The following is a 41,879-nucleotide window of genomic DNA, read 5'->3' on the forward strand; positions in this document are numbered from 1 at the left end:
TTCCCTTGTTTAGCTTTGACATCAGGGAATTCAATTTTTCTTATTTTAGGGTTAACATATTTATTAATTAATGTACTAGTTACATATTTTTCGGGAAGAAAAAGTCCGTCAAAACCTTGTGGCATTATCTTTGTAATAACAGATTGCCAATCCACACTCGCTTCATATCCTAGTAAATCTTTCTTGTGTTGAATTACGACACCGCGATCAAGACCGCGAGCGTTTAACATTCTGACGTTAAAGTTATCTCGTTTTAATTCACCGCCCCAGCGATTCAAGAATGAATTGTCTTGTCCACTGTCTAATAATACTTCTACGGGGTTTTTACGTACTAAACGTGCATTATTAACCTTTGTAATGTCGCTAAAGAATTCAAATCTAGTTGCGTATTGTAAATTGTTTTTTATTTGTTCTAAAGCGCCTGTACCTGATTTGTTAACAATGTTCGTATCTTCTATAAAGTTATCTACTAAATCGTAAAAAATATGGTAGCAGAATACTTGTAATACACCGTCAGAAGGATGAGGATTAGCTACACGAAACAATTGATCCCCGTCAGGTGTTGGAGCCTTGATTAAACATTGCCCGTCTATTTCTAATCCGTGTGGAGAGAATAAAGGGTATTTAAAATTTAGCGTGTAAACGCCGTTCAATATCTCTTCGATTTCAGCTTCATAAATGTTATTATCAAGTATCCCTATTCCATTGTGGGTAAAGTCTGTTTCGTTTGGTTTATAAAGTGTAATCAAATGTATCTCCACCTCGTTTCGATATCAATCATATCAACGCTTCCTGTCCACGATATTGTGTTTTCTCCTTCTTTAAATATAGGGAATTTCCCAATCATTTTGTCATTCATAGGAGTAGTATTGTAGTAGCATTCCATTAAATCAGAATCAACTATTACAGAAGGATTAACACCTTTAATTTGGAATGAGATCCCATTGATTTGTATTGTTATATTTCCCGTTCCGTAAATTGTTAATTTAGGTAAAGAATGCAACGTTCCCTGGTTCATTATCGTAGCAGGAGTAGTTAACGTAAAAGGTTGTTCAATAGCGTATTCATAGGGATCGGACTTGAATGTAACTTGAAAATTACCGTATTCCTCTATCTCGTTTTCAATATCACCGATTTCTACAGATTTTATCTTTCGATAAACATAATCATCAGTAAACGAAAGAATTTTAGCGCTCATTATCCACGCTTTTATTTTTCTTAATAAAGGTTTGATGTTTTCATCTTCTAGTAAATTAAATTCAATAGTGAACTCGACATCTTCATAACCTTTTTCTTTTGTTAATGCTCCATTTTCTCTGCCGTCAACTTCAATAAATTCAATCTTCTTTTTAGCAGTCGGAATTTTAGGGCGATCCACCATACAAAGATAGTAGTTTCGCCCTAATTCATTATTTATTCGGATATCAAACACGGTTGGAACCTCCTTTTCCAACGTTTAATGATTGCCCTTTTTGAGTAAACCAATCATCAGCTTTTTGGAACATTTTATTCATATCACTTTCATTTCTAACGGTAGTGTGGAAAGTAACTTCATTTGTGATTTGTTGTGGTTGATTATTAATAACATTCATTCCAGCCTTACCAGCAAGTGCGTTTCCAGCCAAATCAGGTAGACCTGAAAGCATTCCGCCGCCACTTAGAATGCCGTTGACTTTTGACATTGCATCTCCTAGAATTCCACCACTTGCAAATGTTGTAGGAGCACTGAAAGCCATAGGAGCTGCAAACATAGGCGCAAAACTTCGAGAAGCTAATGCAGGTGCTTCACTTTCGCTATCCACACTTATGCTGTATGAACTAAACGGATTCAATTTACCAATCATATCGCCAGCAGAGTTCCACGCGTTTCTAATTTTGCCAACGATTTTATCTAACCATCTAGTGATACCGTTGTACAGATCACCGAAATAGTCGATCGCGCTTTGGATTGGTCTGTATACTGAAGTTAATGTGCTACTTACCGAATCCCAAGCTGAAGAAATTTTGCTTCTTATGGTATCGAACTTAGATTGAACTTTTGATACCATAGAATCCCAATATCCGGACACAGTAGAAACGATGCTATTCCAAATACCAGAAGATATTGATTTTATCGTGTTCCAAGCACCGTCAACCTTACTTCTAACATCATCAGCTTTGCTTCTAGTATCATTAGAAATTTTCGTCCAAGCTTCAGAAACATTTCCAGAAATTTCATTCCATTTTTGAGAAGTAGCTTCTTTAACAGTATTCCAACCATCCGTTGTTTTTTGTTTTACATCCGCAGCTTTCTCACTTGTTTTGTTAGCCATTTCATTCCATTTGTCAGATACAGCAGTAGATACTTTTCCCCAAATTTCTGACGTTTTGCTCGAGATATAGTCCCAACCTTCTTGCACCTTTGATTTAATAGGGGCCATGAAAGAACTCACCTGATCGGAAATCCATTTCCATGCATCACTAACAATAGTTTTGACACCTTCCCAAATAGATGATGTGAAATCCTTAACTGCAGTCCATCCAGTGTTTATAATTTCTTTCGCCTTATCCATATATTCGGTGAATGTTGAAGAAATTGCTTCCCATGCTTCTTTTATATAACCTTTAATCCACTCCCAAAATTCAAGCACAGGTTCTTTTATCTGTTCCCAAATCAAAATAAATGCAGTTAAAAGTAATTGTAATGGGAATGTAATGATTCCAAACAGAATATCCCATGCGGTTTGTGCGATTTCTTTTAATCCTTCCCAGAAAGAAGAAAACCCTTCTTTAACGCCTTCCCAAGCATCAGAACAAACTTGAGTGAATTCGTCCCATATACCAGAGAACCAGTCACTTATTCCTGTCCACATATCACTTGCTATTTGTCCGAATGCAGTCCAGAAATCAGACCATCCAGTTTTGAAATCTTCCCATGCTCCACTGAAGTATTCAACTACGGAATCCCAACCTTCAGATACCGTTTTGCTTAAAGAGTCCCAACCTTCTGACGCCCCTTCAGCAATTCCATCCCATAATTCAGACATCCAAGTAGAGAATTCGTCCCACTTTTCAGAAAGCCAATCTGTAATGCCACCCCAGTTATTAAATATAGCTATTACCGCAACTACAATCGCGATGATTCCTGCTATAGCTGCAACTACTGCTGCTACCGGTGCGCCAACAAATCCAGCTATTACAGTTACAATTATTCCTATCGCTTCACCTATACCAGTAATCCAACCTATTAAAGTTCCGATAAAACCGATGACTGAACCGATAGCGGTTATTATCGTACCTATGGCGGTTATTGTTGCGCCAATAACTATTAATATAGGACCGATTGCCGCAGCTAACGCCGCAATGACTACAATTGTTTTCTTAGTTTCTGGATCGAGTTTCGAAATCCAATCCATTAACTCTTTTAATTTTTCAACAACAGGCATTAACGCAGGTAGTATTTCAGTACCGAATTGAACGGCTAAAGTATGAAGTGTTTGTTGTAATTCTTTAAATTTATTTTCAGGCGTGTTTTCCATTTGCTCAGATAAGTGTTTAACTTCACCAGTAGCACCACGAGCATCGTCGGCCATTTTCTTTAGTTTTTCCCCGCCACTATGAACAAGTATTTGCCACGATGCTAAATGTTCCTTACCAAATATAGTTGCTAATGTGGCATTTTGTTGTTCTTGTGTCATACCTTGCAAACTATGCTCAAGTTCATCCATAACTTGTGGTAATTGCTTCATTTTTCCGTTTGCGTCATATGCATCAAATCCCATTTTAGCCATAGCTTTAGACATTGCCTTTGTAGGTTTAGCTAGGTTAACGAAACCTGATTTTAAAGCCCTTGCCGCTACTGACGCTTCAATACCATTAGATTGCAACATACCTACAGCCGAAGCGGTAACGGCTAAATCTTGCCCAGCTGCATTTGCAGTAGGCCCGATAATTGACATTGATTCGGTTAAAGAATGAACACTAGCCTTTGTGTGGTTAGCTGTATAAGCGAATATGTCAGCCATCTTATTGATACCTGCTATATTCTGTTCAGCATTATTCGTTTTCTGTCCAGTAGCTTCATAAGCTGATCCTAAACCATCGACAGTTTTAGCTAAGTCTTCATTCGCACCCCTAGCAGTGTGGAGGGAAACAGTCATGATTCGCATCGCTTCTTCTGCTGTGTAACCGTCTTTAACTAATACAAGCAAACCTTCATTGATCTTTTCGGTACTAACACCAAACTGTTGAGAGTTAGCAAGGGAACTATCCCACATTCTGCTCATAACGTCATTAACTTGTTGAGAAGTTAACCCAGTAGCGTTTACCTCTTTTCTAATATCAGCCATTTCATGTTGGAATTTCGATGCTTCTTTTGCAGCGTAACCCATAGCACCAGCTATAGGAGCTGTAACTTTCATCGACATGTCTTTCCCTACATCAGAAACATTTTTCCCAACTTCTTTTACTTTGTTACCAAATTCTTGAACATGTGAAGATGCTGTTTTAAAACTAGTACCTACCTTTTGATGTAATGCATCTACTTCTCTTCCTAGTTCTATTTCAGCTTGTTTTGCTCTATTTAATTCTGTTTCTAGCTTTTTAACCTCTTCTGATTCAGCACCGAAAGCCCGTTTAGCATTTTCTAATTGTTGCGCTAAATTTCTTGATTGTTCACCAGCATTTTGTTGAGCTTGTTTTAAATAATCATATTGCAGTTTAGCTTTTGAAGTTTCCGAAGCATTTTTGCTTAATGAAGCTGCTTGTAATTCGTATGCAGATTTCAATTTATCAGATTCGGTTTTTAAACCAGAATGAGCATTTTTTAATTCTTCTAATTTCTGTTTCGACTTGCCTACTTCGCTATTGCGTAATGATTCTGCTTGTTGAGCTTGTTTTAATGACTCCGAAGTAGTTTTAATCTTATTTGAAATATCAGCTTCAGCAATTTGCGCACGACGTAACGCTTCTTCAGCCTTTTTGGTTTCTGTTGCGTTTTCTCCCCACACTTGTTTTGTTCTTTGAAGTTGTTCCGCTGTCTCTTTTGTTTTGTTTTTAGCAATATCATATTGCTTCTCAAGTGTGGATAGCGAAGTCTTATATTTATCAACATCAGTTCCAGTTAACTTCATTTGAGTTTGAGCTAACTTCAACTCTTGCGTTAAGGCTTTGTTTGCTTGATTCATTTCATTTATTTTAGCTTTATAATCAGCGGTGTCAGCCTTAAATTTAATTATGGTTTCTTTTGAAGGAGTAGCCATCTATTTTCCACTCTCCTTTTCTTGGATATAGGCTTTCCACCATTCGTAAGCACTTTTGTTTTCTGCTATTCTTTGCACATCCCTTAAAGGCAAATTCCAAAAGTCATGCTCCGATATTTCGAAAATAAATACGTATAGACTGTATAAATCCACAACGAATTCAATCTCGAATTTAGGAAGTTTTAAACCTTTTTTTTCGCTTTATCCTGGAAACCTTGCGCCATTTTGTTTTTAGCTTCTTTTTTCATAACCGCACCGAAATAATCAAACGCTTCTGACATATCGACTTCATACACTTCCATGAACGATTCAAATTCCATATATTCTTTAGGATTTGCTTGGCGATAAGACGCGTAAACAATACGGAACGTATCTAATAAATCGATGTTCTGCATTCCACCAGCATTTAATAAAGTACTTAAAAACCCTTTATCGATAATGCCTTCTTTTTCAAGTTTGAATAATGTTAAAGCTGTTAAGTTAGGATTTGCTTTCACTACTTCACCATTTGATAATGTAATTTCTTTTGTCATGTAATATCTCTCCTTATAATCAAAATTAAAAGGCACTCATAAAGAGCGCCTTTGATAGAATTTATATTGATGTATTAAGCACCAGTTTTTTGTAAGCTTGCAGGATCAAATTTAGTTAACCAAGTTTGTGCAACTGTTCCTGTTAAATTAATCCCTTCATAATAGAATTTCCCGTATTTATCTGGTAATGCAGTAATTTCTAATTCGAATTCCGCTAGTTCCTCCGCTCCGTTTTCCACACTCTTTACGAAACCTGTTGCCGCTGCGCAGTTAGGGAATGCGATTAAACGTGTATTTTCTTCAAATGCATCGTGTTCTTCAGCTACGAATGCGAAATCTTTACCTAAACTATCCACACCATACCCGAATACATCAGTGATTAAACCGTCGTTTGTAATGCCAAAAATGTTGCGTAGTACTTTCAATTGCATGTGGCCACTAATCTTAACAGTCAATTGTGTTGGCTTAGATTTTTTCTTTTGTGTAACGCCGCCACATTTCTTTTCGATTGATTTAATTTCTGTTTCTGCATCTAATTTACCGATACATCCAAACGGTTCTGTTACTGCTTCACCTTTAAAAAGTACACTCGCGTTTTTAACCTCGACTGCATCAAAAACATCAATAGTTGTTGTAGGCATTTATTTTCCTCCTAAAGTTTTATTTATTTCTTCTATTAAAGATTTATTTAATTCCTCAATAGAGTAATTTACCTTTTGTTCAACACCACGTTCCATGAACTTTTGTGGCATTTTCTTTTTACTCGTACCTACCCCTAAATCTGGAAATACAAGATATTTGTATTTAGCCTTAGGTTTAAGAGTCAACGTTAAGTTTTCTTTTGTATCTCCATTAATGGATTTATAAAGTTTGGCATGTAGTTTTTTTCTTTTTGAAATCGGCATTAAACCAAGAATAGACTTTTGCATGACAGGCGAAACAACTTTATCTAAATCTCGATTGATGATTTTCTCGGCAACGTTTGGTAATCGCTCAATGTTCTTTTGATACGCTTCTACTTGTGCCGTATCAATACTAAACTTAGCAGACATTTGTAATGTTCCTTGTTAGTTCAAATGTAATTACATCAACAAAGAACTCAGTATTGCCCTTTTGCATCTTATCTTTGTGCGTTTTTTTGCAAACGTGACCGGTTTTTTTAATAGAATTCATGAATTTTAATTGAAGAACATCTAAGTCTTCGCGATTTTCAGAAAAATAATAAACTGTAACTTCTTGTTTATAATTAATAGAACCTAAATTTTCAAATCCTCCAGTTTCGAATACAACATGAGCAATTGTGGATATTTTAGATTCATCTTCTTGTACAACATCCTGATAAACTTTAGCCCCATCAAAAAACGTTTCTAAATGTTGTACTAGCTTAGTATTATACTTCTCAAATAACTCATCTTGTGTCATCTTGACCACCGACCTTTTGTAAATATAAATACATACTGTTTTTAAAACGATCCGCTTTAATGATGCTATAATAATGACCACGTAATTCAATAGTTAGGCTGTCCACATCCTTATTCTTTAACATAGGCGCGTATAACGTTTCAATCTTCATATCTAACTTTTTACCCACACTCTCTACTAGCTGAATATCAATCTCACGACACGAAAGTTCCGAAAATCTAAGTTTGATAATCTCGACGTTATCACGCCCGATTATTTTTTGAGTGGCATTTCGAATTGTTCTATATTCCATAACGCTAATAAATCCATCATTAAATGTTTTTCTATGTTGTTCAATTACCATTGTTCTTCTTCCTCTCATCGATTGCGACGTGTAATATCAATCGTGAAAGTGGTTGTCTGAAGTTACTTTCGAAACTGTCTAACGCATTGTTGTATTCATAACGAATACGGTTAATAACTAGCTCCCTTGCTGATAAATTGACGGATAGATCAAGTTCAGCGCCTACTAAATCATTAATAAAGTAAACGGAACGATCTATAAGCTTTATGATGTCCTTGTCTTCTTCATCCCAGGTGATTGCTAGTGCATGTTTTACATCTTCTAACAAATCAAAAGGCGACTGTAACGTCGCCTGTGATTGATTTTCTCCCATTAAGGATCACCTTACTTTCCAGCTGGTGGAGTAACAGGTACGTTCGGATCAACTAAACCAGTAATATCGTAAACTAAGAATGAATCATTACGATCAGCACGACCGTTAGCGTACATTTTAGCGATGTATAAATCTTCGTCTTCGATAGCACGAGTTTGATCGTACACATCTAAACGTTGTGCTCCGCCTAATCCTAAGAAGTAATCCTTAGCCATACCTACAATCATTTTTCCTTTGTCAACAGCGTGAGATTTAACGAATGAACCTGGAATCGGAAGAACATTGTAAGCGTAAGTTCCATCAGCATTAGGGCGTGTAGTGTAACCGTAAACTCTAGCCCAGTAATCAACTGGATTCACGATTAGCATTACATCTTCAGGATTACGTTTTCCATCACGAGTAAGTAACGCCATAATGTTTCCTAATGTATAAGGAGAAAGGTCTTTTAAAGTACCCGTTACAGGCTTATCAGCATGAACGCCGTTAGAAACAGTTAATAAATCTTTCGTCATACCGATAGGTTGATCTTTACCAGTACCTTTTACGATAGCTAGTTCTAAAGCGATTTTTAAAGATTCAACTAGTACAGTTCGAACATAACGGTCTAACCATGTTGGGCCAAGATCAAGCATTGCTTTGCATACAGGCATGAAAGCAGATAATTTGTATTGCGTGATATTGATCGTTTCGAAACCTTCGTCAAGTAATTCCTTATGTTCAGCGCATAATTTTCCCCAGAATGCTGTTTGAATGTCGCCTTTTTTAAGGATCCATTCAGTCAAAGCCCCAACATTTACAAAGTTAATTTTAGATAGTAATTCGTGAGATTGAACTAAGTCTTCAAATACTCGTTCAATAACAGTTGGCGGAACTAATGCTTCAGTACCAGCAAAAGAGTTGCCTGCAATTACTTCATTGTAGTATTTTGTTTCCTGACTAGTTAAAGCGCGTCCACCACGAGCAGCCAAAACAGCTTGGTCGCTAGATTGAACAGATGCTTGAGCTAAAATTTCGTTTTGAATACCTTGTGCGAATTGTACTAAAGCATTATCCACTTGTTCCGGCGTACCAGACGCTAATACCTCGCTTAAATTTTTCTGATTGTCAATTTTTGTTTCTAAGTCTTTACCCATTGTAAAGTACCTCCTATAGTTTGATAGATTTTAATAATGAAGCCATAAAGTTTGCTGATTTTTCAGCATTGATTTCACGTCTGTCAGCTTCATTTTCGATAGCTGCAGGTTGTTCTGGTTCTTCAACAACGTCTTCTTTGCTGTCCACACTGTTATCTATTGAATCAACGATTTCGTCGCACAACCCATAAGATAAGGCTTTTTCAGCAGTCATGTAAGTTTCGTTATCTAATAACGCCTCTAATTCATGAAATTCGCCATTAAAACGATTTCTGTATGATTGAATCAAAGCGTCGTCAACATCACGTAACATTTTAGCTTGCTTTTCTAATGAATCAGCATTGCCATATGCGTATGTCGCGGCTCTATGAACCATCATTGTTGTATTTGAGGGCATTACCACTTTATTAGCTCCCATTGCTATTAATGAGGCAGCAGATGCAGCTAAACCATCAACCACAACAGTTACATGCGCTTTGTGGTTTCTTAGGTAATTGCAGATTGCTATACCCTCAAATGCGTCGCCTCCTCCAGAATTGATGTGAATTTCAATTTCTTCAGCGTCGATATTATCGAACATTTCACGAGTTTTTTCACTAGTGATATCGCCCCACCAACCAGAACCAACTGTTCCATACATGTAAGCTACAGCTTTCTTGCTATCAGGTTGTTTGTCCATCATTAGGAACTTCGGTTGAATCTTTTCCATTTCCATCATTTTCACCCCCTTCCATAGTTCCACTTATCCTTGCTCTCTCATAGTTCTTAGTGACATAACGTTCATCAGCCCAAGCTTCTTTTATTTGTTCTTTTCCTAATCGTTCTAGCACATCGTTTATACTCATGCCGCCGACTGCAAATAACTTATCAACGGAATTAGCAAACTTAGTAAGGTCGAACAATTTGAAGTTATCCATGTTAAATTTGATGTACGTTTTACCTAAATATTGCTCTCTAGAGAACATCTTTTTGTTACATTCGTTAACAATCATTTCCCCTATTGGTCTTACTGCGAATATGATAAAGTTATCTAAATCGCCAGTAGGATTACCGGTAGTTGAAATGCCGCCCTCACTTATTCCGCTTAGTAATGAAGGAGGAATGTGGAAAGCAGTAGCAACGAAATCTAACATATCTTTGGCGAGATTTTTAATGTCCCTCGTATCTAAATTACGTGGGTCTTTACTTTGATCTTCCATTGTTACGTTATCTGGTAAGAACATGATTGCTGCTAACTTTTCAAGATTCATATAATCTTTTGCTTTCTCTTCAAAAAGTTCTTGTGCAGCTTTTCCATTTTCATCAGTTAATCCATTCATGAAACGTCCTCTGAACAAATAACGTATTCTTCCATTACCTTTGTAATCTGACATAGCTTTAGCAAGTAATAATCCATACGAGTTATAAAGACTGTCAATAACACTGTTTATCGACTCTTCAGAAAGCTTCAAATATAGAACGTCTCGTTCTTTAAATTCCTTCGTTAAAAGCTGATTGTTAATCGAAACACTTTTGTAAACATACTCATTAAAACCATTCGTAGTTTCACGATGAAACGACTCGGCTACCCACAGTTCTTCACCTATAGGCAAAATTAGCGCTTCATTGTCGTAAATTAACTGATGGATAACCTTACACCAAAACTCATGAGCATTTTCGTTTTTATTAGGCGCTACATTTAGTTGATAGTAATTCAAACTTCTTTTTAACTTACCGCTTCGATAAGATTCAAAATCACAAGCTACCAAACTACGAGCAATTAAATCAATCGCAGCGCTAACGTACAATTTTTTGTAAGCAATTTCAGCTTTAAGCGTCATCACACTACAATCAACATCCAGGACTGTTCCATTATCACTTTTGCCTAAAACAAATTTTAAAAGATTACGAATCCCCAATTTTTCACCCCCTTTCTCAGAATGACCATACTTGCATATCGTTTAAATCGACTGCATAGTCTTCAAGATCACCGTCGAAATTGAGGGCGTGTGTGAATGCAAAAAACCCGTCAGTTTTTCTTTTGACAGGGTCGATTTTTTTATATTCTTTTGATCCATTCCCTAATTCATCCACATAGATATTCCCACAATACCAACGCATAACAGGATCATCAGAGAAAACTATATTATGATTGATAAATAAATGTTGAATGAGCGGGTCGAGCATTGCATGAATGTACTGTCCACGCCTTACAACTTGTACGCGTTCATTGAATCCTGCTTGTTCTAGCAATGGTTTTAAAATAACAGAACGGAACTTATCAATCGCTATAGTTTTAATGCTATAAGTTTTCGCTTTTTCTAAAAACCAATTGATAACACGTTCGGGCTTTATTTCTTTATCGCAGACGATGGTGAAGAGTCCTTTTTCCACACCTATATCTATAATATCTTGATTAATATCCTGCATTTTCAAAGCCTGATGCCATATAAAGGTATGGTGAATCCAATAACGCTTCCCTTGTCGTTTGAATAGTAAACCGACGCTGCAGAAGTCGCGTAATTCTGCGTAATCCACACCACCAATACATTCATATAAATGTAAATCGTCCGGTAGTTCTTGATTTGTAGCAAGAAGATCCTCATAAGTAGCAATCTTATGTTGAAACAACTGCTTCGGAATATTCATACGCTTTGTCATGAATTCAACATGCATTGGAATTTTAGTCTGACAACCGGCCCATTCTTCTTTCATCGTTTCGAATAGTTCCGTGTTATCTCGAATAGAAGGATTGGCTTTTTCCCAGTTTGCAATATCTTCGGCTTCTTCTTCGGAGTCTAATTTGCAGATGAAGGGGAATAACTTACTGTTTTCAACTTCTCCACTTAGAACCATTCGAGCCTCTTCTTTCATATCATCCAAAACGCCACCACGGACATAACCGTCAGTAGTTAAATAGAAAGTTCGACCGTCTTTTACCTTACCTAAAGCTGAGCGGAATACTTTAATGGATGCATAATCTTCATATTCATGAATTTCATCGAACCAAACTGATCCAGGACGTAAACCATCTTTCGTTCTAGCATTAGAAGTGTTGTATTTTAAATGAGATCCGTTCCTTTTATGTTCAATTAACACTTTAGTAGTATTGAAAGACTTCTTCAAAACACTGTTTTTAGGGCTGTCAATTACTTTCCTAACATCTTTAAATGTAGTTTTTGCTTGTTGTTCGGAAGTTGCAATCCATTCAATATGATAATCATCAATTCCGAACTGTTTGGACAGCATATAAAAATTATGCCAACCACCATAACCATTTTTACCGCCGCCACGACCCATTAGAATTAAAATCTGATTCCAAACTAAACGATCGTTATTTTTATACCTAACTCCATATACGCAAGCATTAACAAATCTTTGCCATGCGTAGAGTTTAAAAGGGAAATACGGTTCTGGAACTTTAACACTGTCCTCAATAGCTTTTGCATCAATATAAACATTTGGATCATCTAAAGTTTTTCGAACTAAGGCCATTAATTGTTTTTGCTCTTTGCATGACCTTATCTCTCCGCTTTCCACACTATACATATACTCATCAATGTACGGGTGATATTTATAAGGAAGATCAGACTTCTGCGTCATCGTCATCATCCTCACTTACCGCTTTAAGTCCAAGTTCATTAAGAATCTTTAACATTTGGTTATTAGTTTTATTCAACTCGTTAATACTATCGTTTTTCTTCAGAAATCCGTTAGCACCTAATACAGATACACCACGTTCGTTAATATCAGCGATCAAACTATTCTTAACATCCCAAAAAGACATGTAATCATCGACCATATCAAGAAAGTAAGTGTGAGTGACACCGTTTGACCTCATTTGACCTAGCAAATTATCACGGATCGTATCACGTAAGTTAGTATGTTCTTCTAACGCTTCTTTCCAATGCCGCTTACGCCACGTATCACGAACAGTAGTTTCAGCAACGCCATATTTTGTAGCAATATCAGCGTATGTCATGCCATTTTTATAGTCTTCAAAAGCCAATTCATAGTTTTTCTTCTTGATTGCCACGGTATCACCACACTTTCATTTTTGATTTAAAAAAATTTTATTTTTATCTTGTTTTTCAGAAAAATACGTTTTATAATCTAATTAACAGGAAAGAAACGGTAAAAAAACAACAAAATAAACGCAAAACGAACGCTATCCAGAGAGAAGGATAGTGTATTTTTTTGCGCTTTTTTCTGTTTTCACGCGCGCGACGCGAAAATAAAAAGAGAAATCCCCCCTCGCGTTGCCCGGTCCCCCATCAAATTGTTTCTAGAAATGTTACCGGGGGGTGTTATACGTGTGTGAAGCTGAAAATTTTTACTTTAAATTTATTTATTTGATTGCTAAACCGAAGAATAGTTCAGCGTATTCGATAACTGTTTCGGCTTCTTGTCTTGTTAGGTTTAAGTATATCTCTAACCAATGATCTCTTAGGTTCGCTTTAACCTTCTCGAGTGATAACTTCTCACATGCTTTAGGCTTGTGTATGTGTCGTATCTGTACATAAGTCTTATAGATATCTTTATTGAATCGTTCATATGTTGCGTGTTCTTCGTCAGTCATCTTAAGTAAATCAGCAACAACTAAACGTTTAATAACATCTAAGTCATACGTGTTACCTTGTAACGTTAGGCTGTCCACACTTACCACCTCTCTTCATCTACTATCGTGCAGCGCTTCTTCACTATGTTCTTATCTTTGCCATGTTCTTTGTTATGGCATTGAATGCATAGTGTTTCTAGGTTACTTAATGTGTAAGCTAAGTCTGGTCTGTCACGTAACTCCTTGATGTGATGGACGTTCCTACCCTTGCTATACTTACCTTTACGCTTACATTCTTGGCACTCACTGTTATCTCGTTCGAGCGCTAACAATCTTATGTGCTTACGCCAATATGGATGCTTATAGAACTTAATGATATTATCTTGTTCATATAGTTTATTAATCTCTTGTATCGTTAGAGGTTGCATGAATTATCCTCACCCATTATATTCGAATTTCACTTTTAGCTTTCTTAATCATCTTTTCACTAATTTCTTTAGCTAACTTTTCCGCATCGACTTCACTAGGCTTTTTCAATAATTCTTCAATACCTTCTTTTAATAAGTACTGTTCCATTTCCTCTGACAAAACAAAATCAGAAGGAATTCTGTTCTTCGTAACAACATCGATTATAAATTCGTCCACTACATCATTTTCTTCAAGACTAATATTTCCTAACATTAAATTAATTTCATGTCGTTTATCTTTTATTAAATGTGCGAGTTGTTGAAGTTCTTTGTAAACCTCTTTCTTTTTATTATTAATAATGGTTTGCTCAACCGTTACTAATTTCTCTTCTTTCTTTTCTAATGGTGCGAATTTCTTCGGCATCGTTGGACCTCCACATCTAACGCACTTTAATCCGTCAAGGTGCTTAGTAACAACAACAGTTCCACAATTCTTATCCATACATTCAAGCATCTCTTTAAATTTCATCATTCATCCTCCTCCAAAATAAAAAGCACCCGAATGGATGCTATAATTTTATTAATTCACTTTAAATCAATATCGATATCATAATAAATTAGTAAAAATGTAATTATAGGTAAATAGGTAAGAATATAGTCTTCTTACAGAAAGTCTTATGATTATATCCATTTCTAATTACCTAACATAAAATGTATACATTATTGTCTATGCATATCATTTATAAAAATAGTCCGGTACGTGATATTTTAATATCCACTCATAAACGAAAGAGCAACCGTTTCGTTCAGTTGCCTTTTCGTTAATTCTTTATGTTATTACTATAACTCATTTTTACAAGGGTTTCGTTACCCACAAAGTACCTTACCTAAAGGTGACCTACTAAAAAGTAACCTTTTATAATGCATCCACAAACTTTAAGACTTTCCTTATCTCAGCATGTTTACGTTTAATGTAATATGGACTGTAATCTAAATCGTATGCTATTTGTTCTAATGTCATCCCATCGATGTATTTCTTTTGAATGATTTTATTGTCCAACCCTTCAAACTTACTAATCATTACTCTTAATTCATGCATGTCATTCATTGTATGAGCTAATTCATATTCGATGGCAGCGATACGATCCTCTAGTTTCGTTCCTTCTGAACCTTCAGTTAATCGAACATCTTGCAAGTCACCATATACCCAACGTTTCAGTTCACGTTTACTTCTTAATAAATTGTTTTCTAGATAACAAATTCTATCTTCTAGATTCCGATAATCTTTTAACCATTCTAGCAATGTGTATGCCACCTCACTTATTTTAGGATGCCAGCTTGTACAAAAATGTTTCTCCATGCCTCATTCGTTCTTTGTTTATCAAATAATTTACCTCTACGAGCAATTGCTTTTCTAACTTTACGTTTTTTATGCTTTTTCATCGTTTTTCCCCCTTGTATTTTCACCTCAAACCGATGAATCATTTTATACAGTGTTATTACACGTTTTTAGACGTTTTATATTGCCCAAGACTTATTACATTCGAAATTAATTTAAACGTTTAATTTCCTTATTATATAGATCCGTTTTTTCGTGAGGAATGAAAATTAACCTTTTCCATTCCTATAACTCCTATTTTCCAGAAACACATTCATAAAATTCGATTTCTTTATCGATTTTTTCAATTGACCATTCATCAAAATAATTAAATTCAATATTTGCACCTTCAACGAATTCAATCAAAGACATTAAATGTAAAACCTTTTTATATCTACCCATTCCTCTACCTCCTTAAATCAAATCCTCAATCATCCATTGAACATGTCTCACCATTTCTTTAATATCAAAGTTGCTTTCTTTACAAATTTTAATTGTTTCCATTTCTAATACTTGTAAGCTTCCACAATCTAGAAAGATATCTGTTAATCTCCTAACGTGGTCATCAAACGTTTTACAATCTTTTTTATTGATCGGTTTACAGTACATTCTTCTAACCTCACTTTCTATTCAAAGGATTATTTTGTTCAGTTTTTCTTTATTTTTAGAAATTCAATACTACTATAAGGAATTAAAGTTCCATTACATTCAATAGCACCTTTCTTGGTATAATCCACTTTCTTCATTTGTTCCCACGTTTTTTTCATTTCCTGTTCAGTATCAAATATCCACCCTAAACTTCTTCCGCTTTTAAGATTAATCTCAATCATTTCCCTCTACCTCCTTATTAATATCGAAAAGAAATATAACTCGGATTTACCACGCTAGTTACAAATGATTCGCTATAAAAATACTTTGGTTTAACATGAAACCTCTTGCAAAGCACTTGTATTTGATTAAACGATGGAATGATTCTTGATCGCTCTATCTCAATCAACTTATTAATATCAACACCTAACAATTCAGAAACTTGTCCTTGATTCATTCCGAATAAATGCCGAAGTTCCGTTAACTTCTCCCCGTTAAAATTACTCACAATATTTCGGTCCCTTCTGAATAAAACTCAATATTCCGTCAATACTGTAGATACATGGTAGTCTTTCTCTGTTTTCCTTTGTTGAGCAGTTAGCTTTTGCTGGCTGCTCTTTTATATTCCTTGTGTAAATCAGCTAATGCATGAAAAGTATTGTTTTGAATGAGTCTTAAAACACCAAACGCTTCATGCGGTGTTAAACCTTCCTTCTCAACTAATCTTGCTAAACCCGTAATAATTAATTGTTGTCCAAAACTATCTTGATTAAATTCAACTTTATTCATTACCCATTCCCCTTTTCGATTAAAATAACGCTTTTATAAAGTTTCTATAAGTTCATCTAGCTTCGAAATTGCATTGCTTAGTTTTTTAACTTCTTCTTTATCTGTTAAACTATCTCGTACTGAATGCAATATTTCTTTAATTCGAATCAGCTCAGATACGTTATTACATTGCTTTTCTATTATTTGTTGTGCTAAACGTCTTGAATCCATCTCTTACACCTCACTTTTAGACAAAATTCAAATTTTGTTTTATTTCTTTTTCCATTTTTCTATTAGTTCATTCCATATAGGATTGAATCTAGGTATCGCCCAAATCAATAGGATTAACGCGAATATTGATATAGGATTTACTTTATCTTTTAAAATTAAATTCACGATTATTTGATAAGTTAACGCTGGCACGAAACACATTTGAAGAATATATACATAAGACAACCATTTCATGATGTTGCTCCTCTTATATTATTTATTGCCTGTAGACCCAAACCCACCATCACCACGTTCACTATCTGATAGTTCGTCCACCTCCACAAAATGAGCTGTTATTACTGGCGCTATGATGCCTTGAGCTATTCGAGTTCCCTTTTCAATTACTTGCGCTTGCATATTGGCCACTTTAGGAATTTCAGTATTATCAACCAACACCCCAACTTCTCCACGGTAACCACTATCCACCGTACCAAGAACAACTCTTAACTTTGTATTACGCGTCATACCGCTACGCGGACGCACCTGCAATTCATATCCTGGTGGGATTTCAAAAGCTAATCCAGTTGGTACAACCTTTGTTTCTCCTGGCCATATAACCGTGTCCTCTGCTGCAACTAGATCGAAACCACTATCTCCCGGTTTTGCGTATTTTGGCAGTTTCACATCTTTCACTCGTTTAATTTTCACTCTTAACTTCATTTTTGTGCCCCTTCCATCTCGTAACTAAGTTTTGTAATCTATCTCTTTCTTCCGTATGGTGCTTGTAATGCGACTTCGCTATTTGTAATTGCACTTCTAAATTATTAACCTCGCAAAACCATTTACTAGATTGTCCTTGTTCGTGATGTAGCGCTTGTTCATACAGTTCGATATGTTCAGCCTTCATCCAAACACCCCTTTACTTTCCTAATTCTCGTGCAAAATCACCAAACTCAAATCCAACTAACTCTCTCCCGCTTGGGAACACTGTCACCGGCACACTCATATAATTCTTGTCTGCTAACCACTCTACATACTCTTTGTTTTCTTCAATATTGCGAGTTTCATATTCAACACCCGCAGCATCTAGGGCCCACTTTACTTGGTCGCAATTTGCACATACATTCTTCGTATAAACAACGATCTTATTTGCCATTCTCTTCATTCTCCTTTGCCTCTGCTAATAATTGGGTTACTTCAAACGTTCCATGCTCCGTATATTTCATTGTTCTTCCTCCTTGTATTTAGATAAGATAACCGTTAATTTAACTGCCGTTTCCTCACTCGCAATCCATTGCCCTTTATAATATCCAGCCAATCCTAAATCCTCGTCATCATAAGCCTTGTCCGCTCTCTTTCTGTTTTCCACTGCTGATAACTGTAACTGTTCGATATACTCTTCAATTGCTTTTCTCATTCTCCCCATCCCCTTTTAATAGTCTCCATAACTCTTTTTCATCCATTTCATACAGCTGACGTCCTGTTTTTTCTTCTTTGTAAATTCCCTTATGTATCAAGACATCGATGTAGATTTGTTTCCTATCCATTGCTTCTCCTTGCTTAGAAAATACCTGTTTTAAGGTAAAGTTTTGCCCGATAATAAAAGTGATAATATATCCAGTTACCACTGTATTTGTTATCTAAATACACAATTTCAAATCCGTACTTTGCTTTAAATGTATTAAGTCGTCCCAGCAATGCTAAAGGATTGTATTTCGAACGATATTGCCCTTTTAACATCTTTTCATAACCCTTTAGGTCCTCCACAATTAGAGTGAAGGGGATGTCTTTTGACCGAATTAACTCATTTTCAAACGCTGTTTGCGTATCTTTTTGTAAGTTACCTGTTATCTCATCCATGTGGGCTTTCCGTTCTACTCGGCTATCTAAGTAAATATCACGAGGTATTCCAAGTTCTTCATTTTTAGGAATCATGCAGCCGTAATCACCGGTATCTAACTTTTGATTTTTAATTGGAATCCCCTTTTGATGTAAGTAATCAAGGATATGACCATTTACGTTTTCGCGAGTATCAATCACGATTGTTAGTGTTTTAAGGATTTTTTCTATTTCTTTATCTGTGTAATGGAAACGAATCATTTAGATGCCCCCACCAAATCTAGGTTTTCGTATACATTACCTATAATCTCTATACTAGTTCCGCTTTCATTCCCAAATAACCATCCGCTATTTCCGTTGCATGCTTGAAATGTAGCGAAATTTTCGTTGTATTTGACAATCCCTAAACCCACTACATTTCCGCTAAATTTCAAAACATCCCCTTCATAAATCCCGTTTCCTTCCTTATCTTTTAATCCCGTGTATTGTAAGACTTCAATTTCATTCATGTCGACTTCAAACGCTTTGTAGCAAATCTCATCACGAATACTTGCTAGCTGTATTTTCTTGCTAGGGAAATCAATATAACCAACCTCGTACATTTCTTTATCCGCTTTGTCCCATGCTTTAAACTTAATTTCTCTCATTTTCAAGCCCCTCTCTTTGCATATAAAACCGCACGTTCATATATCTTTCTTGCAATTTCATTAGATTTATCACTTTCAAATGGTCGATAATCTTCATACATGTCTGTCCATCCGTTATTCGCAAGTACAATCGTCCATTCATAGAACATTTGTAATGATTCTTCGTCCACAATTAACCACTCATTTAACTTTTGGTTATGCTGCCATCCACAAAATTGATAGAAGATCTTTAGGATTGTAACTTTTTCGTTATTTGCATCCTTCCAGGACTTGAACCAAGCATCAATTCCATTGAAATTTTTCTCGGCAGCTTGCATAACTTCCGCTGGAATTAAATTCTGTCTTGTTATTCCAATTCGATTATCTTTCGGATCAAGATAGATATTTGCACCTGATTTCCAAATCGAACTTATAATTTCTAAAACTTTCAAATCTATCACCTCTGTTATCAGAAACTACTAAACTGTTACTGAAAAACACCTAAAATCGCCATGTGTTACTAAAAAGTAACACGCTTCAGCCCTAGAGCCACAAGGGATTGAACCACTTTTGTTATTTTTGTTACCCATTTTGGGTATAAACGCTCCTAATAAGTACTTATATATATATTATTTTTTTGTTTATATATATTTTTAATAACAAAAGTAACAAAAAGAGTATGAAAAGTACCTTGAACCCTTGGTACATAAGGGTTTTAAGAGATTTTAAATGTGTTACTTTTAGTAACACTTTCGCTATTTTCATCGTTTTCTAGTAACTTTTGCTGTTTAAACGTATCTTTTCGGTCTGCTAAAGTAACACCCTTGATGAAATACTTATTTCGGTTGCCACGTTCTCGCTTGAATCCTTGTGATTCTAAAATTCGATAGAACGCTCTATTTTTTAATTGATGTTCACCATTTTTAAAACACCAATTTGCATAAACTTCATATAAGTCTTTTGCTTCGACCTGAACATCTTCTCTTTTGAAACAACATTCGAACATGAACGGCCCGAGTATATCCATTTCTTCTTTATAATCGCCTGTTGCTTTCATAACAATTGCTGGATCGTTTAGTCCCGACTGCTGCCACTTCAGACAACCCTCAATCGCCCAGTTTAGAATGCCTGGCATTTCAAGACTTAGTTTTTCAGGTAATTTCTTATCACGTTTTTCCTTTGGTAATTGTAGATTGAACGGAATCAAACGAATACGTCTCCATATACCTTCATCTACCCCTTTAATTACTGGCTTATGGTTTGTAGTGAAGAAGACTTTAAATTCTGGTATGAACTCAAAGAACTCTTGTCTAAGGAAACGCGCTAATACTGGCTCACCGCCTGTTATTTGCTTTACAAAGGCTTCAGATAGTTGTTCCCCATCTTCACTTTCGATTGCCGATACAAAACGAGATCCAACTAATCTTGCGATGTCATTGTTGGCCCCAGTTTCTTTCTTTTTAATGAAAGTATCTGATTTAGCTTGTCGGCCGTAATCACCCATAATGTCTTTGATTATGTTGATGAATGTGGACTTACCATTTGAACCTCCACCGATTAGGAACACCATGATTTGTTCTGTGATTTCTCCGGTGAGAGAATAACCGATTAACCGCTGCATGTATTCAGCTAGTTCTTTATCACCTTGGAAAATTTGATCTAAGAAATTAAGCCATTCAGGACATTTTGCATTTTCGTCAAACGCAATATTGGTGATTTTAGTTAATCCAAGTTCCCGATCATGTTGCTGCAGCTTACCTGTCTTTAAATCAACAATGCCGTTTTCAACATTTAACAGGTATTTGTGTGTATCAAAATCCCCGCGTTCTCCTGGAACCAACGGCATAAGGTCCTTGATGCTATTCATTCGGATATTTCTACGTTCACACATACGTGACCATTTCGATTCTGCTTCATCATCCGATTTAGAAAGGCTGCGTAAAACTTTGGCTGTAATTCTTTCAATTTCTTTTTTCGTATCCACTTTCCAACGCTTTCCGTCCCATATATACCAACCAACATCGTTAATATATTTGATCACATGTCCATATTCGTATGCGATACGTTCAGCGTTTCCCATTTCAGTAAGTTTGAATTTCCTCTTGGGCTTGTCCTCCACAACCTCAGCTATATTTTCATTAATAAAATTAAATGAGAATTCTTCGAATTGCTGTTTGTTGTCTAAGATAGTTGTAGATGTGGAGGAAATGGCTACTCCTATTGTTCTTTCACCGTATGTTTCGTTTGTATCGCTAAAATGAATAACATCCCATTTATCACGAATTAAGCTACTTTCGCGAAACATTGCATCCATTCGAGTTGCTGATTTACCTGTCCAAAATGCTAAGTAATTACATAGAGCAAGGTCACTCGCTGAATGGTCCTCATTTATTAAGTTGCCATTGTACAATGAACGAATTTCATCACCATTTTTACTACGGAACATTTTCTCCCAAAGTGATTCGTTTGAAATTTTGATTTCGTCTTTTTCAAATTCCGCTAAGTTGACGCGCCCTTGAATGTCGCTATCATCAAAATATTGTTCAAACACTTCTGCTAGTTCATCCGTACGATCGTATACGTCATTAGAATTTTCACGGTTTCCAGTAAAGGTAAAGAATCGACCGTAACTGTAAATTTCTAAACCGTGTTTTGTATTTTTCCTTCCAGTACCTAATACTGATTGTGGAAGGCTACCTTTGATAATGATGTGGATGCCTTTCATAGATGGTGAAAACTCTGTATAGCTATCTAATGTATCGATAATTTCTGTTGCAAAAGCATTTGTCTTTCCGTCCACAACACACTTATCAATATCTATTCCTATATAGTTGTCCTGCCTACTAAACACGAAACCTATTCCGTCATAGTCACCTTCTAAGTAAAATTTGACTGTTGATGCAAATGTCGACCAAGTACGTCTATTATTTGCTTGAGCCATTTCGCCAGTTACCTGACACGGAACTTTTGTCTGCTTGCCATTTCGTGTTTCGAACTTCCACAAAATCCATTGAGGAAGGGCCTTTAACTCGGCAGGAATTTCATTAAAATTGTATGGATTCTTTTTCATTTCGCCCTCCGATTAGCCTTTTAGGGTATAAAAAAGAGAAGTCGGTTAAAACCAACCTCTCTATTAAGTTTTATTTAGAATGGTAAATCTGAATCACCAATAGTTACTGGAGCTTGCTTTTGTGGAGCGTCAACCTCAGATTTTCTGTAACTAGAAGCTTTTGGGAATTCTCGTCCATCGTCTTGTTTTTTATGCGTAACATAGATAATTAAATTTTTTCCATATACATCATTCGCCATTTGTTCTATTGTTGCAGGAGCGTAATTATGTGGCATTCCGCAAGCTAAGAAGAATGATTTAGCAAGACCTTTCGCTGTTGGATGTTCAAAAGTAAACGTATTGTATAAAACTTTTGCACCTTGATGATTTTGCGGTACATCACTACGAATCTCAAAATCTATTTCAAGTTTAGGTTTTCCGCTTGATTTAGCAATTTCACCTTTAGCATTAGTTACAGTTACTTCATATTCACCTTTAGCAATAATTCCAAAACCTTTTACCTCTTCTACTTCATCCATTTTGAAAAATGACATTTAAATCTCTCCCTTTTATTTGGTTTATTTAATTTGTGGATGGTGCTATTAATTCTTCTTGTATGCAACCTTTACGTTTATCTAAATGATTCTTAGCAAATACACTTTGATTACCTTCTAAAACAAATCCTCTTGTACCATCTGCCTTTTTAACTAATTGACCGACAACATGAACGATTCCCATAATGTGATTAACGATCTTATCCCGAATATCAGGAATGAATTGCGTATATTGCTGTCCATCATCGTGAGTGATATTTCTTGTTGTCTCCCAAGCTGTGAAAATAACATTTGCATCTAATGAATTAAATGTTTCTACTATTCTTAGTAAATGGTCATCCAATAAAGCATAATGTTGTAATTCTGGTCTTCCAGACTTTGTTTTCTCGCCTTTGTTTAGTAACCATAATTTTTGGTAATGCGTTAAATTATCAATAAAGATATTGTCGTATTTATTAATGTTTGCTTTAGCATGTGCATAGAATTCTAGAATACTAGCATGTGCATTACTTTTATCAATCTCCGCCACATCTACATTTTCATATCCTTCTAAAACCTGGCTCGTCCCATCAATATCAAGTACTAATGTTTTTCCTGGTAATAATCCAGCAACTGTTGTTTTACCGTTACCTGGTTTTGAATAGATGATAATTTTTGCTTTTTTACTTTTTGTAATTTCAGTACCGTTTCTAGTTTTCAATTAATTCACCTCTACTCTTCCTAATAAATAATCTGTTGATACACCTAAAGCTGTTGCTAAATCGCATAATACATAAATGGTAGGTTTAGAATCTCCAATTTCATAATTTGAAATCGTACATCTATCTTTATTAATCATTTCTGCTAATTCTTGTTGAGTAAGGTCTTTCTTTCTTCTTATCTCTCTAAGCCTTGCAGGAAACATGTTATTTACCCCTTTTCCATGCCTTTCAGAATAAAGATTGAAGCTTCAAGATCAAATATTCTACCTGTACTTTCCCGAATATTCTTTTCAACAATAGGCTTCTTTTCTATTAGCCGCTCTAATTCTCGTTCGTGTTCGCCTAATCTCCGTTGCTCCACACTTAATGACTTTTCTAATTCTTCAATAGCAGCGTTCATTTACTCACCTGCCACTTTCTTTATGGAATGAGACTCTACATATTGTTTGATGCAATCTGTTTCATCGTGTATGTAATCACCATCAATGTCCCAGTACTCTTCACCAAAGTAAATTTCTTTCCCACAACTTGCGCAATCACTCATAACATCACTTAAAACTGAATCCTGACGATTCCCGACTACCATTAAGTTTTCTACTATTTGGAATCCCTCCAAACTTATCTTCCATCCTTTCATAAGTGTAGATAGAGTAATAAATTACATTGTCACTTATAAAAGCCAATTCATATGGATATTCTTCTGATTCACGCTTTGCAATAATCGGCTTGTTTCGGTATTCAGGTAAAACCGATTCGAATACTTCATTACTTAGATGGACCTCTTTTCCACGAATACTTATAATGCCATCTTCATTACCTGCTAACCTGATAGCTTGTACAGCTTTACTCACTTCTTTAATATTCATTTATATGGCCTCCTCTATAGATTTTAAGGCAGCCATGCATATTGCCATTGGTGCAGTTGTAGATTTCACTTCTACTTCACTATACGTTCCATCTAATTCTGGAACTGATAAATTCACCTTATAGAAATCCCCATAACCTGTTACACGCTCTACATTTGCAAAATCGAACTTTTCAAGAACTAACCATGCATCTTGAATATTGGTTGTAGGCTTCCACATTTGTTTTAAAATCCAGTTTCCTTGTTCATCAATCCAAGCATCTACATGTTCTAACTTTCGTAAATGCCATCCCATAACTTTTTCAGCTAATAACTGATTAATGGAATTATTATTCATTAGCAGTTCACCCCTCTATATATTTATGACTGCCCTAGCCCCTAACAAATCTATTTCTGCTTTCTTTGCTTTACGAGCCTTTAAAACTTCTTTTACTTCATCATTTAAGAATTCTTTCATTTCATCCGATGTAGTTCTCTTTTCTTCCACAAGTTCAGCAATACCGATTGGTTTTAATTCAGATTGTGGCCGGTCTATTTTTGCTGCAAATCCCGCTTTATCAAATTTTGTAGATGTTCGTCCGGCAACCGATAAGACATGTGCTACATCATTTTTATACGCAAGTACGTTTCCGTGCTTTTTAATATGACTAATAATTGCTTCCGTTTTTTCATCGATTTTTTCTTTTAATACAGTACGTTGTCTTTTCATTTGTTCAATCTCATTGAAGAAACCATTAATCTCTGAATCTTTATAATTAACACTGATATTTACATCCATAGTTACAACTCCCTTTTTGATATAAATTTATTTCGTGCTATAATCATCTTGAAAATTGATTTTATCTAGATCACCTGTTGGAGCAGGTGGTTTTTTTTAGTTTTACATTCTGATAATAAAGAAGATCTCCCAATCGGTTTATAATCAGGATTAACCTTTTTAAATGATGCAGTTTTTAACCTACATACAAAAATTCTACTCTTCCCTATTTCTTTACCTATTTCTTCATCCGAATAACCTAAACTTTTCTTCATCAATACGAATTGTTCTTCTGGAGTTAATAAATCCATTACTTCCTGATATTCGATAGATGTTAATACCTCATCTTCTACATTTATTTCAGATACTGCGAAAAAACCATCTTTTTCGTCACCTTCTATTTGTATATCAATAGAATGAAAATCAATTTGATTCCTTTCCTCAGGACTAACCGAGCTACTAATTCTGATTGGCATCCCTTTTTCATGAAGCTCTTTACTCATTTTCCATTTAATAGTTATAATTGCGTATGGATTAAATGTTTCATACCGTTCAGAATCATATTCTAAACATAATCTCCATAATTCAACTTTTGCTATCTGGAATAAATCATCCAGTTCCATATTATTAATTCTCGCAATTTTACTTGCGTTACTATAACCGCCAAACCTTTGTTTAATTGCTGCTTTAACTAAATGTTGTTTCTCTTCGAACAACTCTTCAGGTGTCATTGTCTTTTACCTTCCCTTCATTATTTTTCTAAAAATCTTTTGATCGGTTCATCTAGCCAAGCTGCAAGCGACATTACTGTAGCGATCGTTACCGCTACCATTAATAATGAGAATGTATTTTCTTCCATCACTTACTCCTCCTTTTCAGAAACCTTCATTCTTTTGGATTTTTTAGCCCAGTATCGTTGATTTGCTGCTTTAACCTTTTCTCTGTTTTCAGCCCTCCACAATTTCATGTATGCATTTCTCGCTTCACGAGCTGATAACTCTTCATTCTTTACCAAACGTCAACACCTCCATACTAACTTTACAAAACGTAAAGTTTACGTTAAAAAATATTCTTTACAGAATGTAAAGTTTCATCTTCATCTTTTTCTTCATCTTCATCTGATAGGCTTATTGTACTATGATACTTTACGAAATGTAAAGTATTTTATTTAAAAAAATTAAAACTTGTCTTTTTGTAAACGTTTGGTGTACATTAAGTATATAAAAATAAGATGAAGATAAAGATTAATTCATTATGAATCTTGACATAAATAGTAAGAAGAAAGGAGGAAATAAAGAATGGCTGAAACAATGGGAAGCCGAATCAAACAAGTTCGTAAAGAAAAAGATATGAAACAATATGAACTAGCTGAAGCGATCGGTGTAAACTTTACAGCAATTTCATTATATGAATCCGATAAAAGAGAACCGCGTCGAGATATACTTGAAAAGATTGCTCGTGTAACAAATGTTTCTGTTGATTACCTATATGGATTATCAGAACATAAAATATTAGATAGAGATAAGTCAGAGAAAATTTCAAAAGAAGCTGCTGATCTTATGGAGAAGATAAATAAATTACCTCCTGAGAAACGTCAATTAATTGAAAACTTGATCGATAACTTTTAAAAACAAAAAAGAGAGCTTCTCAGCTCTCAACCTTTTTCTCTTGTATTCTTCTTTTTTCAACAAAGTTCTGTTATGATGAGGGATATATACATAAATTTTTAAACAACTAACTTTATATAAAAATAAAAAAACCCCCGACGAAAGTTTTTAGATGGTAGAAGGTTGGTCGCCACTCGCCATTTAAAAACCGGAAACAGAGGTTTTGTACATACGTTAATTTAATTGATACTTTGATAGTATCATAAACTTAAAAAAACGTAAATACAAATCCTTTATTTTGCTATACCCAATTTTTGTCGGGGTAAGAAAATGGAGGATTTTTTATTATGGCTAAAATGAAGAAATGGAAATTAGAAAGAGAATATGTGGAAGTACCAAACGTAACAGCGGTTGCAGTTGAAACGCGAAATAACAATGACGATCCAGAAGAATGTATTTCATTACAAGCATTAGGGTTGATCGTTAACCTTTGGTCATACAACACAGAAGAGTGGGAACTACATAAAACAGAGTTATATAAACGTTACGGTAAAAATAAAGAAACATCTGTAAAGAACGCTTGGAAAGAGTTAATGGATGCTAACTACATCATTGAATATAAGTTCCGTGTAGGTAAGCAATGGGATTACGAATACTACTATCGTATTAAGCCTTTTACAGATGAAGAACGTAAAGAAATCCTTGCTTATGCTGAAAAAGAACACGGTCAAATTTGGGGACTTGATTTTCAAGACCTCAAAATGAAGACCTCAAAATCAAGAGATAAGAAAGATATTATTAAAAAAGACTTAATTAAAGAAAAAGAAGAAGAAGAAATTATAACTAACCCTGTTACTGAATCTATGATTCTTAATTTAATGGATCAAAAGATTCAAGAACGAGAGATTACAAACACAAAAACTATTAAAGCTATCCACGATGTTATTTCTAAATGTAAAGCGATCGGAACTACGGATCTAATTGCAGCAGAAAACTATGTAATCAAAGTTGTGGAAGAAAAGATGTCTAAGCTTGGCCAGAAACAGAAAGCAAGAACAGGTAAAGCTAAAGTATCAGGATCTAAGCAAATACGTACTGAGATGGTTCCTGATTGGGTTAGAGAAGAAGAGAATGTATCAGCAATTGTGGAAGATAATGGACAAGCCACTGAAGATTTAGAGGAAAACCAAAAACGTTTAGATGCATTATTAGGTAAAAATAAAAAAGAAGAGAACTAATTAACAGTCCTCTTCCACAAAGAGTAAAATAATGTAATATTTTACCGCTATTAACTGGGAAACATTTCTTTTATAGTGGAATTATATTACAACAAGTCCTTATTTCTAAGTAACATGTCAGAGTAAACAGCTATATGTCTTGCGTATTGCCCTTGTTCACGCCCGTCTAGCTTACTGTAGTCCTTTTGAATGTCACTTAATAGTAAATCTAGCAAAGGGTCATTCTGTTCGTTCTCGAAGCCGAGAAGCGTGTCTGTTGTAACATTAAAAAATGAAGCAAGAATCTTCAAGCTTCCAAGATCCGGTTCATATCGATCTGTTTCCCAGTTCTTGAGTTGACCACGAGTAATACGTGTCTTTTCAGATAATTGTTCTTGTGTTAAACCATAAGCTTTTCTTAAACGTTGAATGTTTTGACCGACTGTGTTTTTCATAGTTTTGAGTATAATTACCAAATTATCACTATACCATATTTGGTTGGTAACATGACATTGTATAAAATTTTGTCTTCTAAGCTATCTGTAAAAATAAATATAGAACAATTGTTCTGTAAGTGGTAAAATATTCATGTACTATTAAATTATTAGTTGATATGCAAAATTGCATATGCACCGAAATCTTGATTTATAGCGATAAAAAAACTTTCTCAATATTTAATTTGCAAGTGTTTTGTTAAAATTGTAAAAATTCGTGATAAAATTTGTTTAACAAAAAAATGAACGAAAAAAGACCCATATGAGCGTGTTATCAAGGAGGCTCCTACACTCACCTTAATAACCGTTCCCTAACCTAGACTTAGGAAACACTTGCCACATACGAGTCACATCTAAGTATAACACAAAAATGCAATATTCTTCCCTCGTATTTTGTTTCCGCCTTGAGAAAATCCTGTTAGGATGTGGTTCGTTTTTCTGGAAGGGGAATATTGTTGTGGAAAGATTAATTAAAAAGTTAGAAGCTGAAAGAGCAAGTAAGGATATTAAAGTAAGAGAGATAGAAAGACTTACTGGGATCGATCGATGTGCAATTGAAGATGGTCTATCAGGCAAAACATTAGAAATGAAATTAGAGAGGTTTATCGCTGTTGCATCTATTGTGTATGAAGATTATTTAACTAGAAAAGAAGTCATTAACAAGTTTATTCTACGATGCGATAAGGATTTAAATATTGTGAAAGCATTTTGTTACTGCCAAGGGCAAGGCGAATACGATGTGATTTCACAACTTATAGATAAACATCAGGGAACTAGGACGTTAAAAAAATACTTAACTATATTCGAACTATATAATCAGCGAAACTTGAATAAGAAAACAGGTAAGGAATTAGAAAAAGCACTTGATGAAGAAACATTTTCTAAATTACCAGAATGCCAGGTACTAGTGAATATGCTATACGGATTTGCAATGTATGATATTCCAAACTGTCGGGCGATCATTCCTTATTCAGAAAAGGCAAAAGAGAAAATACCTTTAATTAAAAATAAATTCATTCGAGAATGTCTTGAAATGCAGTATAAAGAAAGAAATGCATACATCAAGTTATTATCGGATGAAGTAGAAGAATCTCGTAAGGTATGTTGGGACATTATTGATGCAAATCTAGATTATCAGATATTAAAAGCATCAGCGTATTGTTGTTTAGGGGAAAGCTATCAATACGAATGCTTAGAAACGTCTGAAAAATATCTCTTAAAAGCCATTGAAGTATTAGAAGAAAATAAAATTGATAAAAATTCAAAAAAATATGGCTCGTTTAAGACAACTTTAGGACATATATATATAGACAATGCTTTCCACATTGAAAAAATTGAACACAATTTCTTAGATGTAGGAGAAGAAGCATATTACCAACTTAAATTCGGCGATGCTGAACTAGGGGAAAAATTATATTCTAAAATGGAAATGACGCCCCATCGAAAAGCGTCACACGCTAAAGTAAAAGGTGATATACTAGCTTTAAAAGAAGCATTGGTTGATTTTGAAAGAACAGGGAATTTATTCTATGCGAATGGTATAAAAAGAGAGATATTAAAGGACGAGGTGGAGTAAAATGAAAAGTTTATTATTAGGTTTAGTATTATCATTAGGACTAGGGACAGGAGCAGGCGCAGGCGCTCAAGCTGATACAGTAGCAAAAGCACCTGTAGATCAAGCGCCAGTAATGTACATGCAAGTAGATCCAGGCGGTCACTAGAATAGTAAGTGACTAAATTTAGTTTAGTTAACAACTACATATAAACAATTCGAAAGACGTTACTATTAATTTAGTGACGTCTTTCCTACTTTCTGGGAAAGGCTGATTTTATATCGCGTGATTAAAAAACCAGCCACCTAAAATATACCAATATAAACTAGGGAGGAAAATTACTATGATGAATCAAGGGGCGGATTTACAAGTTAAGAAAGAAGTTAGTGTGGAGGAAAGAGTACATAAATTAAGTATCATCATGAAAAAGGCAGAGAACGGTGATCCACAAGCAATTACACTTTTAGAACAAATTAATACTTTGACGAAATAAGAGCTTCGGCTCTTTTCTTATGAGCAAAAGGTGTACTAAAATTTTGAAGCGATTAGGTCGTCGTTTCTCGTGACAAGGAGAAGGTCAATTCTCATAACAAGAGGTTGTTCAGTTTTGAAGCGAGCGATTTGTACAACTTTATTTGTTGTTTATTTACGAATTTGTTATACTTACAGTAGTCATATTGACGAAGTAACGTATGACTGTAGTAATACCAAAGAATAAGTTTGTTCATAATAAAAAGAAGAGAGGGTGCAACCTCTCTCCTAAGTAACTGATATTTTAAACAATCGGTTGCTATATATTATTTTCGTTGAGAATCGTCTTCTTGCTGGCAGGCATTTGGGACGGTTCTTTTATTTGATTTACTTTTGATTTTATCTGCTAGTTTATCTGCGTATGCTGTAATGACTATTGTTAAAGCTCCCTTGATAGGATCATGAAGTAAATCAGTTAAGTAATTAAAAATTTCCGTTATTTCCATCTTCGAACACCTCCTCCCCCTTAAAAATATTAGGAAAAGGATAGCTACGATTGCCTTTCGATATCAGTGGATTAATCATAACATGAAAAACGGCGAAAAAAGTAATGAGTGTTATCAAAAATAGATATCTTTTCTACATTTTTTAAAGTTTTTCTAATTTTTGTCCTAGAATATAATTTCACATACCATAATGAAAGTATTTCAAAAGATTTAAAGGGAAAACAATCGCATGAAAGAATAAGTATGTTAAAGTAGATTAATATAAACATAACCATAAACATTAACGTTAATATAAACGTTAACAAAAATGTTAATGTAAATTTAATGGAGGTATTAGAATGGCCTATAAATTAGCTTTTGTGCAGAATAAAGGCGGCGTGTTAAAGTCTTCAATGACTGTAAATTTAGCTGGACTTTATGCAAAACAAGGGAAACGTGTTCTAATTGTGGATGCTGACCAACAAGGAAACTCATTACTTTCTTTTGGCAAAAATCCAGACAAGTATCGTACTACATTGCATGACGTTTTAGTTCATTTTGCACCAGCAAGTGAAGCGATAATTAATGTTCATGAAAACATCGATGTATTACCTTCTAATGAAATGATGAGCTTTTTAGATTTCGATGTATTACCTAACTTAGATAAATACATAAATCCATTCTTACTTTTAAAAGTGGCATTAATGTCTGTGGAAGACGATTACGATGTAATCTTATTTGATAGCCCACCATCTTCAGGGTTAATTCAAAGTAATGTAATTTGCTGTACGGACAATATTATAATTCCTTTCCAACCTGAACAATATTCCGTACGATCACTAATAAAAATCATCGATGTTATTGGTCAATTTAAAAATAAACACAATCCTAATTTAGATATTACTGGAGTTGTAGCTACATTAGTTCAAAAGAATACTAAGCTTCATACAGAAGCAATGAAACAAGCAAGCCGTTTTTGTGAGAAAGAGGGTATTCACTTCTTTAAAGCTAATATCCCTAGAACTATTCAATTTGCTAACTCAATTGCTTATAATCAATTACCTCTTACACTTACTAAAAAAGATAATGAATTTGCATTTCATTATAAGAATTTATTTAAGGAGCTGACTGAACTTGAAGGAACGCGAATTGGCTGATTTATTTGGAGGTAGCGCCACGAGAGGTGGTGAAGACGAGAATAACAACAATGTTAACGGTGATAATAACATTAACAATAACGTTAATAACAATAATAACGGAAACGTTAATGAGAATGAAGACGGAAATAATGATAAGACCCCAAAAGAGCCGGAAGTTAAAAAAACTGAAATCAAAAAGAATGCGAATGAAGATATCCTTGAATTATTAAAAGACAACAATGATAAAAAAGTTGTAGGTTTTCATTTAGATAAAGATGTTCGTGATGCTTTTCAAAATGTATTGGGTAAAAAGCCACCTAGAGGTGCACAATCAAAACTTGCAAATAAAATATTCCGCGACTTCTTTGAAGAAAGAGGTTTATTATAAGTCCTACATTTGTAGGGCTTTTCTTTTTGTTAATGATAATTTTAATGTTGATATTAAAAATAATGTAAATATTATCGTTAACAATAATGTTAATATTAACGTTAATGTAAAAACCCCACAATTAAGTAGGGTTCTCTTATGACTTCACCGCTAGTTTATCCATGAAATCGTGTATGGATGTCGCTTGAAAAATACGTAAATTAGAGGAAGTTATGTCATACTTCTTATCCGTAATTATAAGGATTGATGGAAAGTATTTAGTTCCTTTCGGTTGCCAAGATTCGTTGTGCCATTCCTGACTGTGGAAGTACAATTCATACCTGTTGATTTTATCTTGCATAATCTTTTTACTGTAAACTGACTTTTGAACTTCAATGAAGAATGGGGATCTGCGCCAAATTGTAAATGCATCAGGTTCCATAAATTCTTTACCGTACTTTGGTTCAACTTTAAATAGTTTCGGTTTTTCATAATGAATGAGTTGTTTATATACATCCACAATGCCGAGGAAGTGGGGAATCTTTTGGCTAGTTTTTCGTAGTGTGCTAGGTTGAGGAAAATATATAAATGGCTGCTGCGAGATATTGGCATCCACATGACCATCTCTTCTTAATCGTTTCATAACCGTATTACAGCAAGTAACCGCGTTTTTAACTCCTTGAAAATGCAAATCGATAATATCATCGCGTGACATACATCTGAAACGTTTCAAATCGCTCAGTATCACTTTGTCTCTACTCTTCATAATCTAACACCCCAAACAATTTAATATCTTCTTGTGGAGGAATCTGAAGCGTTATATCCTCTTTTGGAATACGATACGGTTCAACGATTTGTTTCGCTTTGCTTAATTCTAAATAAGGAGCTTGCACTTTCTTTAATCCATTCAGTTTTAAAATCATTTGGCCCGATTGCTCCAGGTGTTCTGAACCAGGTGTACCCATGATGTTACTGTTGATTGTATCGGCGCATTTAAAGCCCATCCTTACCGTCATATTGAGCTTTAACTTACCATCTAACACTTTTGCATCAGGACGTTGCATACTAAGCATAAGGAAGACCCCTAGTGCCCTGCCGACTGCTGATATCTTTTCGATTGTGGACATACATTCCTTTTCGTCTTGCAACATTGCCACTTCGTCAATTGCAAGCAAGATATATGGTTTATGATTATCGGGATTCAATTTGTTGTATTCATCAATGTGATCCACTTCATACTCTTCCATCAGTTTTCTACGTTCACGTATTTCCTTCCACACTTTCTGCAGCATGATTTTCATTTCAATTTCTTCCATGCAAACCTCTTTTACATGTTTGACTCTTCTCAAAAAATGGAACTCAGAGTTTTTTAAGTCGCCCAGGTACAAATGTAATTTATCAGGGGACATGTATTGAATAAGTGTGGACAGCACAACACGTACCATACTACTTTTCCCACTTCCTGTTTCCCCTGCTATAAGTAAATGTGGTGTATTAGCTTCAACCATGTCATACACAATCATATTGCCGAATTGGTCACGTCCTACCACAACAGGAAGACGATGTTGTTTTAGTAACGGCTGCCATTTCTTATAACTGTAATTGTATGTTTGGAGTCCGGCATCCGAATGAAATACATTAAGGACAAACTTCTTTATATCACCTTCAATTGCTACATTACGTCCTAATATTTGTTGAAAGCAAAACCATTTCTTTTCAATAGTTTTTGGATCCAAACCGTTTGGAATGGTAAATACATATCTAACAGTATCTTTTGTGGAGGAAATGGCATGTATCTTCGGATAGATTGGTACTTTCCCGCCTCGTGTTTGATGGTCCACAAATAACCCTGCTTTTCCGAATACCTCTATAAGTTGGTTCTTTAAATTTTGTTTATGAAGCCATTCTTTGATGATTCCCATTTCACATCCTCCTAGAACATGATTAAGATTTTGATAAATACATAACCGATGAAACAAACTCCCCCTATTCTCATTCCATGATACATTCCATCACTTAAAAGTTTAGCCGCTGCAACGTGATCATTCTTTACAAGATGTTTCTCTAATATTACTCCGCCAATTGTTGTTACTCCTAAAGCTCCTAAAGAAATAAATGTAGTTATCATATAAAACTCCCCTTTATAAACAGAATTTTAAATCCTGGTGATATATAGGTTTAGCGCCTCAATACCTTGGTAACGTTACTGTGATAGCTAACTTGGTAGTTACTTTGATAGTACAAATACTAGTTACCTTGATAGCAATTAAGCTAGTTACTTTGGTAGCTACTTTGATAATAAGTTTGATAGCTACTTTGGTAGCAACCTTGATACATCATATTGTGGACGGCTTGTACAATATTCAAACTTTCGTGAAGTTTAAAAAGTTTAATTTTTGTACAGACTTGTTATCAATTAATCAAGTAAGGGAGAGAAGAAAGATGTTCGGGATAGGAAAACCACGTTCACGTTTCGGTAAATTTCTTGATAAAAATGATCTTTCACAACAGGATATAGTAAAGGAAAGCGGAGTTAACAGGGGAACAATTAGTCGAATATGTCAGGGGGATGCATTCCAACCGTCATTAAAGAATGGAAATAAGATAATAAAAGCATTGAGGAAGCTAACTGGAAAGAATGTTGATTATAATGACTTTTGGATGTAAATAAAAAAGCCGCCCAATAGGACGGCTATCATTGCTTATTTTTTAAAATACTCGTAGAACCATTGACCCTCAGGTCTTTCATCCATCCAAGCTGTGATTTTATCTAATTCGCTATTTGGTAATACTGCAGTTTGTAAGTATGCTATACCAGTCGATGGATCAGAAATAACTTCCCCTTTAGTTCCACGCTCATTCATAGCACTTAATACTTCAGGAACCAATGAGACGCCAAACCCACCAGATTTAACATATTGATAACCACCATTAGAGACAGGCTGTTCAGGTTGTTTCTCTCCAATGAACCAAGATAAAGGTTTATCTCCAACTAAAGAATTTAAATCAACCTTTCCAATTCCATCAAGCCACCCACCTGTTTCTCCGTCTGCGTATTGCCAAATATCACACTTATAAGCAGGTTTTGGGCCACCATATCGTGGAATCCAAAGGAAATCAGCTTTCACATTGTTTAACCCATATTTGTTATACATGTGGTGACTTACATAAAAACCAACTTTCCACCCTTTAGACTTACAACGATTAATGAAGGCTTGTGATGCTTCCGCTATCTTTTGTTCTCCACATGACTTTAATGTATCATCTTCAGTATCTAAAACTAAGAATTTAGCATTAGGACTAACACGGGCCATAAAATCATCTGCTTCTTTAATCGCATCATTCACACTTACAAAACAGCCATATGCATAAGCAGCGTGGGGAATATTTCGTTTCTCTAATTCTTTTACATATCCGTTATAATATTGATCTATCATATTAGAACCGTATTGCACACGGCAGATACATAAATCTAATTGTGGGCCAATTATATCCCATTTTATTGAACCTGCATTCCATTTAGAAATATCGATAATTTGTCCCATTATTTATCGTCCCCTTCAAAAAGTTTTTGTTTAATTTCTGTTACGTCCTTAGAAATTGACCCAAAAGCCTTTGCCTGTTCTTCAATAACTTGTTGGTTCTTTTGAATTACCGATTGATATTGTTCTTCACGTTGCTCATTCTTTTTTTGCGTAGTAAAAAGCATCCACACGAATAACGCTGCGAATGCTCCTTGTTGAATCATTGAATTAAAAATTGCATCTTCCATTTTTCCATCTCCTTTTAGGCAAAATAAAAAAGCCTGCAATAAGCACGCTTTTGATTTTATATAAATTCAATTTTCATATTATAAAGCGATGTCTACTTTGTCCCCGTTTTGCTTTATAATTCGTCCAGGATTACCAACAACAACACAATTCTCAGGTACATCTTTTGTAACTACTGATCCAGCACCAATAAAAGAATTGTCTCCTATTACGATATTACCTATTACTATAGCCCCAGCGCCTATTCGAACATTATTACCAATTGTAGGAGGAGTGGACACGCCATTCTTTGTTCCGATTGTTACCTGTTGATTAATCCAACAGTTTTCTCCAATGCTGTTTGCTAAAATGATAGTGCTAAAACCGTGTGAGATAAATAACCCAGCGCCTATATCACTTGTAGATACATATAATGTATTCATTTTCGGATAAAAGACCCTCAATAATGTATTTACAATGGATTTGTTAATTCTGTTGTAAAATAAATTTCTAAACTCTTCTCTATTTACTAAAAGCCAATTTAGCAACATTACTTTAGAAATATCGTTTTTTATGTTGTTAATGTCTTTCCATCTATCTATATCTTTATCGATGATATGTTTATTATTAGATGTTTTGTAAGCAACAATGGCAGGCAATGACCTGACAATGTTTAATTTATCCACAATACTTCTTATCCCCATTGTATTACCCCTTATTTTTTTATTTATATTGTAATATAAAAAGAAGATAATGAGTAGGGATAGATTGTTATTTGTTTCTAAAGTAACCAATTTTACACTATATGACGAATGATGCTGACATGTGGACAGTAGCGTTGTTCGTTAATTGTTGTAACACCATTCCGCCATCACCTCTTATTGTTAACTCGACGGCCTTTGATCCGCTAGCATCCATTACGACGAATACAGTATCTTGAACAGGTCTACAACCGACTGGTAATGTAGCAAATACCGTTCCGTTTGTCGCGCTTGCAACTGATCCTGTAATCGTAACAAAACCGTTAAACTTTTTGTATCGCATCGGTCTACCAGCTACCGTTCCAAATGATGTAGTTAAGTTTGTCCAATCTATATTATCTGTTGGTTGTATTCCTAACGAGTTAACCCATTGTGTGCCATTCCAAACGATAAACATCTTAATGTCAGTATCATAATAACTAATGCCTGTATAACGATAAGTTGAAGGTCTAGATGATGTTGGCCCACTTTTTCTTGAAGTATAATCTTTGTATGTGAAGTTACCAAAATCATACCCGAAATCTACATAATTATCTTTTACTTTAGTAAAGTCTATAGTTTCCTCTAAAGTACATCCGGACGCGTTACAACCTTGCTTTATAAAGTCGGACGTTTTTCCTCCAAAAGGTAATATTTGATACCAATTAAGGAAGTAGCTTTGATTAACTATAGCGCCATTTCCGTATCTAGCTAACTTGAACATACAGTTATTAAAGAAAGTATCTACCATATTGGCATCAAACATAACGTTATCAAAATTATCGTTGATTGGAACTAGTTTACAATTGTTAAAAATAGCTTTAGAGCGAGAACCGCCATAATATGACGAGACATACGCACCTACTTCTGTATTTTCTATTAACAGATCAAAAGGATTTGCAAGTGTACTAGCTGATACACGGCTACAATCTCTAATATTCAATTTAGGTAATAGTCTAGTGTTTATGTCTAAATAATTATCGTCATATCTTCCGCCTAGTATGTTAGAATCTAGAGTTTGGAAAATGTTAGATTGTGTATTTCCAGCTTTCCCGCGAACATCTTGGAATTTAACATTAGTCATCGATATTTCAATATTGTGTGATATTCGTTTGTAAATTTCTCTAATTGATACAAAGCTGTCTAAAATATATGTGAAAGGTTTAGATGCTCTCATTGTTGGGTATTGATCCCCACCAAAAAGATTGAACCCGTTTTGTGTACAAGTAAGGTTTTCGAATTCCCATCTATCAGCAATTACACATTCATTTACGATTGTAGCTTCACTTCCATTCATGGTAGTCCGTGGATAAATTAATGGTAACGGTTGATTCCTAAAATTGTTAACATGATAGTTTTTAACCGATACAATGTTTTTCCCCACATGTAATGGATATCCGAAATTATGTTTTAATTCAGGACCGAAATTAATGAGAGAGTAACCATTCTCCGTTGCGTTATGAGTGACATTGTCTATATAAATATCTCCGTCCCACAAAGATCCATAATCAGCACGTAATACTATAGCTTCTTTAGAATTTAATTCAGTATCTCGAATGATAAGATCGCCAAAACCAGTAAGTGTTAATCCGTGATACCCTATACGGCAATTATCTACCGAAATATTATACGAACCGTTATGAGAATCAATTCTATTAAGCGACGAATCTTTAACAATAAGGTCTTTCATTTGATTACCACCAAATACACCCCAAATCGCCGGATTCATCGAAAAACCTTGTACATTTGTCATTGTAAGGTTGCACGTATAGTTAGTACTTAAATCATACGTACCAATATTTCCGTGTGAAAATCTAGGATTTAATGTTACGTTATTTAAATTTACGAATCCACATCGTTGTATTTGCAATATACCAACTGAAGGGCGTTGTTCTGGTACGTTATTTTCGATTTCATGTTTAAAGTTATTGATGTTAACCTTTGATCGTTCCACTCTAAAATTACGAACAGAATAATCATCACCTGTTACAAGCCCTCTTGTTTTAACGTTTACGTTTTCAATGTCGATCCATGTATCTTCTGATGGCGTGAATGAAGCAGAGGTGACCGTTTCTAATGTGAAATAGATTGGGCTTAGCACGTCACCTTTATTATTAATCATAAACCACTCAGTCATCGCTTGACCGTTATTCGCATTACCGCCGTATCTTATATATATTCTTTTGTTAGAGTCTTGAGCGAATACATACCCTTCACCTTTACCAGCTAATTCAGGAATATTTTTAACACCAGGTTTTATTTTTCCAGCGAGAGCTGTCATTTCGCTAGGCGTTAATGAAATGATACTCTTTGTAGGTTTAATGATATATATATTCGCATCTGGGCTCTTAGTTAAATCGAATATCAATGTGGCCCCATTGAAGTCCACGGAAGTTTGAACTGGTATTGCTGTAACGTCAGAAATGTAATAAGTAGCTCCTTTATCATATATAATAGGAATTCCTTTGGTATTTGCTTCGATATGTGCGTTTTTAATCGCAGGGCCATCATCTATAATTCCACCACCAGTTGCTCCATAATCTTTAGGTGAAATAAAAAGTTTGTCTAATTTATCTGTCGTTTTCTTTCTTTTATTCGCTTCGGAATCAATACGGTCTTTTAATAAAGGAAATGCTATTCCATTTTCGTCCACACGGGCTTGTTTTGTTTCCGGGTCAATCGAACCACCTATAACAATTTGATCCAATTGCGCTTTTACACTTTCCGAAATCAATTTAGCCTGTTCAGCGAATATCTTCGCGTCATGTGCTTCTTGATACGCTGCGCTATTCAACAAATCTAATTCTATTTGTTCTAGTTGCCAAATTAATTCTTCTAATTGAGAAATGTAAGTTTGTGAAGGAATTCTATTAGTTAATGCATCGGGTATTGAAACAATGATAAAGTCTTGAGTTGTAGCTTTTACAGTTGAATTCTTCTCCACAGTGAAATATGCTTGTTTAGATTTTCCGACAGCTGTAAAAGTTTGTATTGGGAATGTGTATTCAAAATGACCTTTAGCTGCATCTATCATAACGATTCCGTTCTTATCTCTTACAGAAGTATTGTCAGGTTTAGCGCATTCAAAATATACATCACTTCCAGTTAGATTATATGGAACAAAACCATCAACAACATATACATCAACTGTATTGCTTGCTTTATCGCCTACCCTACCCATTACCATAGAATTCATTTGAGCGTATTGTGCTTTGTGGACGTCTAGAATAAGTTTAGTCTTCAATGTTTTCCACACTCCATTCATCTTTTGGTAACTCAAAATTCGCTATAGATGGACAATACAAACGCTTGATTCCTTCGTTGTCAATATCCTCTTGAACGTTCAAACGATCTTTTTCATATCCAATCCTTTTAGCTTTAATTTCCCATGCGAATTCCGATAAAGGTTTACTTGATTTAACGATGAAATATTTTTCTTTTCGTTCCGAAATCCAAATATTCGAATCACAATATGGACTAACAAAAACTTGATATTCAATTCTCGTATTTGCTATGTCGGTGAATATCTCATCAATGTGGACAATACATTCACTTTCAACGCTTGTTGTACCTGTTCCTATGTCTCCTAAATACGATTCGGCCGTTTCATACGCAGGAGTAGCAACAACACCATTACGCGCGACGTGAACCGCGTTCTTTGCGCCGATTACACGAAAATCAGCGTTCACATTTATATTTTTCCCGAATAAATCAATTCGATCATTGAAGAAATAAATTCTAGGAATGAAAGTCAACCCGTCCATTGAATAAGTGTCACCGGCTGAAATCATCAATTGATCTTGTCCAAATAGATAAGAAAAGGCATCTGTTCCATACATTCCAGTGCCTATGTTTTTTCTTGTACCAAACCCGAAATTGGCATTATAACTAGAAACATTCCATCTATTCTTTCCTAATAAAGAAGCCCCTCCGTTTGTCCAATCGTATTGTATTTTTCCGTATTCAGCGCCAGCATTTCCAAATAAAGTCATGATTCCGTTCTTTAAGTTAAACCCTCCATTGCTTGAGGAAGATTTAATTGAACCATCTTGAACGTTTATTTCAAAAGTTCCGGCTGAATTACTAATTGTTCCTTTTTGGAAAGAAACACTTCCCGCATCAAAATCAATCGTAATATTATTCCCTTTAGCAACACCAGCACGAATTAATGAAGCACTTAACAATCCAGTTGTTATATAATCAGCTACAATTGATCCATCCATCGTCATTGCTAAACCATATGGGCCATTAATACCAGTTTCAGAATAACCGAGTCCATTAATATTCCATTGCCACACTTTTTGAGCTGTAGCTTCTTTATTTGTATCCATGATTAGAATTTTGTCAGGATATACACGGACATAACCACCAAAACCGCTATTAATTAAATCCGTTGCAGTTTGTTTCGCTTTATCTAACATGCTAGATTCCAAACCGTCAATATTTTCTTGCATTCTATCTAACTTGTTAGCCACATCAGTGAATGATTCTTTATAATTGCCTATAGTAATATCGGTGTATTCCTGATTCAATGGATCGTATTTATAAGAAACAACCTTCGCTTTTACATCAATACCTTCATCTAAATGCTGAACTGTTACTGTATCACCCATATAAACACGCTGCATAACAGCAAAATCTTTGTATTCTTCCGTTTGAGATAACTCCTGGAACTTAATGTTGTAAGTTGCAAGTGGTTGATCCACATGTTGAACATCAAACATCGCTTTCGCTTCAGCGCGTAATTTATCTAATGCTTGAGGTAATGGCAATGCTTCTTCATCGTTCGCGTTG

63 protein-coding genes are annotated in these 41,879 nt (G+C 35.0%); 8 read left to right on the forward strand and 55 right to left on the reverse strand.

What is annotated here, in order from left to right:
* The 45 genes from COK05_RS24280 to COK05_RS31440 all read right to left on the reverse strand — a co-directional run.
* On the reverse strand, positions 1-749 hold a 749-nt coding region (locus tag COK05_RS24280; protein WP_176539462.1), incomplete at its 3' end, for a phage tail spike protein.
* Positions 746-1,432, reverse strand: a complete 687-nt coding sequence (locus COK05_RS24285) for a phage tail protein (RefSeq protein ID WP_098614569.1) — start codon at positions 1,430-1,432, stop codon at positions 746-748. The genes COK05_RS24280 and COK05_RS24285, both read right to left, overlap by 4 nt.
* Complete coding sequence (locus COK05_RS24290; RefSeq protein WP_098614570.1) at positions 1,425-5,240, reverse strand: phage tail tape measure protein; 3,816 nt, start codon at positions 5,238-5,240, stop codon at positions 1,425-1,427. The genes COK05_RS24285 and COK05_RS24290 overlap by 8 nt, the downstream gene beginning before the upstream one ends.
* A 182-nt stretch (positions 5,241-5,422) precedes the next feature.
* Positions 5,423-5,773, reverse strand: a complete 351-nt coding sequence (locus tag COK05_RS24295; RefSeq protein ID WP_098614571.1) for a hypothetical protein — start codon at positions 5,771-5,773, stop codon at positions 5,423-5,425.
* Positions 5,774-5,847: 74 nt separating this feature from the next.
* Entirely contained in the window at positions 5,848-6,414 is a 567-nt protein-coding gene (locus COK05_RS24300; protein WP_098614572.1) for a phage tail protein, read from the reverse strand.
* Positions 6,415-6,825 carry a hypothetical protein gene (locus COK05_RS24305; RefSeq protein ID WP_098614573.1) on the reverse strand — a complete coding sequence of 137 codons (411 nt, stop codon included), beginning with the start codon at positions 6,823-6,825 and terminating at the stop codon, positions 6,415-6,417. It lies immediately after the preceding gene.
* A complete protein-coding gene (locus COK05_RS24310; protein WP_098614574.1) occupies positions 6,815-7,195 on the reverse strand; it encodes a hypothetical protein in 381 nt (126 codons plus the stop codon). Before COK05_RS24310 ends, COK05_RS24305 begins: the two co-directional genes overlap by 11 nt.
* Positions 7,182-7,538, reverse strand: a complete 357-nt coding sequence (locus COK05_RS24315; RefSeq protein ID WP_098614575.1) for a phage head-tail adapter protein — start codon at positions 7,536-7,538, stop codon at positions 7,182-7,184. Before COK05_RS24315 ends, COK05_RS24310 begins: the two co-directional genes overlap by 14 nt.
* Complete coding sequence (locus COK05_RS24320) at positions 7,528-7,851, reverse strand: hypothetical protein (protein WP_098614576.1); 324 nt, start codon at positions 7,849-7,851, stop codon at positions 7,528-7,530. Before COK05_RS24320 ends, COK05_RS24315 begins: the two co-directional genes overlap by 11 nt.
* 11 nt (positions 7,852-7,862) lie before the next feature.
* Positions 7,863-8,984, reverse strand: a complete 1,122-nt coding sequence (locus tag COK05_RS24325; protein ID WP_098614577.1) for a phage major capsid protein — start codon at positions 8,982-8,984, stop codon at positions 7,863-7,865.
* Positions 8,985-8,997: 13 nt separating this feature from the next.
* Positions 8,998-9,699: a head maturation protease, ClpP-related gene (locus tag COK05_RS24330; RefSeq protein ID WP_098614578.1), complete on the reverse strand. Its 702-nt coding sequence runs from the start codon at positions 9,697-9,699 to the stop codon at positions 8,998-9,000.
* Complete coding sequence (locus COK05_RS24335) at positions 9,647-10,882, reverse strand: phage portal protein (RefSeq protein ID WP_098614579.1); 1,236 nt, start codon at positions 10,880-10,882, stop codon at positions 9,647-9,649. The genes COK05_RS24330 and COK05_RS24335 overlap by 53 nt, the downstream gene beginning before the upstream one ends.
* 16 nt (positions 10,883-10,898) lie before the next feature.
* On the reverse strand, positions 10,899-12,575 hold the full coding sequence (locus tag COK05_RS24340; protein ID WP_098614580.1) for a terminase large subunit domain-containing protein: 1,677 nt from the start codon (positions 12,573-12,575) through the stop codon (positions 10,899-10,901).
* Entirely contained in the window at positions 12,550-12,999 is a 450-nt protein-coding gene (locus COK05_RS24345) for a P27 family phage terminase small subunit (protein WP_098614581.1), read from the reverse strand. Before COK05_RS24345 ends, COK05_RS24340 begins: the two co-directional genes overlap by 26 nt.
* Before the next feature lie 312 nt (positions 13,000-13,311).
* Complete coding sequence (locus tag COK05_RS24350; protein ID WP_098614582.1) at positions 13,312-13,620, reverse strand: hypothetical protein; 309 nt, start codon at positions 13,618-13,620, stop codon at positions 13,312-13,314.
* Positions 13,621-13,622: 2 nt separating this feature from the next.
* On the reverse strand, positions 13,623-13,949 hold the full coding sequence (locus COK05_RS24355; RefSeq protein ID WP_098614583.1) for an HNH endonuclease: 327 nt from the start codon (positions 13,947-13,949) through the stop codon (positions 13,623-13,625).
* Between the two features lie 16 nt (positions 13,950-13,965).
* Positions 13,966-14,457 (reverse strand): hypothetical protein, encoded by a 492-nt coding sequence (locus tag COK05_RS24360; protein WP_098614584.1) that lies wholly within the window; start codon positions 14,455-14,457, stop codon positions 13,966-13,968.
* A gap of 387 nt (positions 14,458-14,844) precedes the next feature.
* Positions 14,845-15,231, reverse strand: a complete 387-nt coding sequence (locus tag COK05_RS24365) for a DUF1492 domain-containing protein (RefSeq protein ID WP_098614585.1) — start codon at positions 15,229-15,231, stop codon at positions 14,845-14,847.
* Positions 15,232-15,248: 17 nt separating this feature from the next.
* Positions 15,249-15,371 carry a DUF3983 domain-containing protein gene (locus COK05_RS24370; protein ID WP_098614586.1) on the reverse strand — a complete coding sequence of 41 codons (123 nt, stop codon included), beginning with the start codon at positions 15,369-15,371 and terminating at the stop codon, positions 15,249-15,251.
* Positions 15,372-15,561: 190 nt separating this feature from the next.
* Positions 15,562-15,708 (reverse strand): hypothetical protein, encoded by a 147-nt coding sequence (locus COK05_RS31430; protein ID WP_176539463.1) that lies wholly within the window; start codon positions 15,706-15,708, stop codon positions 15,562-15,564.
* Between the two features lie 12 nt (positions 15,709-15,720).
* Positions 15,721-15,915 (reverse strand): hypothetical protein, encoded by a 195-nt coding sequence (locus COK05_RS24375; RefSeq protein ID WP_098614587.1) that lies wholly within the window; start codon positions 15,913-15,915, stop codon positions 15,721-15,723.
* A 38-nt stretch (positions 15,916-15,953) separates the two neighbouring features.
* On the reverse strand, positions 15,954-16,136 hold the full coding sequence (locus tag COK05_RS24380) for a hypothetical protein (protein WP_021728831.1): 183 nt from the start codon (positions 16,134-16,136) through the stop codon (positions 15,954-15,956).
* Between the two features lie 17 nt (positions 16,137-16,153).
* A complete protein-coding gene (locus tag COK05_RS24385) occupies positions 16,154-16,402 on the reverse strand; it encodes a helix-turn-helix domain-containing protein (protein ID WP_098614588.1) in 249 nt (82 codons plus the stop codon).
* Between the two features lie 89 nt (positions 16,403-16,491).
* Positions 16,492-16,683: a hypothetical protein gene (locus tag COK05_RS24390; RefSeq protein WP_098614589.1), complete on the reverse strand. Its 192-nt coding sequence runs from the start codon at positions 16,681-16,683 to the stop codon at positions 16,492-16,494.
* 33 nt (positions 16,684-16,716) lie between these two features.
* Positions 16,717-16,893, reverse strand: coding sequence for a hypothetical protein (locus tag COK05_RS31435; protein ID WP_176539464.1), 177 nt, complete (start codon positions 16,891-16,893; stop codon positions 16,717-16,719).
* Between the two features lie 39 nt (positions 16,894-16,932).
* Complete coding sequence (locus tag COK05_RS24395) at positions 16,933-17,127, reverse strand: hypothetical protein (protein ID WP_098614590.1); 195 nt, start codon at positions 17,125-17,127, stop codon at positions 16,933-16,935.
* A gap of 18 nt (positions 17,128-17,145) precedes the next feature.
* Positions 17,146-17,592, reverse strand: coding sequence for a dUTP diphosphatase (gene dut / locus COK05_RS24400; protein WP_098614591.1), 447 nt, complete (start codon positions 17,590-17,592; stop codon positions 17,146-17,148).
* Entirely contained in the window at positions 17,570-17,779 is a 210-nt protein-coding gene (locus COK05_RS24405) for a hypothetical protein (RefSeq protein ID WP_098614592.1), read from the reverse strand. Before COK05_RS24405 ends, dut begins: the two co-directional genes overlap by 23 nt.
* 12 nt (positions 17,780-17,791) lie before the next feature.
* Entirely contained in the window at positions 17,792-18,028 is a 237-nt protein-coding gene (locus COK05_RS24410; RefSeq protein WP_098614593.1) for a glutaredoxin family protein, read from the reverse strand.
* A 66-nt stretch (positions 18,029-18,094) separates the two neighbouring features.
* On the reverse strand, positions 18,095-18,289 hold the full coding sequence (locus COK05_RS24415) for a hypothetical protein (protein ID WP_098614594.1): 195 nt from the start codon (positions 18,287-18,289) through the stop codon (positions 18,095-18,097).
* Entirely contained in the window at positions 18,273-18,419 is a 147-nt protein-coding gene (gene fbpA, locus COK05_RS24420) for a Fur-regulated basic protein FbpA (protein WP_098614595.1), read from the reverse strand. The genes COK05_RS24415 and fbpA overlap by 17 nt, the downstream gene beginning before the upstream one ends.
* 13 nt (positions 18,420-18,432) lie before the next feature.
* Positions 18,433-18,972, reverse strand: coding sequence for an ERCC4 domain-containing protein (locus COK05_RS24425; RefSeq protein ID WP_098614596.1), 540 nt, complete (start codon positions 18,970-18,972; stop codon positions 18,433-18,435).
* Positions 18,969-19,358, reverse strand: coding sequence for a YopX family protein (locus COK05_RS24430; RefSeq protein WP_098614597.1), 390 nt, complete (start codon positions 19,356-19,358; stop codon positions 18,969-18,971). The genes COK05_RS24425 and COK05_RS24430 overlap by 4 nt, the downstream gene beginning before the upstream one ends.
* A gap of 2 nt (positions 19,359-19,360) precedes the next feature.
* On the reverse strand, positions 19,361-19,789 hold the full coding sequence (locus COK05_RS24435; protein WP_098614598.1) for a hypothetical protein: 429 nt from the start codon (positions 19,787-19,789) through the stop codon (positions 19,361-19,363).
* Between the two features lie 263 nt (positions 19,790-20,052).
* Complete coding sequence (locus COK05_RS24440) at positions 20,053-22,407, reverse strand: phage/plasmid primase, P4 family (RefSeq protein WP_098614599.1); 2,355 nt, start codon at positions 22,405-22,407, stop codon at positions 20,053-20,055.
* Between the two features lie 74 nt (positions 22,408-22,481).
* The gene (locus tag COK05_RS24445; protein WP_098614600.1) at positions 22,482-22,940 is read right to left on the reverse strand and encodes a DUF669 domain-containing protein; all 459 of its coding nucleotides are present in this window, start codon (positions 22,938-22,940) and stop codon (positions 22,482-22,484) included.
* 28 nt (positions 22,941-22,968) lie between these two features.
* Positions 22,969-23,640: an AAA family ATPase gene (locus COK05_RS24450; RefSeq protein WP_098614601.1), complete on the reverse strand. Its 672-nt coding sequence runs from the start codon at positions 23,638-23,640 to the stop codon at positions 22,969-22,971.
* A complete protein-coding gene (locus COK05_RS24455) occupies positions 23,641-23,844 on the reverse strand; it encodes a helix-turn-helix domain-containing protein (RefSeq protein ID WP_098614602.1) in 204 nt (67 codons plus the stop codon).
* A gap of 5 nt (positions 23,845-23,849) precedes the next feature.
* The gene (locus tag COK05_RS24460) at positions 23,850-24,041 is read right to left on the reverse strand and encodes a hypothetical protein (RefSeq protein WP_098614603.1); all 192 of its coding nucleotides are present in this window, start codon (positions 24,039-24,041) and stop codon (positions 23,850-23,852) included.
* A complete protein-coding gene (locus COK05_RS24465) occupies positions 24,042-24,185 on the reverse strand; it encodes a hypothetical protein (RefSeq protein WP_440898756.1) in 144 nt (47 codons plus the stop codon).
* Between the two features lie 4 nt (positions 24,186-24,189).
* Positions 24,190-24,507 carry a hypothetical protein gene (locus COK05_RS24470; protein ID WP_098614605.1) on the reverse strand — a complete coding sequence of 106 codons (318 nt, stop codon included), beginning with the start codon at positions 24,505-24,507 and terminating at the stop codon, positions 24,190-24,192.
* A complete protein-coding gene (locus COK05_RS24475; RefSeq protein WP_098614606.1) occupies positions 24,508-24,843 on the reverse strand; it encodes a BC1872 family protein in 336 nt (111 codons plus the stop codon).
* A gap of 15 nt (positions 24,844-24,858) precedes the next feature.
* Positions 24,859-25,284 carry a hypothetical protein gene (locus tag COK05_RS24480; RefSeq protein WP_098614607.1) on the reverse strand — a complete coding sequence of 142 codons (426 nt, stop codon included), beginning with the start codon at positions 25,282-25,284 and terminating at the stop codon, positions 24,859-24,861.
* Positions 25,285-25,349: 65 nt separating this feature from the next.
* Positions 25,350-25,994, reverse strand: coding sequence for a sigma-70 family RNA polymerase sigma factor (locus COK05_RS24485; RefSeq protein WP_098614608.1), 645 nt, complete (start codon positions 25,992-25,994; stop codon positions 25,350-25,352).
* Between the two features lie 131 nt (positions 25,995-26,125).
* Positions 26,126-26,278: a hypothetical protein gene (locus COK05_RS31440; protein WP_176539460.1), complete on the reverse strand. Its 153-nt coding sequence runs from the start codon at positions 26,276-26,278 to the stop codon at positions 26,126-26,128.
* A gap of 283 nt (positions 26,279-26,561) precedes the next feature.
* On the opposite strand from COK05_RS31440, the gene COK05_RS24490 reads away from it, so the two are divergent.
* Complete coding sequence (locus COK05_RS24490) at positions 26,562-26,891, forward strand: helix-turn-helix transcriptional regulator (protein ID WP_098614609.1); 330 nt, start codon at positions 26,562-26,564, stop codon at positions 26,889-26,891.
* A 326-nt stretch (positions 26,892-27,217) separates the two neighbouring features.
* Positions 27,218-28,108, forward strand: coding sequence for a hypothetical protein (locus tag COK05_RS24495; protein WP_098614610.1), 891 nt, complete (start codon positions 27,218-27,220; stop codon positions 28,106-28,108).
* Between the two features lie 86 nt (positions 28,109-28,194).
* Here the strand turns inward: COK05_RS24495 and COK05_RS24500 are convergent, their stop codons facing one another.
* Positions 28,195-28,542: a helix-turn-helix transcriptional regulator gene (locus tag COK05_RS24500; protein ID WP_097981750.1), complete on the reverse strand. Its 348-nt coding sequence runs from the start codon at positions 28,540-28,542 to the stop codon at positions 28,195-28,197.
* 496 nt (positions 28,543-29,038) lie between these two features.
* On the opposite strand from COK05_RS24500, the gene COK05_RS24505 reads away from it, so the two are divergent.
* The 3 genes from COK05_RS24505 (at position 29,039) to COK05_RS31450 (ending at position 30,627) form a co-directional block, all read left to right on the forward strand.
* Positions 29,039-30,157, forward strand: a complete 1,119-nt coding sequence (locus COK05_RS24505) for an AimR family lysis-lysogeny pheromone receptor (RefSeq protein WP_098614611.1) — start codon at positions 29,039-29,041, stop codon at positions 30,155-30,157.
* Between the two features lies 1 nt (position 30,158).
* Entirely contained in the window at positions 30,159-30,302 is a 144-nt protein-coding gene (locus tag COK05_RS31445; RefSeq protein WP_176539465.1) for a hypothetical protein, read from the forward strand.
* A 175-nt stretch (positions 30,303-30,477) separates the two neighbouring features.
* Positions 30,478-30,627 carry a hypothetical protein gene (locus COK05_RS31450; RefSeq protein WP_176539461.1) on the forward strand — a complete coding sequence of 50 codons (150 nt, stop codon included), beginning with the start codon at positions 30,478-30,480 and terminating at the stop codon, positions 30,625-30,627.
* A 304-nt stretch (positions 30,628-30,931) separates the two neighbouring features.
* Here COK05_RS31450 and COK05_RS24510 read toward each other — a convergent pair whose 3' ends face one another.
* Positions 30,932-31,111 carry a hypothetical protein gene (locus COK05_RS24510; RefSeq protein WP_098614612.1) on the reverse strand — a complete coding sequence of 60 codons (180 nt, stop codon included), beginning with the start codon at positions 31,109-31,111 and terminating at the stop codon, positions 30,932-30,934.
* A gap of 338 nt (positions 31,112-31,449) precedes the next feature.
* Here COK05_RS24510 and COK05_RS24515 point away from each other — a divergent pair, with 338 nt between their 5' ends.
* Positions 31,450-32,247, forward strand: coding sequence for a ParA family protein (locus tag COK05_RS24515; protein WP_098614613.1), 798 nt, complete (start codon positions 31,450-31,452; stop codon positions 32,245-32,247).
* Positions 32,225-32,617 (forward strand): hypothetical protein, encoded by a 393-nt coding sequence (locus tag COK05_RS24520; RefSeq protein ID WP_098614614.1) that lies wholly within the window; start codon positions 32,225-32,227, stop codon positions 32,615-32,617. The genes COK05_RS24515 and COK05_RS24520 overlap by 23 nt, the downstream gene beginning before the upstream one ends.
* Before the next feature lie 136 nt (positions 32,618-32,753).
* On the opposite strand, the gene COK05_RS24525 is transcribed toward COK05_RS24520, so the two are convergent.
* The 3 genes from COK05_RS24525 to COK05_RS24535 are packed head-to-tail and all read right to left on the reverse strand — an operon-like array spanning position 32,754 to position 34,724.
* Positions 32,754-33,362 carry a replication-relaxation family protein gene (locus COK05_RS24525; RefSeq protein WP_098614615.1) on the reverse strand — a complete coding sequence of 203 codons (609 nt, stop codon included), beginning with the start codon at positions 33,360-33,362 and terminating at the stop codon, positions 32,754-32,756.
* A complete protein-coding gene (locus COK05_RS24530) occupies positions 33,352-34,518 on the reverse strand; it encodes an FtsK/SpoIIIE domain-containing protein (protein ID WP_098614616.1) in 1,167 nt (388 codons plus the stop codon). The genes COK05_RS24525 and COK05_RS24530 overlap by 11 nt, the downstream gene beginning before the upstream one ends.
* A gap of 11 nt (positions 34,519-34,529) precedes the next feature.
* Complete coding sequence (locus COK05_RS24535) at positions 34,530-34,724, reverse strand: hypothetical protein (RefSeq protein ID WP_098614617.1); 195 nt, start codon at positions 34,722-34,724, stop codon at positions 34,530-34,532.
* A gap of 314 nt (positions 34,725-35,038) precedes the next feature.
* Between COK05_RS24535 and COK05_RS24540 the strand changes: the two genes are divergently transcribed.
* Positions 35,039-35,263: a helix-turn-helix transcriptional regulator gene (locus COK05_RS24540; RefSeq protein ID WP_098614622.1), complete on the forward strand. Its 225-nt coding sequence runs from the start codon at positions 35,039-35,041 to the stop codon at positions 35,261-35,263.
* Between the two features lie 35 nt (positions 35,264-35,298).
* On the opposite strand, the gene COK05_RS24545 is transcribed toward COK05_RS24540, so the two are convergent.
* From COK05_RS24545 to COK05_RS24565, 5 genes are all read right to left on the reverse strand, one after another.
* Positions 35,299-36,141, reverse strand: a complete 843-nt coding sequence (locus COK05_RS24545; RefSeq protein WP_098614618.1) for a GH25 family lysozyme — start codon at positions 36,139-36,141, stop codon at positions 35,299-35,301.
* Positions 36,141-36,368, reverse strand: a complete 228-nt coding sequence (locus COK05_RS24550; protein ID WP_098614619.1) for a BhlA/UviB family holin-like peptide — start codon at positions 36,366-36,368, stop codon at positions 36,141-36,143. The genes COK05_RS24545 and COK05_RS24550 overlap by 1 nt, the downstream gene beginning before the upstream one ends.
* Positions 36,369-36,446: 78 nt before the next feature.
* Positions 36,447-37,049, reverse strand: coding sequence for a serine O-acetyltransferase (locus COK05_RS24555; RefSeq protein WP_098614620.1), 603 nt, complete (start codon positions 37,047-37,049; stop codon positions 36,447-36,449).
* Between the two features lie 97 nt (positions 37,050-37,146).
* Entirely contained in the window at positions 37,147-40,329 is a 3,183-nt protein-coding gene (locus COK05_RS24560) for a BppU family phage baseplate upper protein (protein WP_176539466.1), read from the reverse strand.
* A partial coding sequence (locus tag COK05_RS24565; RefSeq protein ID WP_176539467.1) for a phage tail spike protein occupies positions 40,319-41,879 on the reverse strand: 1,561 nt, incomplete at its 5' end. The genes COK05_RS24565 and COK05_RS24560, both read right to left, overlap by 11 nt.

Source organism: Bacillus cereus (genome assembly GCF_002567495.1).
Lineage (GTDB): Bacteria > Bacillota > Bacilli > Bacillales > Bacillaceae_G > Bacillus_A > Bacillus_A cereus_AQ.

What these genes read in the sequence shown, in the direction of transcription:
- COK05_RS24290 (WP_098614570.1), bottom strand. Translation starts at nt 5,240, where the DNA reads ATGGCTACTCCTTCAAAAGAAACCATAATTAAATTTAAGGCTGACACC.
- COK05_RS24295 (WP_098614571.1), bottom strand. Translation starts at nt 5,773, where the DNA reads ATGACAAAAGAAATTACATTATCAAATGGTGAAGTAGTGAAAGCAAAT.
- COK05_RS24300 (WP_098614572.1), bottom strand. Translation starts at nt 6,414, where the DNA reads ATGCCTACAACAACTATTGATGTTTTTGATGCAGTCGAGGTTAAAAAC.
- COK05_RS24305 (WP_098614573.1), bottom strand. Translation starts at nt 6,825, where the DNA reads ATGTCTGCTAAGTTTAGTATTGATACGGCACAAGTAGAAGCGTATCAA.
- COK05_RS24310 (WP_098614574.1), bottom strand. Translation starts at nt 7,195, where the DNA reads ATGACACAAGATGAGTTATTTGAGAAGTATAATACTAAGCTAGTACAA.
- COK05_RS24315 (WP_098614575.1), bottom strand. Translation starts at nt 7,538, where the DNA reads ATGGTAATTGAACAACATAGAAAAACATTTAATGATGGATTTATTAGC.
- COK05_RS24320 (WP_098614576.1), bottom strand. Translation starts at nt 7,851, where the DNA reads ATGGGAGAAAATCAATCACAGGCGACGTTACAGTCGCCTTTTGATTTG.
- COK05_RS24325 (WP_098614577.1), bottom strand. Translation starts at nt 8,984, where the DNA reads ATGGGTAAAGACTTAGAAACAAAAATTGACAATCAGAAAAATTTAAGC.
- COK05_RS24330 (WP_098614578.1), bottom strand. Translation starts at nt 9,699, where the DNA reads ATGGAAATGGAAAAGATTCAACCGAAGTTCCTAATGATGGACAAACAA.
- COK05_RS24340 (WP_098614580.1), bottom strand. Translation starts at nt 12,575, where the DNA reads ATGATGACGATGACGCAGAAGTCTGATCTTCCTTATAAATATCACCCG.
- COK05_RS24355 (WP_098614583.1), bottom strand. Translation starts at nt 13,949, where the DNA reads ATGCAACCTCTAACGATACAAGAGATTAATAAACTATATGAACAAGAT.
- COK05_RS24360 (WP_098614584.1), bottom strand. Translation starts at nt 14,457, where the DNA reads ATGAAATTTAAAGAGATGCTTGAATGTATGGATAAGAATTGTGGAACT.
- COK05_RS24370 (WP_098614586.1), bottom strand. Translation starts at nt 15,371, where the DNA reads ATGAAAAAGCATAAAAAACGTAAAGTTAGAAAAGCAATTGCTCGTAGA.
- COK05_RS31430 (WP_176539463.1), bottom strand. Translation starts at nt 15,708, where the DNA reads ATGGGTAGATATAAAAAGGTTTTACATTTAATGTCTTTGATTGAATTC.
- COK05_RS24375 (WP_098614587.1), bottom strand. Translation starts at nt 15,915, where the DNA reads ATGTACTGTAAACCGATCAATAAAAAAGATTGTAAAACGTTTGATGAC.
- COK05_RS24380 (WP_021728831.1), bottom strand. Translation starts at nt 16,136, where the DNA reads ATGATTGAGATTAATCTTAAAAGCGGAAGAAGTTTAGGGTGGATATTT.
- COK05_RS24390 (WP_098614589.1), bottom strand. Translation starts at nt 16,683, where the DNA reads ATGAATAAAGTTGAATTTAATCAAGATAGTTTTGGACAACAATTAATT.
- COK05_RS31435 (WP_176539464.1), bottom strand. Translation starts at nt 16,893, where the DNA reads ATGGATTCAAGACGTTTAGCACAACAAATAATAGAAAAGCAATGTAAT.
- COK05_RS24395 (WP_098614590.1), bottom strand. Translation starts at nt 17,127, where the DNA reads ATGAAATGGTTGTCTTATGTATATATTCTTCAAATGTGTTTCGTGCCA.
- dut (WP_098614591.1), bottom strand. Translation starts at nt 17,592, where the DNA reads ATGAAGTTAAGAGTGAAAATTAAACGAGTGAAAGATGTGAAACTGCCA.
- COK05_RS24405 (WP_098614592.1), bottom strand. Translation starts at nt 17,779, where the DNA reads ATGAAGGCTGAACATATCGAACTGTATGAACAAGCGCTACATCACGAA.
- COK05_RS24410 (WP_098614593.1), bottom strand. Translation starts at nt 18,028, where the DNA reads ATGGCAAATAAGATCGTTGTTTATACGAAGAATGTATGTGCAAATTGC.
- COK05_RS24415 (WP_098614594.1), bottom strand. Translation starts at nt 18,289, where the DNA reads ATGAGAAAAGCAATTGAAGAGTATATCGAACAGTTACAGTTATCAGCA.
- fbpA (WP_098614595.1), bottom strand. Translation starts at nt 18,419, where the DNA reads ATGGATAGGAAACAAATCTACATCGATGTCTTGATACATAAGGGAATT.
- COK05_RS24425 (WP_098614596.1), bottom strand. Translation starts at nt 18,972, where the DNA reads ATGATTCGTTTCCATTACACAGATAAAGAAATAGAAAAAATCCTTAAA.
- COK05_RS24430 (WP_098614597.1), bottom strand. Translation starts at nt 19,358, where the DNA reads ATGAGAGAAATTAAGTTTAAAGCATGGGACAAAGCGGATAAAGAAATG.
- COK05_RS24440 (WP_098614599.1), bottom strand. Translation starts at nt 22,407, where the DNA reads ATGAAAAAGAATCCATACAATTTTAATGAAATTCCTGCCGAGTTAAAG.
- COK05_RS24445 (WP_098614600.1), bottom strand. Translation starts at nt 22,940, where the DNA reads ATGTCATTTTTCAAAATGGATGAAGTAGAAGAGGTAAAAGGTTTTGGA.
- COK05_RS24455 (WP_098614602.1), bottom strand. Translation starts at nt 23,844, where the DNA reads ATGTTTCCTGCAAGGCTTAGAGAGATAAGAAGAAAGAAAGACCTTACT.
- COK05_RS24460 (WP_098614603.1), bottom strand. Translation starts at nt 24,041, where the DNA reads ATGAACGCTGCTATTGAAGAATTAGAAAAGTCATTAAGTGTGGAGCAA.
- COK05_RS24465 (WP_440898756.1), bottom strand. Translation starts at nt 24,185, where the DNA reads ATGAGTGATTGCGCAAGTTGTGGGAAAGAAATTTACTTTGGTGAAGAG.
- COK05_RS24470 (WP_098614605.1), bottom strand. Translation starts at nt 24,507, where the DNA reads ATGAATATTAAAGAAGTGAGTAAAGCTGTACAAGCTATCAGGTTAGCA.
- COK05_RS24475 (WP_098614606.1), bottom strand. Translation starts at nt 24,843, where the DNA reads ATGAATAATAATTCCATTAATCAGTTATTAGCTGAAAAAGTTATGGGA.
- COK05_RS24480 (WP_098614607.1), bottom strand. Translation starts at nt 25,284, where the DNA reads ATGGATGTAAATATCAGTGTTAATTATAAAGATTCAGAGATTAATGGT.
- COK05_RS24485 (WP_098614608.1), bottom strand. Translation starts at nt 25,994, where the DNA reads ATGACACCTGAAGAGTTGTTCGAAGAGAAACAACATTTAGTTAAAGCA.
- COK05_RS24490 (WP_098614609.1), top strand. Translation starts at nt 26,562, where the DNA reads ATGGCTGAAACAATGGGAAGCCGAATCAAACAAGTTCGTAAAGAAAAA.
- COK05_RS24495 (WP_098614610.1), top strand. Translation starts at nt 27,218, where the DNA reads ATGGCTAAAATGAAGAAATGGAAATTAGAAAGAGAATATGTGGAAGTA.
- COK05_RS24500 (WP_097981750.1), bottom strand. Translation starts at nt 28,542, where the DNA reads ATGAAAAACACAGTCGGTCAAAACATTCAACGTTTAAGAAAAGCTTAT.
- COK05_RS31445 (WP_176539465.1), top strand. Translation starts at nt 30,159, where the DNA reads ATGAAAAGTTTATTATTAGGTTTAGTATTATCATTAGGACTAGGGACA.
- COK05_RS31450 (WP_176539461.1), top strand. Translation starts at nt 30,478, where the DNA reads ATGATGAATCAAGGGGCGGATTTACAAGTTAAGAAAGAAGTTAGTGTG.
- COK05_RS24510 (WP_098614612.1), bottom strand. Translation starts at nt 31,111, where the DNA reads ATGGAAATAACGGAAATTTTTAATTACTTAACTGATTTACTTCATGAT.
- COK05_RS24515 (WP_098614613.1), top strand. Translation starts at nt 31,450, where the DNA reads ATGGCCTATAAATTAGCTTTTGTGCAGAATAAAGGCGGCGTGTTAAAG.
- COK05_RS24525 (WP_098614615.1), bottom strand. Translation starts at nt 33,362, where the DNA reads ATGAAGAGTAGAGACAAAGTGATACTGAGCGATTTGAAACGTTTCAGA.
- COK05_RS24530 (WP_098614616.1), bottom strand. Translation starts at nt 34,518, where the DNA reads ATGGGAATCATCAAAGAATGGCTTCATAAACAAAATTTAAAGAACCAA.
- COK05_RS24535 (WP_098614617.1), bottom strand. Translation starts at nt 34,724, where the DNA reads ATGATAACTACATTTATTTCTTTAGGAGCTTTAGGAGTAACAACAATT.
- COK05_RS24540 (WP_098614622.1), top strand. Translation starts at nt 35,039, where the DNA reads ATGTTCGGGATAGGAAAACCACGTTCACGTTTCGGTAAATTTCTTGAT.
- COK05_RS24545 (WP_098614618.1), bottom strand. Translation starts at nt 36,141, where the DNA reads ATGGGACAAATTATCGATATTTCTAAATGGAATGCAGGTTCAATAAAA.
- COK05_RS24550 (WP_098614619.1), bottom strand. Translation starts at nt 36,368, where the DNA reads ATGGAAGATGCAATTTTTAATTCAATGATTCAACAAGGAGCATTCGCA.
- COK05_RS24555 (WP_098614620.1), bottom strand. Translation starts at nt 37,049, where the DNA reads ATGGGGATAAGAAGTATTGTGGATAAATTAAACATTGTCAGGTCATTG.